At 68.3% G+C, this 53,120-nt stretch carries 61 protein-coding genes and 2 tRNA genes (2 of these 63 running past the window's edge); 37 read left to right on the plus strand and 26 right to left on the minus strand.

The genetic code is table 11. The annotated features are described in order from the left end of the window. Positions 1-988 carry the 5' portion of a serine hydrolase gene (locus tag JI752_RS15335; protein WP_216965690.1) on the minus strand. 236 nt of this gene lie to the left of the window's left edge, so only the first 988 of its 1,224 coding nucleotides appear in the window; the start codon lies at positions 986-988; the stop codon falls past the left edge of the window. A 291-nt stretch (positions 989-1,279) separates the two neighbouring features. Between JI752_RS15335 and JI752_RS15340 the strand changes: the two genes are divergently transcribed. Continuing rightward, positions 1,280-2,407 (plus strand): PAS domain-containing sensor histidine kinase, encoded by a 1,128-nt coding sequence (locus tag JI752_RS15340; protein WP_216965692.1) that lies wholly within the window; start codon positions 1,280-1,282, stop codon positions 2,405-2,407. A gap of 102 nt (positions 2,408-2,509) precedes the next feature. On the opposite strand, the gene JI752_RS15345 is transcribed toward JI752_RS15340, so the two are convergent. Continuing rightward, positions 2,510-3,040, minus strand: a complete 531-nt coding sequence (locus tag JI752_RS15345) for a hypothetical protein (RefSeq protein WP_216965694.1) — start codon at positions 3,038-3,040, stop codon at positions 2,510-2,512. A 315-nt stretch (positions 3,041-3,355) separates the two neighbouring features. Here JI752_RS15345 and JI752_RS15350 point away from each other — a divergent pair, with 315 nt between their 5' ends. Further along, positions 3,356-3,757: an SRPBCC family protein gene (locus tag JI752_RS15350; RefSeq protein ID WP_216965696.1), complete on the plus strand. Its 402-nt coding sequence runs from the start codon at positions 3,356-3,358 to the stop codon at positions 3,755-3,757. 249 nt (positions 3,758-4,006) lie between these two features. Here JI752_RS15350 and JI752_RS15355 read toward each other — a convergent pair whose 3' ends face one another. Both JI752_RS15355 and JI752_RS15360 read right to left on the minus strand, forming a co-directional pair. Further along, positions 4,007-4,495: a hypothetical protein gene (locus JI752_RS15355; protein ID WP_216965698.1), complete on the minus strand. Its 489-nt coding sequence runs from the start codon at positions 4,493-4,495 to the stop codon at positions 4,007-4,009. Positions 4,496-4,622: 127 nt separating this feature from the next. Next, positions 4,623-5,042 (minus strand): GFA family protein, encoded by a 420-nt coding sequence (locus JI752_RS15360; protein ID WP_216965700.1) that lies wholly within the window; start codon positions 5,040-5,042, stop codon positions 4,623-4,625. A 137-nt stretch (positions 5,043-5,179) separates the two neighbouring features. Here JI752_RS15360 and JI752_RS15365 point away from each other — a divergent pair, with 137 nt between their 5' ends. From JI752_RS15365 to JI752_RS15385, 5 genes are all read left to right on the plus strand, one after another. Next, positions 5,180-5,788, plus strand: coding sequence for a TetR/AcrR family transcriptional regulator (locus tag JI752_RS15365; protein WP_216965702.1), 609 nt, complete (start codon positions 5,180-5,182; stop codon positions 5,786-5,788). Beyond that, positions 5,785-6,243, plus strand: a complete 459-nt coding sequence (locus JI752_RS15370; protein ID WP_216965704.1) for a PaaI family thioesterase — start codon at positions 5,785-5,787, stop codon at positions 6,241-6,243. The genes JI752_RS15365 and JI752_RS15370 overlap by 4 nt, the downstream gene beginning before the upstream one ends. A 49-nt stretch (positions 6,244-6,292) precedes the next feature. Then, the gene (locus tag JI752_RS15375; RefSeq protein ID WP_216965706.1) at positions 6,293-7,483 is read left to right on the plus strand and encodes an acetyl-CoA C-acyltransferase; all 1,191 of its coding nucleotides are present in this window, start codon (positions 6,293-6,295) and stop codon (positions 7,481-7,483) included. Between the two features lie 59 nt (positions 7,484-7,542). Beyond that, a complete protein-coding gene (locus tag JI752_RS15380) occupies positions 7,543-8,253 on the plus strand; it encodes an SDR family oxidoreductase (protein ID WP_216965708.1) in 711 nt (236 codons plus the stop codon). Positions 8,254-8,345: 92 nt separating this feature from the next. Then, on the plus strand, positions 8,346-9,332 hold the full coding sequence (locus tag JI752_RS15385) for an NAD(P)-dependent oxidoreductase (protein WP_216965710.1): 987 nt from the start codon (positions 8,346-8,348) through the stop codon (positions 9,330-9,332). A gap of 118 nt (positions 9,333-9,450) precedes the next feature. Here JI752_RS15385 and JI752_RS15390 read toward each other — a convergent pair whose 3' ends face one another. Next, complete coding sequence (locus JI752_RS15390; protein WP_216965712.1) at positions 9,451-10,065, minus strand: hypothetical protein; 615 nt, start codon at positions 10,063-10,065, stop codon at positions 9,451-9,453. Between the two features lie 231 nt (positions 10,066-10,296). Continuing rightward, a complete protein-coding gene (locus tag JI752_RS15395) occupies positions 10,297-10,638 on the minus strand; it encodes an RcnB family protein (RefSeq protein WP_216965714.1) in 342 nt (113 codons plus the stop codon). Between the two features lie 359 nt (positions 10,639-10,997). Between JI752_RS15395 and JI752_RS15400 the strand changes: the two genes are divergently transcribed. The 4 genes from JI752_RS15400 (at position 10,998) to JI752_RS15415 (ending at position 14,012) form a co-directional block, all read left to right on the plus strand. Next, positions 10,998-12,305 (plus strand): amidohydrolase family protein, encoded by a 1,308-nt coding sequence (locus JI752_RS15400; protein ID WP_216965716.1) that lies wholly within the window; start codon positions 10,998-11,000, stop codon positions 12,303-12,305. 124 nt (positions 12,306-12,429) lie between these two features. After that, on the plus strand, positions 12,430-12,654 hold the full coding sequence (locus tag JI752_RS15405; RefSeq protein WP_216965718.1) for a hypothetical protein: 225 nt from the start codon (positions 12,430-12,432) through the stop codon (positions 12,652-12,654). Positions 12,655-12,741: 87 nt separating this feature from the next. Then, a complete protein-coding gene (locus tag JI752_RS15410; RefSeq protein WP_216965720.1) occupies positions 12,742-13,626 on the plus strand; it encodes a helix-turn-helix domain-containing GNAT family N-acetyltransferase in 885 nt (294 codons plus the stop codon). Positions 13,627-13,679: 53 nt separating this feature from the next. Next, positions 13,680-14,012, plus strand: coding sequence for an FAD-dependent monooxygenase (locus tag JI752_RS15415; protein ID WP_216965722.1), 333 nt, complete (start codon positions 13,680-13,682; stop codon positions 14,010-14,012). An 18-nt stretch (positions 14,013-14,030) separates the two neighbouring features. Here JI752_RS15415 and JI752_RS15420 read toward each other — a convergent pair whose 3' ends face one another. Further along, entirely contained in the window at positions 14,031-14,405 is a 375-nt protein-coding gene (locus JI752_RS15420; RefSeq protein WP_216965723.1) for a YciI family protein, read from the minus strand. A 183-nt stretch (positions 14,406-14,588) separates the two neighbouring features. Here JI752_RS15420 and JI752_RS15425 point away from each other — a divergent pair, with 183 nt between their 5' ends. The 3 genes from JI752_RS15425 (at position 14,589) to JI752_RS15435 (ending at position 16,644) form a co-directional block, all read left to right on the plus strand. After that, a complete protein-coding gene (locus JI752_RS15425) occupies positions 14,589-14,855 on the plus strand; it encodes a DUF2798 domain-containing protein (RefSeq protein WP_216965725.1) in 267 nt (88 codons plus the stop codon). 65 nt (positions 14,856-14,920) lie between these two features. After that, complete coding sequence (locus JI752_RS15430; protein ID WP_216966128.1) at positions 14,921-15,886, plus strand: ABC transporter ATP-binding protein; 966 nt, start codon at positions 14,921-14,923, stop codon at positions 15,884-15,886. Further along, positions 15,883-16,644 carry an ABC transporter permease gene (locus tag JI752_RS15435; RefSeq protein WP_216965727.1) on the plus strand — a complete coding sequence of 254 codons (762 nt, stop codon included), beginning with the start codon at positions 15,883-15,885 and terminating at the stop codon, positions 16,642-16,644. Before JI752_RS15430 ends, JI752_RS15435 begins: the two co-directional genes overlap by 4 nt. 3 nt (positions 16,645-16,647) lie before the next feature. Here JI752_RS15435 and JI752_RS15440 read toward each other — a convergent pair whose 3' ends face one another. Then, the gene (locus JI752_RS15440; RefSeq protein WP_216965729.1) at positions 16,648-17,208 is read right to left on the minus strand and encodes a DUF3016 domain-containing protein; all 561 of its coding nucleotides are present in this window, start codon (positions 17,206-17,208) and stop codon (positions 16,648-16,650) included. Between the two features lie 332 nt (positions 17,209-17,540). Here JI752_RS15440 and JI752_RS15445 point away from each other — a divergent pair, with 332 nt between their 5' ends. Next, positions 17,541-18,260, plus strand: a complete 720-nt coding sequence (locus JI752_RS15445; protein WP_216965731.1) for a M23 family metallopeptidase — start codon at positions 17,541-17,543, stop codon at positions 18,258-18,260. 31 nt (positions 18,261-18,291) lie between these two features. On the opposite strand, the gene JI752_RS15450 is transcribed toward JI752_RS15445, so the two are convergent. Together JI752_RS15450 and JI752_RS15455 are read right to left on the minus strand one after the other, a co-directional pair. Further along, positions 18,292-18,543, minus strand: a complete 252-nt coding sequence (locus JI752_RS15450; RefSeq protein ID WP_216965733.1) for a DUF3297 family protein — start codon at positions 18,541-18,543, stop codon at positions 18,292-18,294. Between the two features lie 96 nt (positions 18,544-18,639). Then, on the minus strand, positions 18,640-18,924 hold the full coding sequence (locus tag JI752_RS15455) for a DUF4031 domain-containing protein (RefSeq protein WP_216965735.1): 285 nt from the start codon (positions 18,922-18,924) through the stop codon (positions 18,640-18,642). Between the two features lie 235 nt (positions 18,925-19,159). Between JI752_RS15455 and JI752_RS15460 the strand changes: the two genes are divergently transcribed. Further along, a complete protein-coding gene (locus JI752_RS15460; protein WP_216965737.1) occupies positions 19,160-19,369 on the plus strand; it encodes a cold-shock protein in 210 nt (69 codons plus the stop codon). Between the two features lie 105 nt (positions 19,370-19,474). Here JI752_RS15460 and JI752_RS15465 read toward each other — a convergent pair whose 3' ends face one another. From JI752_RS15465 to JI752_RS15480, 4 genes are all read right to left on the minus strand, one after another. After that, positions 19,475-20,914, minus strand: a complete 1,440-nt coding sequence (locus JI752_RS15465) for a PQQ-binding-like beta-propeller repeat protein (protein WP_216965739.1) — start codon at positions 20,912-20,914, stop codon at positions 19,475-19,477. A gap of 366 nt (positions 20,915-21,280) precedes the next feature. Further along, entirely contained in the window at positions 21,281-21,691 is a 411-nt protein-coding gene (locus JI752_RS15470; protein ID WP_216965741.1) for a DUF3037 domain-containing protein, read from the minus strand. Continuing rightward, positions 21,678-22,445, minus strand: a complete 768-nt coding sequence (locus tag JI752_RS15475) for a HipA family kinase (protein WP_216966130.1) — start codon at positions 22,443-22,445, stop codon at positions 21,678-21,680. The genes JI752_RS15470 and JI752_RS15475 overlap by 14 nt, the downstream gene beginning before the upstream one ends. An 82-nt stretch (positions 22,446-22,527) precedes the next feature. Next, positions 22,528-23,802, minus strand: a complete 1,275-nt coding sequence (locus JI752_RS15480; RefSeq protein WP_216965743.1) for an MFS transporter — start codon at positions 23,800-23,802, stop codon at positions 22,528-22,530. A gap of 310 nt (positions 23,803-24,112) precedes the next feature. Between JI752_RS15480 and JI752_RS15485 the strand changes: the two genes are divergently transcribed. Continuing rightward, on the plus strand, positions 24,113-24,547 hold the full coding sequence (locus tag JI752_RS15485) for a PepSY domain-containing protein (protein WP_216965745.1): 435 nt from the start codon (positions 24,113-24,115) through the stop codon (positions 24,545-24,547). 263 nt (positions 24,548-24,810) lie between these two features. After that, entirely contained in the window at positions 24,811-26,481 is a 1,671-nt protein-coding gene (locus tag JI752_RS15490; RefSeq protein ID WP_216965746.1) for a M28 family metallopeptidase, read from the plus strand. A gap of 257 nt (positions 26,482-26,738) precedes the next feature. Here JI752_RS15490 and JI752_RS15495 read toward each other — a convergent pair whose 3' ends face one another. Continuing rightward, positions 26,739-27,065: a DUF6249 domain-containing protein gene (locus tag JI752_RS15495; protein WP_216965748.1), complete on the minus strand. Its 327-nt coding sequence runs from the start codon at positions 27,063-27,065 to the stop codon at positions 26,739-26,741. Positions 27,066-27,217: 152 nt separating this feature from the next. Between JI752_RS15495 and JI752_RS15500 the strand changes: the two genes are divergently transcribed. After that, complete coding sequence (locus JI752_RS15500; RefSeq protein WP_216965750.1) at positions 27,218-27,790, plus strand: sigma-70 family RNA polymerase sigma factor; 573 nt, start codon at positions 27,218-27,220, stop codon at positions 27,788-27,790. After that, the gene (locus JI752_RS15505) at positions 27,787-28,308 is read left to right on the plus strand and encodes a hypothetical protein (RefSeq protein ID WP_216965752.1); all 522 of its coding nucleotides are present in this window, start codon (positions 27,787-27,789) and stop codon (positions 28,306-28,308) included. Before JI752_RS15500 ends, JI752_RS15505 begins: the two co-directional genes overlap by 4 nt. A 282-nt stretch (positions 28,309-28,590) precedes the next feature. Here JI752_RS15505 and JI752_RS15510 read toward each other — a convergent pair whose 3' ends face one another. From JI752_RS15510 to JI752_RS15530, 5 genes are all read right to left on the minus strand, one after another. Further along, positions 28,591-29,817: an RtcB family protein gene (locus JI752_RS15510; protein ID WP_216965754.1), complete on the minus strand. Its 1,227-nt coding sequence runs from the start codon at positions 29,815-29,817 to the stop codon at positions 28,591-28,593. Between the two features lie 54 nt (positions 29,818-29,871). Then, the gene (locus JI752_RS15515) at positions 29,872-30,999 is read right to left on the minus strand and encodes a slipin family protein (protein ID WP_216965756.1); all 1,128 of its coding nucleotides are present in this window, start codon (positions 30,997-30,999) and stop codon (positions 29,872-29,874) included. A gap of 447 nt (positions 31,000-31,446) precedes the next feature. Next, positions 31,447-31,514 (minus strand) — tRNA-Ile (locus tag JI752_RS15520). A 1-nt stretch (position 31,515) separates the two neighbouring features. Further along, positions 31,516-31,586 (minus strand) — tRNA-OTHER (locus tag JI752_RS15525). Positions 31,587-32,228: 642 nt separating this feature from the next. Further along, complete coding sequence (locus tag JI752_RS15530) at positions 32,229-32,909, minus strand: arylesterase (RefSeq protein WP_254200931.1); 681 nt, start codon at positions 32,907-32,909, stop codon at positions 32,229-32,231. Positions 32,910-33,102: 193 nt separating this feature from the next. Here JI752_RS15530 and JI752_RS15535 point away from each other — a divergent pair, with 193 nt between their 5' ends. Continuing rightward, positions 33,103-33,732 carry an ABC transporter ATP-binding protein gene (locus JI752_RS15535; RefSeq protein ID WP_305799377.1) on the plus strand — a complete coding sequence of 210 codons (630 nt, stop codon included), beginning with the start codon at positions 33,103-33,105 and terminating at the stop codon, positions 33,730-33,732. After that, positions 33,729-36,236 (plus strand): FtsX-like permease family protein, encoded by a 2,508-nt coding sequence (locus JI752_RS15540; RefSeq protein ID WP_216965760.1) that lies wholly within the window; start codon positions 33,729-33,731, stop codon positions 36,234-36,236. The genes JI752_RS15535 and JI752_RS15540 overlap by 4 nt, the downstream gene beginning before the upstream one ends. Positions 36,237-36,390: 154 nt before the next feature. Here JI752_RS15540 and JI752_RS15545 read toward each other — a convergent pair whose 3' ends face one another. Continuing rightward, positions 36,391-36,648: a hypothetical protein gene (locus JI752_RS15545; protein ID WP_216965762.1), complete on the minus strand. Its 258-nt coding sequence runs from the start codon at positions 36,646-36,648 to the stop codon at positions 36,391-36,393. 135 nt (positions 36,649-36,783) lie between these two features. On the opposite strand from JI752_RS15545, the gene JI752_RS15550 reads away from it, so the two are divergent. Genes JI752_RS15550 through JI752_RS15560 form a run of 3 tightly spaced genes read left to right on the plus strand, consistent with a single transcriptional unit; the run spans position 36,784 to position 39,315 of the window. Continuing rightward, the gene (locus JI752_RS15550) at positions 36,784-37,890 is read left to right on the plus strand and encodes a class I SAM-dependent methyltransferase (protein ID WP_216966134.1); all 1,107 of its coding nucleotides are present in this window, start codon (positions 36,784-36,786) and stop codon (positions 37,888-37,890) included. A gap of 19 nt (positions 37,891-37,909) precedes the next feature. Continuing rightward, positions 37,910-38,617, plus strand: a complete 708-nt coding sequence (locus JI752_RS15555; protein ID WP_216965764.1) for a pseudouridine synthase — start codon at positions 37,910-37,912, stop codon at positions 38,615-38,617. After that, positions 38,614-39,315 (plus strand): HAD family phosphatase, encoded by a 702-nt coding sequence (locus JI752_RS15560; protein WP_216965766.1) that lies wholly within the window; start codon positions 38,614-38,616, stop codon positions 39,313-39,315. The genes JI752_RS15555 and JI752_RS15560 overlap by 4 nt, the downstream gene beginning before the upstream one ends. A 214-nt stretch (positions 39,316-39,529) precedes the next feature. Here JI752_RS15560 and JI752_RS15565 read toward each other — a convergent pair whose 3' ends face one another. Together JI752_RS15565 and JI752_RS15570 are read right to left on the minus strand one after the other, a co-directional pair. Then, entirely contained in the window at positions 39,530-40,066 is a 537-nt protein-coding gene (locus JI752_RS15565; protein WP_216965768.1) for a DUF1415 domain-containing protein, read from the minus strand. A 4-nt stretch (positions 40,067-40,070) separates the two neighbouring features. Further along, positions 40,071-40,553 carry a YajQ family cyclic di-GMP-binding protein gene (locus JI752_RS15570; protein WP_216965770.1) on the minus strand — a complete coding sequence of 161 codons (483 nt, stop codon included), beginning with the start codon at positions 40,551-40,553 and terminating at the stop codon, positions 40,071-40,073. 178 nt (positions 40,554-40,731) lie between these two features. Between JI752_RS15570 and JI752_RS15575 the strand changes: the two genes are divergently transcribed. Continuing rightward, positions 40,732-41,805, plus strand: a complete 1,074-nt coding sequence (locus tag JI752_RS15575; protein WP_216965772.1) for an NAD(P)-dependent alcohol dehydrogenase — start codon at positions 40,732-40,734, stop codon at positions 41,803-41,805. A gap of 341 nt (positions 41,806-42,146) precedes the next feature. Further along, complete coding sequence (locus JI752_RS15580; RefSeq protein ID WP_216965774.1) at positions 42,147-43,034, plus strand: DMT family transporter; 888 nt, start codon at positions 42,147-42,149, stop codon at positions 43,032-43,034. A gap of 89 nt (positions 43,035-43,123) precedes the next feature. Here JI752_RS15580 and JI752_RS15585 read toward each other — a convergent pair whose 3' ends face one another. Beyond that, a complete protein-coding gene (locus JI752_RS15585) occupies positions 43,124-43,318 on the minus strand; it encodes a hypothetical protein (RefSeq protein WP_216965776.1) in 195 nt (64 codons plus the stop codon). Between the two features lie 183 nt (positions 43,319-43,501). Further along, positions 43,502-44,155: an OmpW family outer membrane protein gene (locus tag JI752_RS15590; protein ID WP_216965778.1), complete on the minus strand. Its 654-nt coding sequence runs from the start codon at positions 44,153-44,155 to the stop codon at positions 43,502-43,504. Positions 44,156-44,468: 313 nt separating this feature from the next. Between JI752_RS15590 and JI752_RS15595 the strand changes: the two genes are divergently transcribed. The 4 genes from JI752_RS15595 to lpdA all read left to right on the plus strand — a co-directional run bounded on the left by JI752_RS15595 (position 44,469) and on the right by lpdA (position 49,332). Next, positions 44,469-45,299 (plus strand): DUF2884 family protein, encoded by an 831-nt coding sequence (locus JI752_RS15595; RefSeq protein WP_216965780.1) that lies wholly within the window; start codon positions 44,469-44,471, stop codon positions 45,297-45,299. A gap of 91 nt (positions 45,300-45,390) precedes the next feature. Further along, complete coding sequence (locus JI752_RS15600; RefSeq protein WP_216965782.1) at positions 45,391-46,836, plus strand: dihydrolipoyllysine-residue acetyltransferase; 1,446 nt, start codon at positions 45,391-45,393, stop codon at positions 46,834-46,836. Next, positions 46,833-47,501, plus strand: a complete 669-nt coding sequence (locus JI752_RS15605; protein ID WP_342316179.1) for a hypothetical protein — start codon at positions 46,833-46,835, stop codon at positions 47,499-47,501. Before JI752_RS15600 ends, JI752_RS15605 begins: the two co-directional genes overlap by 4 nt. 19 nt (positions 47,502-47,520) lie before the next feature. Continuing rightward, entirely contained in the window at positions 47,521-49,332 is a 1,812-nt protein-coding gene (gene lpdA / locus JI752_RS15610) for a dihydrolipoyl dehydrogenase (protein WP_216965784.1), read from the plus strand. A 257-nt stretch (positions 49,333-49,589) separates the two neighbouring features. Here the strand turns inward: lpdA and JI752_RS15615 are convergent, their stop codons facing one another. Then, the gene (locus tag JI752_RS15615; protein ID WP_216965786.1) at positions 49,590-49,802 is read right to left on the minus strand and encodes a DUF2061 domain-containing protein; all 213 of its coding nucleotides are present in this window, start codon (positions 49,800-49,802) and stop codon (positions 49,590-49,592) included. A gap of 278 nt (positions 49,803-50,080) precedes the next feature. Between JI752_RS15615 and JI752_RS15620 the strand changes: the two genes are divergently transcribed. The 6 genes from JI752_RS15620 to atpA form a co-directional block, all read left to right on the plus strand. Further along, positions 50,081-50,419, plus strand: a complete 339-nt coding sequence (locus tag JI752_RS15620) for a hypothetical protein (RefSeq protein WP_216966138.1) — start codon at positions 50,081-50,083, stop codon at positions 50,417-50,419. Between the two features lie 10 nt (positions 50,420-50,429). Beyond that, a complete protein-coding gene (gene atpB / locus JI752_RS15625; protein ID WP_216965793.1) occupies positions 50,430-51,260 on the plus strand; it encodes a F0F1 ATP synthase subunit A in 831 nt (276 codons plus the stop codon). Between the two features lie 66 nt (positions 51,261-51,326). After that, the gene (gene atpE, locus JI752_RS15630; protein ID WP_137832813.1) at positions 51,327-51,605 is read left to right on the plus strand and encodes a F0F1 ATP synthase subunit C; all 279 of its coding nucleotides are present in this window, start codon (positions 51,327-51,329) and stop codon (positions 51,603-51,605) included. 91 nt (positions 51,606-51,696) lie between these two features. Then, positions 51,697-52,167: a F0F1 ATP synthase subunit B gene (locus JI752_RS15635; protein ID WP_216965795.1), complete on the plus strand. Its 471-nt coding sequence runs from the start codon at positions 51,697-51,699 to the stop codon at positions 52,165-52,167. Between the two features lie 46 nt (positions 52,168-52,213). Next, complete coding sequence (locus JI752_RS15640) at positions 52,214-52,741, plus strand: F0F1 ATP synthase subunit delta (RefSeq protein ID WP_216965797.1); 528 nt, start codon at positions 52,214-52,216, stop codon at positions 52,739-52,741. A 48-nt stretch (positions 52,742-52,789) separates the two neighbouring features. Then, positions 52,790-53,120, plus strand: partial view of a F0F1 ATP synthase subunit alpha gene (atpA, locus tag JI752_RS15645; RefSeq protein WP_216965799.1) — the beginning only. Its footprint extends 1,220 nt past the window's final position; 331 of the gene's 1,551 nt are visible here — the first part of the coding sequence; the start codon lies at positions 52,790-52,792; its stop codon lies off the right edge, out of view.

Consider the following 53,120-nt stretch of genomic DNA (forward strand, 5'->3'; position numbering starts at 1 on the left):
GTCCGTAGCGGCAATAGAAGCCGCGCTGCGACTGGCTGCTGTCGTCTTCTTCCACGGTCAGGCCGTTGCCGGGCGCGTAGGTCCACAGCGGCTGTTCCATCGCGCGGACGGATGCAGCGGAAAGCAGCCGCACGCCATCGACCTCGCCCTCGTTCAACAGCAATCGGCCGATCTTCGCCAGCCCGTTCGCCGAGATCCGCAGCCCGCCCTGCGGCGAGAACAGCGCGCCGTTGCGTCCGACCTTCCACAACGACAAGTCGCAGCCACCGTCGCGGGAACGGTTGACCGCACACGCCGGCTTGCGCCCGCCGTTGTCGTCGCGCACCGGCTGGCGTTGCGCGTCGTACAGCACCACCGCGCGCGCGGCCGTCGCTTCGTCGCAGCTGTCCCAGTTGAAGCACGCGTCCAGGTGCAGCGGTGCGAACACCAGGCGTTGCATCAGCCGGTCGAAGCGCTCGCCCGTCGCCTGTTCCATCGCCGAGGCGACGACGGCGAAGTTGAGGTTCGCGTAACGGAAGAACGCGCCCGGCGCGTGCGTCGCGTCCCATGCGCGCGGGTCGTCGGTGACCGCGTGCAGCGCGCCGTCGAGCGGCACGGCGTAGTAGCCGGCGGCGTCGGTCAGGCCCGCGCGGTGCGAGAGCAGCAGGCGCAGCGTGATCGGCGCATCGGGAAAGGCCGGGTGGCGCAATCGCCAGCCCAGGAGCGGGGAGAGGTCGGCGTCGAGGTCGAGCTTGCCCTGTTCCACCAGCCGCATCGCGCCGATGGCGGTGACGAGCTTGGAGATCGACGCGACGCGGACGGGGTCGTCGGCGCCCACGGCCCGCGCGGCCGCAACGTCCGCCAGCCCCCGCGCCTGCGTGGACACCACGCCGTCGCGGTCGAAGGCGATGCGCACGCTGGCCACGGGCTCGGCGGCACCGGCGACGGACGGTGCGAGTGCGGCCAGCGTGAGGAGCAGTGCGAGCGTGCGGAAGCGAATCGGCGTCATGGAAGGAGCCGTGGGAGCCGGAGGCCCGCAGCGTAGCCGCTTCGCCGTGGGCGGATGGCGGAATGACCCTTCTCCCGTTCACGGGAGAAGGTGCCGGCAGGCGGATGAGGGCGAGGGTGGCGGGATCGTCCGGACACTCGCTTTGCCCAGCCCTCACCCCAATCCCTCTCCCGCAGGCGGGAGAGGGGCTATGCGGGGGACTCGCAGACACTGAACGCCCAGGCGTCCGCCTTCACGGGGCCGCGAGTCGTCCCGGGCGCACACTCCCGGAACCTTCCGGGGAGATAGCGAATGGACACCCATGCGCTGCGCCCGATGGTCGACGAACAAGTCATCAAGGACATGCTGTGGGCGTTCGCCGTGCGTTCGCCCGAGCACGCCGCGCTGCTGCTCAGCGAGGAAGGCGAGGTGAGCTGGACCAACGCGGGCGCGGAGATCATCCTCGGCGCCGCGCCGGGCGGGCTGGTGGGCATGAACATGGCGCGCTTCTTCCTGCGGCGCGATGCCAACGCCGGCATTCCCGAACACGAACGCGTCGAGGCACGGCATCGCGGCACCGCATCGGACGACCGCTGGATGGCGCGTCTGGACCGTTCGCGCTTCTGGGCCTCCGGCGTGACGGTGCACCTGGGCGGCGAAGTGCCGAGCTGCACCTTCCTCAAACTCTTCCGCGATCTCACCGAAGTGAAGATGCAGATGGAGAGCAGCCGCGAGCGTTGCCGCGCGGCGACCGAAGCCAGCGAGGGCAAGAGCGCCGCCATCGCCCTGCTCGCGCACGAGCTGCGCAATCCGCTGTCGGGCATCAGCCTGGGGATGGGCGTGCTGCAGCGCCGCTGCGAGGGCGTGGCGAACATCAACGGCGCCATGGAGGCGATCGAGCGCAACGTCACTCTGGCCGCGCGGCTCATCGATGACCTCATGCACCACAGCAAGGTGCACGCCGACGGCTTCTGCCTGGAGCGCAGTCGCTGCAACCTGCGCGAGCTGCTGGAGGCGTCCTCGGACATCGCGCGCCGGCAGATGGAGCAGGACGACCGCACGCTGCGCGTGCTGGTTCCGCGTGGCGACATCGAAGTGCGCGTGGACCGGATGCGCATGCAGCAGGTGTTCGTGAACCTCATCGCCAACGCATTGCGTTACACGCCTGTGCCGGGAAGGATCTGGGTGAGCGGCACGCTGGAAGGGTCGGAGGTGATCGTGCGCGTGTCCGACGAAGGCGTGGGCATCGCGTCGGAACGGCTGGAGCGCTTGTTCGAGATGTTCACGCTGTCGCGCATGGAGACGTCCAAGCTCGGCCTGGGGTTGGGCCTGGCGCTGGTGAAGAAGATCGTGGAGCTGCACGGCGGCAGCGTGCAGGCGCGCAGCGAGGGGCCGGGGAAGGGCAGCCAGTTTGTCGTGCGCTTTCCTGCGCATGATTGAGCGGCAGGAAGGCGATCGGTGCTGCTTTTTGCTTTTCCTTCTCCCCTTGAGGGAGAAGGCGGCGCGAAGCGCCGGAAGAGGGGACGCGCGCGGCGCGCTGCCCTACAACGCACCCGTCCGAACGTGGAACCCCAGTGCCCCAGCCACCATGCGCAGCGCCTCGTCGTCGCGCTGGCGGGTGATGAAGCCGGCCTGTGCACTTTCGCCGGTCTCGTAGGTCCACAGCGTGTAGTGGTGCTCGCGCAGGCGGTCGAAGGCGACGTTCACCAGCGCCGGCACTTCGGCATGAGCGAGGAATTCATCCTCGTCGGTGTCCTCGCCCCAGTCGATGCGCAGTCCCAGGCGCGAGGCGAGCTCGTCGAGCACATCGACCAGGCCCGCCGGATCGGTGTCGTCGATGTAGAAACCCGAGCGCCAGTCGATCACGTCGCGCAGCACGGCGACCGGGTCGGCGCCGTCGGCCAGGGCTTCCCGGCAGGCGTTGAACTGCTCCATCGCGGCCTCGTCGTCGCCGGGGTTGATGAGCAGCAGGAACTGCCAGGCGACCGCTTCCATCGCGGCCTCGTCGTCGATGTCGGCTTCGTTGTGGAAGGCGCGGGCGAAGTTGTCGTCGGGGTCGTATTCGGAATGCATGGCCGCGGCGCCGGGCGTGGGGCGCACAGGATACGGCGCGGCAAGTGCAGGCACCGAGGCGACGCTGCGTGAGGCGGCAAAAAAGAAGGGCTGCGGCAAACGCCGGCAGCCCTGAAAGGAGTGGACGCCTGGGGGAAGGGGAGGCGTCCGGCCGACTCGCACGGCCGCGGCCAGAGTCGCCGCGGGCGCACATCGGAACCATCGGACGATTCCGAAACCGACGCGGCCTTTCGTCGGAAGGCGCAGGGCGGGCGTGGCGGTCGCGCGGCGGCGGCGTCAGGCTGTGCGCACCGTCCGATCGTCGGGAGCCTGCGCATGGCCTCGATTCAACGCGACATCGACGTGGAAGTCCCGCTGCCCACTGCGTGGGATGCGCTGCGCGACGTCGGCCGTATTCACGAACGGCTGGTGCCCGGCTTCGTCGCCGATTGCCGAATGGAAGGCCGCGTGCGCGTGGTGACCTTCGGCGACGGCACGGTGGTGCGCGAGCCGATCCTCGACATCGACGAAGCGCGACACCGCGTCGCCTGGGCGGCGGTCGGTTCGTTCGAGCACTACAACGCGTCGGTGCAGGCGTTCGAACGCGACGGCGGCGGGACGCGCCTGCGCTGGATCGCCGACCTGCTGCCTGACGAAGCCGCGCCGAAGGTGGCCGGCATGATCGAAGAGGGGCTGCGCACGATGAAGCGAACGCTGGAGGCGGCGACGCGCGCTTGATGAGCGAGGTGGTGAACCTGATGCGCTGCGGGCCTGGGTCCCGGCCCTTCGACAAGCTCAGGACAGGCCTTCGCCGGGATGACGGGTTTGAGGGGGCGGTTCGGAGCCCCTCTCCCGCACGCGGGAGACGGGTTGGGGTGAGGGCGGCGGAGTACCGAAGCTCGCACTCGCGGCTCGCCCAGCATCACCTCGGAAATAAAAAGCAGGCCCGACCGCATCGACACCGACGCGGCCGGACCCAACCGGAGGTCACGGCAGCGCGGTGCCCTGGTCGGCGATCGCGAGCCAGCGGCGCCCGTCGTGGCTGTACGTCACGCCCGTCAGCGCGCGCTGGCGGAAGCCGATGCGCGGGATCTCGTACACGGTCTCGTACAGGATGAAGGCGGAGTTGCAGCCGTCGACGACGCGGTAGAGCTCGGTCCAGCTCCACTGCGCTTCGCGGTTGGCGAAGTGGCCGGCCAGCGCGGTCATGATCGCGTCGATGCCGGTGAACTTCGCACCGCTGCCGAACACGGTGATGGCGCGGTCGTCGTGCACGGCGCGGAAGGTGTCGGCGTCGTAGTCGCGGAAGGATTCCATGTCCATGCGCTGGGCCAGTTCGAACTGGCGCGCGCAACCGCGGGCGCCGTGGTCGCCGCCGTGACCGCCGGCGAACGCGGGGGAGAACGCCGCCAGCGACAGCAGGGAAACGGCCGCGAGCACGCCGCGGCGCAGGATCGACGGGGAGTGCATCGTCATCGTCATGTCCTCGAGTGGGGAAGGCAGGGCGACGTTAGGCGTGCAAGCGGTCCCTTTCGAGAGCCAATGAAACGCGTATCCGTTGGGCCAATCTGCCCGGTGCAGGCACCCATCGGCGATGACGCCGTCAGGCGGGTTCGGGCGCCATCGGCGGGAACTCGCGATGGCGCGGCAGGCCGTCGGCGATGCCGAGCCAGGGCAGGCGCTCGGCCTCCCAGTAGTGGAACTGCGGGGGCAGCCGCGCCGGTTCGTCGAGGCTGCCCAGGGTGAGGTCGATCAGGCCGGGCAGGTAGTCGGCGGTGAAGCTGAGCGAGGTGCCGCATCGGGCGCAGAAGCCGCGGCGCGCGTCGGGGGAGGACGCGTACTCGGCGGGGCGATCGTGCATGAACTCGACGAGATCGGCGTCGAACATCGCCCAACCCACCGCCGGAGCGCCGGTCGCGCGGCGGCACATCGTGCAGTGGCACAGCGCCACCATCGTCGGTTCGCCCTGCACGCGGTAGCGCACCGCGCCGCATTGGCAGCCGCCTTCGTAGGCGATGGACATGGGCGTGCTCCTGTCGGGGATGAGAGAACACAGCGTCGCAGCGGCGCGTTGATCGCAGTTGCTGAATGCGCGGCTCTGGCACTGGCACGGGCGGGTCGCCTGAGTAATATGACGTTCGTCATATAAGCCACTCCGCCATGCGCTACGACGCCGACCACAAGCACCAGACCCGCCAGCGCGTCCTGCGCGCCGCCGCGCGTGCGCTCCGTGCCGACGGCCCGCACCGCATCGGCGTGGCCGGGGTGATGCGCGATGCCGGGCTCACGCACGGCGGCTTCTACGCGCACTTCGCGTCGAAGGACGAACTGGTCGCCGCGGCGATCGCGCAGATGTTCGACGACGCACTGGCGTACTGGGCGCGTTGCCGCGAAGGCCGCGACGACGCGCATGCGCTCGCCGCCTACTTCGGCCTGTACCTGTCGATGGCCCATCGCGACGCGCCCGGCAAGGGTTGCCCGATCGCCGCGCTCGCCAGCGATCTGCCGCGTCTGGACGCGCCATCGCGTGCGGCGTTCGCCGCAGGCGTGGAACGACTGGCGGACGCCATCGCGCAGCCGCTGGCGAGATTGGGCCAAGGCGATGCGCATGCACTCGCGAGTTCGGTGCTGGCCGAACTGGTCGGCGCGATCACGCTGGCGCGTTGTGAGGTCGAACCCGCCCGCGCCGAGGCCCACCTGCACGCCACGCGCCAGCAGTTGGGGCGACGCCTCTCTCTCGACATTCCCCCGCTGGAGAAACCCGCATGAGCCTGGTCGATGACGTTGCCGCCGGACAGGACGGCCTGTCGCAACTGCGCGCGCTGATCGCCTCCGGACGCAAGCCCGGCATCCTGAAGTCGCTCGACTTCGATTTCATCGAGGTCGAGCCCGGCTTGGCCGTGTTCGCCGGAACCCCCGGCGACCACGCCTACAACCCCATCGGCATGGTCCACGGCGGCTATGCGGCGACGCTGCTGGATTCGGCCTGCGGCTGCGCCGTGCATTCGCGCCTGAGCGCGCAGCAGGCGTACACCACGCTGGAATTGAAGATCGCCTACCACAAGGCGATCACGCGCGAGACCGGCCCGCTGCGTGCCGAAGGTCGCGTGATGTCCATCGGCCGCCGCGCCGCGTTCGCCGAGGCGCGTCTGATCGACGGCGAAGGCCGCCTGCACGCCTCGGCCACCTCGACGCTGCTGGTCTTCGATCGCCCCGTCGCCTGAGTTCGCTTCCCCCACCGCATCGCCCCGCGATGCCCGCACGAGTTTCGCCATGACCTCCCACGATCCCGTCGTCATCGTTTCCGCCGCCCGCACGCCGCTGGGCCCCTTCCTCGGCGCGTTGTCGCCTGTGACCGCGCCGCAGCTCGGCGCGCACGCCATCCGCGCCGCGCTGGAACGCGCCCACCTCGCGCCCGAACGCGTGAGCGAAGTGCTGATGGGCTGCGTGCTGCCCGCCGGCCAGGGCCAGGCGCCGGCGCGCCAGGCCATGCGCGCGGCCGGCCTGCCGGACGACGTCGGCGCGACCACCGTCAACAAGGTCTGCGGTTCGGGCATGAAGGCGACGATGCTGGGCCACGACCTGTTGCTCGCCGGCTCGGCGGATTTCGTCGTGGCCGGCGGCATGGAGTCGATGTCGAACGCGCCGTACCTGCTGGCGAAGGCGCGCGGCGGTTACCGCGTCGGCCACGACCGCATCTTCGACCACATGATGCTCGACGGCCTGGAAGACGCATACGAACCCGGCCGTGCGATGGGCGAGTTCGGCGAGGCCGCCGCGCAGCGTTACGGCTTCGACCGCGCCGCGCAGGACGACTACGCGATGGAAACGCTGCGCCGCGCGCGCGAGGCGATCACGACGGGCGCGTTCGCCGACGAGATCGTGCCAGTCACTGTCCCGGCGAAGGGCGGCGATATCGTCGTCGACACCGACGAGCACCCGCTGAAGGTATCGCCGGAGAAGATCCCGACGTTGAAGCCCGCATTCGCCGCCGACGGCACCATCACCGCCGCGAGCGCGTCGGCGAACGCCGACGGTGCCGCCGCGCTGGTGCTGACGCGGCGCTCCGTCGCGCAGCGCGAAGGGCTGCCGATCCTGGCCGAGATCCGCGCCCACGCCACGCACAGCCAGGCGCCCGCCTGGTACACGACCGCGCCGATCCCGGCCATCGAAAAGCTGCTCGAACGCACCGGCTGGGCGGTCGGGGACGTGGACCTGTTCGAGATCAACGAGGCCTTCGCGGTCGTCGCGATGGCGGCGGCGCAGGAGCTGGGCATCCCGCGCGATCGCCTGAACGTGAATGGCGGCGCATGTGCGCTCGGACATCCTATCGGCGCCACCGGCGCACGCCTCATCGTCACGCTGTTGCACGCCCTGCGCCGGCGCGGGCTGCGGCGCGGCGTGGCCGCGCTGTGCATCGGCGGCGGCGAGGCGACGGCGATCGCGCTGGAAATCACCGGCTGAAAATCGCCGTCGCGCAGATCCCGAACATCCGGTCTTTCCTTCCCGAAACGAGGTGACGCATGGACATCCGCAACGCCGTGGTCCTGGTGACCGGAGCCAACCGCGGGCTCGGCCGCGCGCTGGTCGAAGCCTTCCAGAAAGCGGGCGCGAAGAAGGTCTACGCCGCCGCGCGTGATCCGGCGTCGGTGAACGTGCCCGGCGCGGTGCCGATCGCGATGGACGTGGCCTCGCCCGACAGCATCAGCGTCGCCGCGCGGCAGTGCTGCGACGTCAACGTGCTGGTCAACAACGCCGGCATCGCCAAGAGCGGGCAGCTGTTCTCCGAAGACGGCGAGGCGAAGCTGCGCGAGGAAATGGAAGTGAACCTGTTCGGCCCCTGGCGCGTGGCGCGCGCGTTCGCGCCGACGTTGCAGGTGAACGGCGGCGGCACGGTGGTCAACGTGCTGTCGGTGCTCAGCTGGCTGAGCATGCCGGGCAGCGCGACCTACTGCGTGTCAAAATCCGCCGCGTGGTCGCTCACCAACGGTTTGCGCAACGACCTGGCGCCGCAGGGCACGAAGGTCACCGCCGTGCACGTGGGCCTGATGGACACCGACATGACCGCCGGCGTGGACGCGCCCAAGGCCTCGCCGCGCGACGTGGCCGAGCAGATCGTGCGCGCGGTGGCGGAAGACGCGCCGGAAGTCCTCGCCGACGAAACCAGCCGCCAGGTGAAGGCCTCGCTGGCGTCGAACCGGGCGGCATACCTTGGGCCCGCGTCGGCGGCATGACCGTTCCGTGCGAAGGCTTCGCGCGGCGGTGAGGCGGTAAGGACACAAAACGCCGGCATAATCGAAGTCCCCACGTCATCGGAACCGCCTCCATGACCCTCCTCGTGACCGGCAGTGCCGGCCATCTGGGCGAAGGCTTGATGCGCCAGCTGCGCGCCACCGGCCGCGACGCGGTCGGCATCGACCTCAAGCCGTCCGCGTTCACCGACCACGTCGGCTCCATCACCGACCGCGAGTTCGTGCGTCGCCACATGAAGGGCGTGCGCGCGGTGATCCACGCGGCCACGCTGCACAAGCCGCACGTGGCCACGCATCCGCACCAGGATTTCATCGACACCAACATCAGCGGCACGCTGGTGTTGCTGGAAGAAGCCGTCGCGGCGGGCGTGGACGCGTTCGTGTTCACCAGCACGACCAGCACCTTCGGCGCCGCGCTCACGCCCGCGCCGGGCGAGCCGGCGGCGTGGATCGACGAGGACGTCTCGCCGATCCCGAAGAACATCTACGGCGTGACCAAGCTGTCGGCCGAGCAGCTGTGCGAGCTGTTCTACCGCAAGCGACGCCTGCCGGTGCTGGTGCTGCGCACATCGCGCTTCTTCCCCGAGCCCGACGACAGCATCGACGTGCGCAACGGATTCTCCACGCTCAATGCGCAGGCGAACGAACTGCTGTACCGGCGCGTGGACATCGCCGACGCGGTGGACGCGCACCTGCTGGCGGTCGAGCGGGCGAAGGCGATCGGCTTCGGGCGCTACATCATTTCGGCGACGACGCCGTTCACGCGCGAGGATCTGCCGGACCTGCGCCGCGACGCACCGACGGTGCTGGCGCGGCGTTTCCCCGAGGCCGGGGCGCTGTACGCCTCGCACGGCTGGCGCATGTTCCCGCAGCTGGACCGCGTGTACGTCAATGCGCGTGCGCGCGAGCAGCTGGGCTGGCGCCCGCGTTACGACTTCGCGTTCGTGCTCGATGCGCTGCGTCGCGGCGAGGACTTCCGCAGCCCGCTGGCCGAGGCCGTGGGCAGCAAGGGCTACCACGACGTGGTGTTCGAGGAAGGGCCGTATCCGGTGGCGTCGTAGGGACCGAGCGTTCTGCCTCGGAGCTGCTGCCGTCAGCGCGGTGTCACCGTTCGTCCTTCGACTTCGGCGCTGCGCGCCTACGTTCAGGACGAACGGGTCGCAGGGGGAATCCGCTTCGTCACTTCCCCTTCGGCCGCACCGACACCGCCGCCGCCTCGGTGAAGGCGATGCGCAGCATGTCGCCGACCTTGAGCTCCGGCAGTCGCGCGCGGTGTTCCGGCCTCTGCACGTCGAGCGTGACCACGTTGCCGCGCGGGCCTTCCACCGTAATGGTGTTGTTGGCCAGGTCGATCGCGCGGATCGGCGCCAGCACCGTCACCACTTCCGCCGTGCCCAGGCGCGGTCGCTCGCCGGTCTTGGCGACGTCCTTGCCCTGCTTGATGAAGGCGCCCGGTTCGGCGCTGCCGGCGGGCTGGATGTCGACGGTGACCGCGCGCAGGTAGTCCAGCGCCACGATGTCGCCCACGCGGACCTGCTCGAAGTTGCGCACCGTGTCGTCGGCATGCACTTCCACTTCGTTGCCATCGGGGCCGCGCACGGTGATGAGGCGGTTCGGAGTGTCGATATCGGTGACCTGGCCTTCCACGCTCAACGTCACCGCTGCAATCGCGGTGGGGCTGGGCGCGCGGGCGGCGGTCTCGGCCGGCGGATGGCTGCTGCAACCGGCGGCGAGGGCGAGGGCCAGGACGGCGGCCAGCGGAACGGGGCGAAGCGGGAGCGGGGAATTCTTCACTGCATCCTCCGTGCGTTGCGAGTGAATGCGCACCGCGCGGGGGGCGCGATGGTGGGCCATGCGGCTCAGGCCGCGCGGGCTCGATTCAGTCTGTGCACGGAAAAGTGAAGGCAGCGTGTGGCCGCGCGCCCGCGACGGCGCGGCGGCGCCGTGCCAGCGGCTCATCTTCGCGGGCGTGGAAACAGCGAAGGCCCCTTCCGGGGCCTTCGTCGTGTCGCGGCGGGTGCGCGATCAGTGGTGCAGCAGCACGTCGGCGATGATGCCGGTGGCCACGGCGATCAGCACGTAGCGGCCGTCGTCGCTGCGCACCCAGCGGTGGCCGCGGGGCGGTTCGCGCAGCTCGTAGCGCGGGTAGTCGTCCACGTAGACGCGGCGTTCGACGTAGACCACGCCACGGCGGTAGTCGTGCTTGTAGTGGCCGCGCTTGCGGCCGCGGTCGTGGTGGTCGTCGTGATCGTGGCGGTCGTGGTGGTCGTGGCGATCCCGGTCGTGATGGTGCTTGTCATGGGCGGACGCGGCCACCGGTGAGAGCAGCAGGAAGCCGATCGCGAGGGTCGACAGCAGGTGCTTCATGGAATCCCCTGTTTGCATGCGAGTGAGTCGTTGTTGTTCTGGACTGCGATGCGATCCTGACTGGGCTGCATGCAGTGGCAAGTGGGGACGACGCGGAACCATGACGCAGTTCGCTGTTCTGCACCGAAATGCTTCACGCGGCCTTTAGGTAAGCGCTTACAACGCCCCCGACGGACCCGCATGCCGCGCGAGAAAAAGAAACCGGGGCGGCGCGAAGGGCCCAGTCCGCGCGCCGCCCCGGGGATCTCCCTGACGAGGAGAGCGCGCAGTCTGGCCGCCGGCCGTCGCAGCAGGCGAGACGACCGGCGGCGGCCCTCCTACACTCGGCCGAACGTGCATCCACCAAGGGGAAGGGAATGATGAAGCGTCGCGCCGCCGCGGCCCTGACGGGCCTGACCGTTGCTCTCTCGCTGGCTTCCGCCGCTCCGGCGCAGGCCCCGGCGGCCGCGGGACCGGTCGTGCTGAAGGCGGCGCACCTGTTCGACGGGCGCAGCGGGCGGCTGGTCTCGCCGGGCGTGGTGGTGGTGCAGGGCACGCGAATCGCCGCCGTGGGCGAGGCCGCCGTGCCGGCCGGTGCCAAGGTCATCGACCTGGGCGATGCCACGCTGATGCCCGGTTTCATCGACGCCCATACCCACATCGCCTCCAACCACGACGACAACTGGGCGCAGGGCTTCTACGAGAACATGCTGCGCTTTCCCGCCGAGCAGTCCTTCCACGCCGCGCACAACGCGAAGCTGACGCTGGAGGCCGGCTTCACCACGGTGCGCGAAGTCGGCGCGCCGGACTTCGTCGACATCGCGCTGCGTAACGCGATCCGCGACGGCCTCACCGAAGGCCCGCGCATGCTGGTCGCCGGCCATGCGATCGGCTCCACCGGCGGGCATTGCGACATCGCGCCGTTCCCGCCCGAGCGCGTGGCGCCGCTGGGCCCGCGCGACGGCGTGTGCAACGGCGCCGAACAATGCCGCCTCGCCACCCGCGAACAAATGAAGTACGGCGCGGACGTGATCAAGATCTGCGCTTCCGGCGGCGTGCTGTCGGAGGCCGATCCGGTGGACGTGCCGCAGCTCACGCCGGACGAACTGCGCGCGATCGTGACCGAGGCCCACACCTGGGGCCGCAAGGTCGCCGCGCACAGCCACGGCGATCTGGCCGCGAAGCTGGCCGTGGAGGCGGGCGTGGACTCGATCGAACACGGCAGCTTCCTCACCGAACCCACGCTGCAGCTGATGAAGCGCAAGGGCACGTACCTGGTGCCCACGCGCATGACCCAGGTCTGGGTGGTGGAGAAGGCCGACACCTACCCGCCGCAGATCGGCGCCAAAGCGCGCGCGGCCGGCGCCGCGCACCAGGTGATGTTCAAGGAAGCGCTGCGCGTGGGCGTGCCGATCGCGCTGGGCACGGACGCCGCGGTGTATCCGCACGGCCTCAACGCGCAGGAGTTCGGCGACATGGTCGAGTTGGGCATGACGCCGGTCGCGGCGCTGCTCACCAGCAGCCAGGGCTCGGCGAAGCTGCTGGGGATCGACGGTGAGACCGGCACGCTGGAAGCGGGCAAGTTCGCCGACGTCGTCGCCGTGCCCGGCAACGTGCTGGAGAACATCCGCGCCACGGAAAAGCCGCTGCTGGTGATGAAGCAGGGCACGGTGGTGCGCGCGCCGTAACGGCGTCGTCCGTCGGCACGCCTTCACCTGGTCAGTTTTCGAGAAGCGGCCGCCGTGCGCGGCCCCTAGCATGGCCCCCGAACCCGAGCAGTGCCGTCCCGTCACGCCGTTCAAGGAGGCTCCAATGAACTGGAACAAGTGGATTCGCCAGATCCATCGCTGGCTCTCGATCGCCTTCACGTTGTTCGTGATCGCCAACTTCGTGGTGATGGGGCGCGGCGACATCGCCCTGTACGTGGGCTTCGCCACGCTGCTGCCGCTGGCGCTGTTGCTGCTGACGGGGCTGTACCTGTTCGCGCTGCCGTACCTTGCGCGCGGGCGTCGCGGGGCGCAGCAGGAAGGCGCCTAGCAAACACGGTCGTTCCCTTCTCCCCTTGCGGGAGAAGGGAAGCGCGGGCGCCTTGCATCGATCCAATTACCTGACTAAAGTCAGGCAATGGACGAGCGCCAGATCCAGCAGGTCCGCAGCTTCAACCGGTCGGTGACGCGCCGGATCGGCGTGCTGTCGGACGACTACCTGGGCCGCGGCCGGCCGCTGGCCGAGTCGCGGCTGCTGTTCGAAATCGGACGCGACGGCGCCAACGTGCGCGACCTGCGCGCGCGGCTGGCGCTGGATTCGGGCTACGTCAGCCGGCTGCTGCGCTCGCTGGAGGCGCAGGGCCTGGCGAAATCGCAGCCCGCGCCCGGTGACGCGCGCGTACGCCGCGTCACGCTCACCGCCAAGGGCCGTCGCGAAGTCGAGGCGCTGGACCGTCGTTCGCAGGATTTCGCCACCTCGCTGCTGGCGTCGCTGGGCGAAAGGCAGCGCGAACGACTGACCACGGCGATGGCCGAGGTCGAGCGGCTGATGCGTGCCGCTTCGGTGGTGGTCGAGCCGGTCGACCCTGCCAGCGACGACGCGCAAGCGTGCATCGACGCCTATCTGCGCGAACTGGCCGAACGCTTCGAATCCGGCTTCGATCCCGCGCGCGGGCCGTCCGCCGATCCGGACGAACTCGTGCCGCCCTCGGGCGTGCTGCTGCTCGCGCGCCTGGACGGTGAAGCGCTGGGTTGCGGCGCGCTGAAGGTGATCGGCGAGGGCGTCGGCGAGATCAAGCGCATGTGGGTCGCGCCGAACGCGCGCGGCCTGGGCATCGCCCAGCGCCTGCTGGACGCGCTGGAAGCCCAGGCCCGCGCGATGGCCCTGCACACGCTGCGGCTGGACACCAACCGCACGCTGCTGGAAGCGCGCGCGCTGTATGCGCGCAACGGCTATCTCGAAATTCCCGCGTACAACGACAACCCGTACGCGGACCACTGGTTCGAGAAGCGGCTGGGCTGAGGCGCCCGCTCGCCTGCCCCGCTAGGATGGGGGCCGGGCACACGGAGCGCGCGATGGTCACTCCCGGGGAGAAGTGGACGCTGCGACGGGCGCAATGGCGCCGCTACCGCGTGGGGCGGGTGCTGATGTACGCCGGCCTCGGGCTCTACCTGCCGGTCATGATCGCCTTCAATCTCGTCTTCAAGGCGCTCGGATGGGCCGACGACGCGATGTTGTGGATCGCGGTGCCGTGGATGGCGGCCTGCGTGGTCAACGGCCTCTGGTTCACCTGGTTCGTCTGCCCCGAATGCGGCAAGCGGTTCTTCACCCGGGGCGGCAACTGGATCGGACCGTCGAACGCGTGGGGCAGCAAATGCTGCCATTGCGGCGCGCGCCCGCCGGCCTGACGCGCGACCCGACCCGCGTCAGGCTCCCACGCGCTCGCGCACCGCTTCCAGGTCGCGCACCGGCCGCACTTCGATCGAGCCCGTGCGCGTCCACGGAAAACTGTGGGCGATGCGCACGGCTTCCTCGATGTTGGGCGCTTCGATCAGGTTGAAACCGGCGAAGACTTCCTTCGCTTCGGCGAACGGGCCGTCCAGGACGTGCGTGCTGTCGTTGCGCGTGCGCACCGAGCGCGCGGTCGCGGGCAGTTCCAGTTGCTGCGAATCCAGCAGGATGCCGGCCGCGCGCAGTTCATCGGCCTTGTGCAGGCAGCCCTTCATGAGGCGGTCGAACTCGCCTTCGGGAAGCGCGTCGAGCAGGACGGGATCGGTGTAGACCATCAGCAGGAATTTCATGGCGCTCCAGCAGTGGGGTCGTCGGAGCGCGCATTGTGGCCCATGCCGGCGACCGCACCGTGTACCGAAAGGCACCCTTCGCCCATTCGCCCGCTGACGGGACGGTTCTTCCCCTCGTGGCGGGCTTATCGCGCGCGGCGCGCCTGCCTACGCTGTCGATCCCCCGACCGCACGGAACGCCCCATGCTCACGCCCCGACTGGCCCGGTTCGCCTTCGTCCCGCTCGTGGTCACGCTGATGTCGGGCGTGATGAGTTTCGCCATGACCGCCTTGCACCACGGCCTCGCCCCGGGGCTCGTGACGGCATGGCTGCGCGGATGGCCCGTGGCCTTCGCCGTCGCGCTGCCCGCGGCCTGGGTGATCCTGCCCGGCGTGCGCACGCTGCTGGCGCGCTTCACCCGCGCCTGCACCGAAGCCGCACCGAAACAACGCCTGGGACGGATGGGATGAGCGGCGTGCAGGGCGTGCCGCTCCGGTACGATGCCGCCGATACATCGCAGGAAAAGGAACGCGGCATGGCGCGCGACGCCGACACGCAGATCCACGATCCCGTCATCGACGTGCGGGGTCTCACCAAGACGTATTCGACCGGGTTCCAGGCGCTCAAGGGCATCGACCTGCAGATCCGTCGCGGCGAGATCTTCGCGCTGCTCGGTCCCAACGGCGCCGGCAAGACCACGCTGATCAGCATCGTGTGCGGCATCGTCAACGCCAGTTCCGGCACCGTCACCGCCGACGGCCACGACATCGTGCGCGACTACCGCGCCGCGCGCAGCAAGATAGGGCTGGTGCCGCAGGAGCTGTCCACCGACGCGTTCGAGAGCGTGTGGGCGACGGTGAAGTTCAGCCGCGGTCTGTTCGGCAAGGCCCCGGATCCGGTCTATCTGGAAAAGGTGCTGCGCGACCTGTCGCTGTGGGACAAGAAGGACAGCAAGATCATGGCGCTGTCCGGCGGCATGAAGCGCCGCGTGCTGATCGCCAAGGCGCTGGCGCACGAGCCGTCCATCCTGTTCCTGGACGAACCCACCGCGGGCGTCGACGTCGAACTTCGCCACGACATGTGGGAAATGGTCCGCCGGCTGCGCGAGAACGGCACCACCATCATCCTCACCACGCACTACATCGAGGAAGCCGAGGACATGGCCGACCGCATCGGCGTGATCAACCACGGCGAACTGGTGCTGGTGGAGGACAAGCGCACGCTGATGCGCAAGCTCGGCAAGAAGCAGCTCACGCTGACGCTGCAGGCGCCGCTGGAACGCATTCCCGAGGACATGGCCGAGTACGCGCTGGAGCTGACCGAGGACGGCCATTCGCTGGTCTTCACCTTCGATGTGCAGGCGCAGGAAACCGGCATCGCGCCGCTGCTGCGCCGCTTGCAGCAGCACGGCATCGACTTCAGGGATCTGCATTCCAGCGAGAGTTCGCTGGAGGACATCTTCGTCAGCCTGGTCCACCGGGGTCGGGAGGCGCGCGCATGAACCTGCACGCGATCCGCGCCATCTATCGCTTCGAGATGGCCCGCACCTTCCGCACGCTGATGGAGAGCATCGTCTCGCCGGTGCTGTCCACCTCGCTGTACTTCATCGTCTTCGGCGCGGCCATCGGCGGGCGCATGGGCGAGGTCGACGGCGTCAGCTACGGCGCCTTCATCATCCCGGGCCTGATCATGCTGTCGCTGCTGAGCGAGAGCATCTCCAACGCGTCCTTCGGCATCTACATGCCCAAGTGGGCCGGCACGATCTACGAACTGCTGTCGGCGCCGGTGTCGGCGATGGAGATCGTCATCGGCTACGTCGGCGCGGCGGCCACCAAGTCGCTGATGCTGGGCACGCTGATCCTGCTCACCGCGCGCTTCTTCGTGCCGTACGAGATCCAGCATCCGTTCTGGATGCTGTGCTTCCTCGTACTGACCGCGCTGACCTTCAGCCTGTTCGGCTTCATCATCGGCCTGTGGGCCGACAGCTTCCAGCGCCTGCAGTTGGTGCCGCTGATGATCATCACGCCGCTGACCTTCCTGGGCGGCGCGTTCTATTCGATCAGCATGCTGCCGCCGCTGTGGCAGAAGATCGCGCTGTTCAATCCGGTCGTGTATCTGATCAGCGGCTTCCGCTGGAGTTTCTTCGGCATCGCCGACGTCAACGTTGCCGTCAGTGCGACGGCGATCGTCGGCTTCCTGCTGCTGTGCTTGGGCGTGGTGTGGTGGATCTTCCGCACCGGCTGGAAGCTCAAGCAGTAACGCTCACGCGTCGGGCTTCGTCGCCGTGAGTTCGCGGCTGATCCAGCGGTCGATCAGCCGTTTCTCGAAGCGCAGCGGATCGCTGTTGAGCGAGGAGGAATCGCTCACCAGGAATCCCGAGTCGCTGAGCCGGCGCTCGCCCTGCGCGATCACGTTGCCGTCGGCATCGGTGAGGCGCACGTTGAGCGTCATGCGCGGCGGATAGATGTCGCGGATGATGCGCGTGTATTGCAGGTCCGGGCCGTGCCAGGGTTCGAAGGAGCCGGCGCGGCGGATGTCGAGGATGTCCACGTCCAGCCGCTGACCCGGCGGCAGTTGCCGCTGCGCGCGATCGCGCATGTATTCGGCCAGTTCCTGCACCCAGTTGCCGCGGGACGCTTCCCATCGGTTGGAGGTGTAGCGCAGCTCGGTGAACTTCGAGGGGTCTTCCCAGCGCACGTTGACCGGGCCGGCTTCGGGCAGGGCGCGGGGCGCGTTGGGGTCGGTGACGTTGCGCACGGCGGCGGTGGCGCTCGAGGCGGCCAGTGCGAGCGCGAGGGCGAGAACGACGAGGCGCGGGTTCATGGCGGCCTCCAGAGGGTGGGTGCCCCTGGATTCTCCCACCGCGACCCCGCCATGAGCGCTGCGCAACCGGGTGGCATACAGCCGCCGTTTGTCTGTTTTTGGCGAACCGGGGCTGAACCGCGCCCCGCCCTTCACTGCGCCTGAACTGGGCACACAGCGGCTCTGCGACTTTTTCGGACTGTTCCCATATCGACGCTCCGGCCGCTCCGGAGAATCCGCCCCGCACCCCCCAGGTGCACCCCGCCGGCCTGCAGCATCGCGCCGGCATTCGCCCAGGAGTCCACCCTCGCGTCCCCCGCTGAAGGACGCACAGCCCCTAACGGAGCCGCCGCATGTCCCCCGTCGTTCGCAAGTCCAATGCCCCTTCCCGTCGGTGCGCCTGGCGCTCCAGCCTGCAGATCGTCTGCGTGGCCGTCCTCGTGGCCTCGACGGTGAGTGTCGGCTCCGCCTGGGCCCGCTCGCATGCCGAGATCGCCGGGCTGTTCGCGACGCAGGGGTTGGGCCAGGGCGGGCCTTACATCCCCGCCGACGCGCCGAAGGCCCCTTTCGAGGTAACGGCAGGCCTGTCGTCGATGGACGCGCTTCGTCCCGATCCGACCGACGCCCTGGACCTCTCGGCCGCGCTGTGGACCTCCCCCAAGGTCGCGCACGACGACACGCTGCCGCAGCTCCTGCCCGTGACGCCGCTGCGCATCACCTCGGGATTCGGCCGCCGCCATGACCCGCTCGGGCGCGGCGACGCCTTCCACAGCGGCATCGACTTTGCCGGTCGCGTGGGCACGCCCGTGCACGCCTCCGGCGATGGCGTGGTCGTGCAGGCGCGCTACAGCAAGGACTACGGCAACGTGGTGATGATCGACCACGGCCATGGCGTGGTGACGTTGTACGCGCACAACAGCAAGCTCGAAGTGCGCACCGGCGATGTGGTGCTGGCGGGGGAGGAGATCGCCAAGATGGGCTCGACCGGTCGTTCGACCGGCCCGCACCTGCATTTCGAAGTGCGCCAGTACGGCCAGCGCGTCGACCCGGGCCGTTATCTGGCCGGGCTTTAAAGGAAGGGCCGCGGCGGCGCGGCCCGCGCCGTCACTCGGCGGCCGGCTCGTCGCGGTACCAGGCCTCGACCTTGCCCTTGGCCTTCATCGTCATCGGATTGCCACGGCGGTCCAGCGACTTGCCCACCGGCAGCCGGACCCAGCCCTCACTGATGCAGTACTCCTCGACGTTGGAACGCTCCACGCCGTTGAAGCGGATGCCGATGCCGCGCTCCAGCACCGTCTCGTCGTAGAACGGGCTGCGCGGGTCGTTGGAGAGGCGGTCGGGGGGCGTATCGGTCATGGCGTGCGTCCTGGAGCGGGTCTCGCGTGGCGGTCGGTCCGACGGCAGGCGCCGGCGGGCCGCACAGGATACGTGCGCGGGCCCGGTCCCGCAGCCTCAGGGCGCCTCGCCGCGCCCCTGGGCCTTGGCCACCCGGATCACCGCCCGCACCTGTTCCCGGTCCCGATGCCGCGAAATGGCGACCGCTCCGAGCTCGATTGCCCGCTCGCGCAGTTCCGAGGGGACGTCGTAATGGGCCCCGGAGGTCTTGTTCTGGAAGGCGCGACGGGGGATGTCCAGGCGCTCGGCCATGGCATGCAGCTCCGTCAGGGTGTCCGCCATCAGGTGGGCCCAGCGGCGGCCGCGCCAGAGGTGGACTGCGTCGTCTACATAGACCGTCATGACTGGCGCCAGGGGCGGGTGGGGAACCTGAACGGGGACTCTAACTGAATGCCCCGGGACGACCGGCATTTGCATTGCGGCTCAAACACGTCCAACATTCGCCGCGCTGCGTTAGTCAAGGGTCACCGTGACTGTGACCCGATGTTGATTCTGTTCGCATCGTTGCACCGTTTCTCCTTGCAACCAGCTCCATACCGCGAAAGCGGTCCATTACATCCGTTCAAGGAGAAAAAACATGTCGAACCGTGAATTCGGTACGGTCAAGTGGTTCAACGATGCCAAGGGCTTCGGCTTCATCAGCCGCGAGAACGGTGAGGACGTGTTCGTCCACTTCCGTTCGATCCAGGGCACGGGCTTCAAGAGCCTGCAGGAAGGTCAGAAGGTGTCCTTCACCGTCGTCCAGGGCCAGAAGGGCCTGCAGGCCGACGCGGTGCAGGCAGCCTAAGGCTTCCGCTCCAGTCGTTGTGAAAAAGCCCGGCTTCGGCCGGGCTTTTTCTTTTTGGCAGGCCCCATGGCCTGTCCATGGAGCCTTGGTGGAAGTTGCCGCGGATCAACGCGTGCGGAACGCCACGAGCTTGCCGTCGCTCAGGGTGGTTCCGGTGGTGACGAAGAGCATGCGCTGACCGGAAATCGCCACCATGCCTGGGGTCGCGCTTTGCCAGACAGGTCTGTGCGTGGCCAGGTCGATCGCGTAAAGCGCACGGTCGGTACTGACAAACAGCAGATTGTTGGTGACTACGATGTTGCGGTGAAATTTGGTGTCGGACGTTCCGGGCACCCACGACCACAGCACAACACCGGTTGCCTCGTCGATCGCGTCCAGCGACTTTGGATTGTCCGAAGCCGCGTACACCACGCCCTTGGCGATGGCCGGCTGGGTCTTGTACGACTTTATCGAGCTCCAGCGGGTCGTCTTCTGGCTAATCCCGTAGTCGACGAGCTGCCGGTTCGCGGAGGGTTCGGCGCTGGATGCCGCTCGACCGCTGAATGCCCCGCCCTTCCAAGCGATGACGCTGTCGGCCGACGCGATCATCGGCGCACCGTGGTAGTCGTACAAGCTGCTGCCGGTAGAAGCAAAGCCGATCCTCGCCACCGACTCGCCGCTCCCCGTGTCCAGCACAGCCAAGGCGTCGCCGTCGTGGATGTAGAGATATCTGTCGTCCACGGCAGGCGTGTTCATCCCGTAGGTGCCGCCGACTCCCTCCCACTGCTTGGTTCCGGAGGTGGCATCGAAGGCATACATGACTCCGCCGTAGGAGCCGGCGTTCACGTAGACACGCCCGTTCTTCACGGTGGGGGCAAGCAGGTTGGCCCACTGGGTGGAGAAGCTGCTCTGCGCGAGCGGTGTGCCGTCCTTCGCCTTGAAAGACCAGAGGAAGGTGCCGCCATGCCCGGTGGTCGTCACATAGACGTTGCCATTGGACGTCGCCGGCGGGTTCAGCGCGGGTGACCAGTTGTTGGTGAACTGCTGCTTCCAGCGGATTTCCCCCGTCGCCGTGTCCAGTGCATACAGCGATGGGCTGCCCGCGTACTCGTCCTCGGAAACGAAGACCAGCCCCTCCGAAGTGGCGACGGAGTTGATCCCGCCAATCACGCCGGGCGTGGGTCGCGTCCACTGCCATGCCTTCACGAACTTGCTCGGGTCCAGGGTGATCGGGACATAGCCGTCGTGCGCTGCATTGCCCTGCAGCGTTTCCCATTCCGGCGTCGGAATGACGGTGATCGAATACTCCACCGACTTCGATGCGTTGGTATAAGGCGTCAAGCACTGTGCGTCAGCGCATGCGCGAACCGTCAGGATGCCGGTATGCGTACCGACCGAGCGGCGGCCCGCGGCGGACTTGAGCGCAAAACTGTACGCGCCACCGGCTGGGGCCGGCTGCACGGCGGGCATGGCAAACATGCCGTGGTCGTCGGAGACCTGGAGGGTAAACCAGCCCGCTTCCGAGGTTGGTCGCCGACCATTGACCATCGAGAACAGCGTCCACATCGTCGCCAGACACCGCTTTCAGGCGGATGGCAGGGGTCGTGAGAGTGAGTTGGACTTCCGCTGCGGGCGCTGGCTGAGGCGGCGTGGAGGGAGGTGTGGCTGGAGGCGTGGCTGGAGGTGTGGAGGGAGAAGTGGGTGAAGGCTGTGCCGCGCCTTTCTTTCCGCCGCCGCCGCAGGCAGTGACAGCCAGCGACACCAGGATCACTCCACAAAGTTGGGTCAAACGCATGATGGCTTCCTTGTTCTGATGGCCGATCCGTGAGCGCATGGGGCTGCGTCGGCGCTGTGCCGAACAAGGATCGTGGGGTACCCCGGCGTGCAAGGTACTGGCGGGCAGGGAAGCTCTGCGCCGCGACAATTTCGCTATCAGGCGCGCCGAACGCGCACCATCCGCTCCATCAGATGTTCCAGTGACACCCCCGGTTGCATGCAACGTCCCAGGTGCACCGGCGAGGTCTGGATGATCGAGCTGCGCTTGGCCGTGAGCCAGTGGAAGCGCGCGCGCTGCGGGAGCAGGCCGATGGGGCCGCCGTCGGGGCCGCCGCGGCAGATCGCTTCCATCGCCGCGAGATGGCGGCGCACCGTGTCCAGGTCGATGTCGGGGTCGAGCGCGCGCAGTCGCGCTTCGTCGATCTCGATGCGCGCCTCCAGGAACTTCGTCGCCGGGCACGACAGCAGGATGCCGACGTTGACGAACTCCTCGCGCTCCACGCGCGGTACGACGCGGATCACGGCGTAGTCGTAGGTGTCGCGGCGCGGCGACTCAGGCGCGTGCATGGATCGCCTCCTCGACGAAGCGCGCGCGTTGCGCGAGCCGCTGCATGAAATGTTCGACGTACGCAGCGCGGTGTTCGGCAGGATCCTGCGGCGTGTCGGTTCCGCTGAGCCACGCCTCGGGCACGAGGGCGAGGATGGCTTCGAAGTCTTGGCGCGCGAGCTTGCCCGCCAGTCGCGCGTCGGCACCGGCGATGTCGTCGGCCTGCGCCAGCAGCACGTGCTCGCGGATCATCGGAAACGCGCTGCCCGCATGCGCCGGCGTGCCGTCCCAGCCGTGGTGGAAATACAGCGCGGCGCCGTGATCGATCAGCCACGGATTGCGGTGCCAGACCAGCAGGTTCGGATTGCGGAAGCTGCGGTCGACGTTGCTGACGAAGGCGTCGAACCAGACGATCTCCGAGGCGAGTGCGCCGGGTACGCGCTCGGCGACGGGATCGAAGTTGATCGCGCCGGGGAGGTAATCCAGTGCGAGGTTTAGGCCGTCGCTGGCGCGGATCAGCTCCTGGATCTCCGGATCGGGTTCGGTGCGCGCGAGTTCGGCGTCGAGCTCGACGAAGACCAGCTCCGGCATCGGCAGGCCGAGCGCGCGTGCGATCTCGCCCGCGACCAGCTCGGCGACCAGCGCCTTCGCGCCCTGGCCCGCGCCGCGGAACTTCAGGACATACAGGCCGTCGTCATCGCCCTCGATGACGGCGGGCAACGAGCCGCCTTCGCGCAGCGGCGTGACATAGCGGGCAGCGGTGATGGTGCGCAGGGGCATGGATCGGGGCACGGGGAAAACCGCGACAGGTTAACCGCACGGGCCGTCCTGCGGCCGTTGCGTCGAAAAACGCCGCTTACCACGTGTCCTCGAGCATGCGCGGCTTGCTCGCCAGCCAGCCGCCGTAGAGCAGCGCCAGCAAGCACAGCGCCAGGAACGCGAACGGCCCGGCCCAGCCCCGCGTGCTTGCATGCAGCCAGCCGAACAGCAGCGGACCCAGGCAGCTCAGGCTGTAGCCCACGCCCTGCACGAAGCCCGACAGCCGCGAGGAGCCGCCCGGCGTGCGCGTGCGCAGGTTGATCAGCGTGAGCGAGAGCGGGAAGGTGCTCGGCCCCAGGCCGAGCAGCGCCACCCATAGCAGCGGCGCCGCCATCGGCGCGAGCAGCAGGCCGGCGAACGCGGCCAGATAGCTCACGCCGCACGCCACCACGATCGGGAACGGATTGGCGATGCGCACCGCCAACGCCGGCAGGACCAGGGCGCTGAGCAGGCCCATCGTGGAGAACAGCGCGACCATCGTGCCGCCCAGCGCGGGACTGCCGCCGGCTTCCACCAACAGGCGCGGCAACCAGGTGAACATCGAATACGTCGTCAGCGAGGTCATGCCGAACATCAGCGTCAGACCCCAGGCCACGGGCGAACGCCAGACGCGGCCGTCGACCTGCTTTGCGCCGTCCAGTTCCGGTGCTTCGTCGCCGGGCGCCACCGCGCGGTAATGCGCATTGGCCAATACTTGTGCCTGGCGCGAATGGCCGTAACGCTCCATCCACAACACGCCGATCCAGGGCAACGCGGCCGCCGCGGCGATAAGCGACCACGCGCCCAGCGAAACGCGCCAGCCCGCCGCCTGCGCGAGCGGCACGGCCAGCAGCGCCGGCAGGATCGTGCCCAGCTGCAGGACCGTGATGTAGAGCGTGCTGACGGTGCCGACGCGATCGGCGAAGTAGCGCTTCACCAACGGCGGCAGCACCACGTTGCCCATGCCCATGCCCGACAGTGCGAGCGCCGAGGTGACCAGCAGCATCGCGGTGTCGCCGACGAATGCACGCACGAACAGGCCGAGCGCCGCCAGCACCATCGACAGCAGCGCGGTGCGCTCCAGGCCGAGGCGGTGCGCGATCGCCGGCGTCACCACGCCGAACAGCGCGAACGCTGCGGTCGGCACCATGCCGAGTACGCCGGTCATCGTCGAACCGAAGCCGAAGTTCTCGCCCAACCGGTCGAGCAACGGCGTGAGCGAGGTCACCGCCGTGCGCAGGTTGAACGCCGACATCGCGATACCCGCCAGTACCAGCGCACGGTCGCGCCACAGCGGGCGGGCGAGCGGGGCGGCGAGGGAGTCGGCATTCATGCGGGAAATCCTGTGCGTCCCGCGGAAGCGGGGACGCGTTTGCGAGTGTGGCGCATCGCGCGCCGAAGGAGGCGAGGCTCGATTCGAGCGTCTTTGCATGCAGTTTGCGCGAGCAGGCGCGCGCGGGCCACCCGTCGCGGGGCAACACTGGGTTCCATCGCGTCGCACCTCGGCACGCCACGCCCCAGCGACGCACCTTCATCCCTTCGTCATTTTGCTGACGCCTGGCCCGCGCATGGCGCGCAGATTCACCAAAGGTTCGCGACGGCCGCACAAGACTCCATCCCCTGTCACGCAAGGAGGAAAACGGATGAAGAAGACCATCGTGCTGACCGCGCTGCTGTCGCTGGCCACGGGCGCGGCGTTCGCGCAGAGCGCCGCTCCGAAGGAACCGCTGACCGAACAGCAGGTGCGCGCACGCCTGACCGAGCAGGGCTACACGAAGATCAACGACGTGAAGTTCGAGGACGGCGTGTGGAAGGCCGACGCGCACAGCGCGCAAGGCGCAAGCGTGGATGTACGCCTGGATGCGAAGACCGGTCAGGTCTATCCGGACAAGCAGGTCGCCAATCTGAGCGAGGCCGATGTCCGCGCGCGTCTGTCGGCTGCCGGCTACACCAATGTGCACGACGTCGATTACGACAACGGCATCTGGAACGCCGAAGCCGACGATCCCGCGGGCAAGGACGTCGAACTGAAGCTCGACCCGGCGACGGGCAAGGTCATCGGCAAGGAAAAGGACTGAGGTTCGACTCCCGCTCGCAAGAGCTCCCTCCCCTGCTTGCAGGGAAGGGGTGACGCGTGCAGCGCGCAGGCTGCCCTCACCCCAACCCTCCCCCGCAGGCGGGAGAGGGGCTCAAGGGAGAGGCTCTCCGGACAGGGGCCAGGCAAGCCGCGCGACGCACCCCGCGCACCGCCACATCCCGCACAGCCCCCCTGCCCAACGTTGGCTGGCAACCGCGCACCTTCGTCCTTACCATCGGCCGGCACTCCGACCAGGTCCCACCCATGAAATTACCGGCCGTATCGCTGCTCGCGCTGTCCCTCGCCGTTGCCCTGAATCCCGCCGTCGCCGGTAAACCGGCCGGCCCGGAGATCGACCCCAACCGCCTCTCGCAGGACGTGAAGGTGCTGTCCTCCGACGAGTTCGAGGGCCGTGGCCCCGCCACCGCCGGCGAGACCAAGACCGCCGACTACGTCGTCGCACAGATGAAGGCCGCGGGCCTGCAGCCCGGCGGTGACCTCAAGGACGGCAAGCGCGAATGGACCCAGGCCGTGCCGCTGGCGCGCTCGGAGATCCAGGACACGCCGGCGTTGTCGATCAACGTGAAGGGCAAGTCGCAGGCGCTCACGCAGGGCGAGCAGATCGCCGTGCGCGCCGCGCAGGACGGCTCCAAGAAGGTCGACATCCGCAATGCACCGCTCGTCTTCGCCGGTTACGGCGTGAACGCGCCGGAGCGCGGCTGGGACGACTTCAAGGGCGTGGACCTGAAGGGCAAGATCGCCGTCGTCCTGATCAACGATCCGGACTTCGACGGCGGCGAAGGCGATTTCGGCGGCAAGGCCATGACCTACTACGGCCGCTGGACCTACAAGTACGAAGAGGCCGCGCGCCAGGGCGCACTGGGCCTGCTGATCGTGCACGAGACCGACCCGGCCTCGTACGGTTGGGCCACGGTCAAGAACTCCAACACCAACACCATGTTCGACGTCGTGCGCGATCAGCCGGCGTCGGTGCATCCGATGCTGGAAGGCTGGATCCAGCGCGATTTCGCCGCGGACCTGTTCAAGCAGGCGGGGCTGGACTTCGACGCGCTCAAGGCGAAGGCGAAGACCAAGGCGTTCAAGCCGGTGGAGCTCAAGGGCGCGACGCTGAGCGCGAAGTACGACGTGAACCGCGAGATCATCACCTCGCACAACATCGTCGGCCGCATCGAAGGCGCGAAGCGTCCGGATGAAACCGTCGTCTATTCCGCGCACTGGGACCACCTGGGCGTCGGCCAGCCCGATGCCACGGGCGACCGCATCTACAACGGCGCCGTCGACAACGCCACCGGCACGGCGGCGCTGATCGAGATCGGCCGTGCGTTCGCCAAGGGCCCCAAGCCCGACCGCTCCGTCGTCTTCCTCGCCGTGACGGCGGAAGAGAAGGGCCTGCTGGGCTCGGAGTACTACGCGTCCAAGCCGCTGTACCCGCTGGGCAAGACGGTGGCGGTGATCAACATGGATGCGCTGGACCCGCACGGCCCGGCACGCAACTTCACCACCTCCGGCAGCGCCAAGCAGGACCTGCTCAACGAGTTGGTCGACAAGGCCAAGAAGCTGGCGAACCTGGACTACGTGACCGATCCGAAGCCGGAAGCCGGCCACTTCTTCCGCTCCGATCACTTCCCCTTCGCCAAGCGCGGCGTGCCGGCGATCTCGTTCGGCTCGGGTAACGACCTGGTCGACGGCGGCCTGGAAGCGGGCAAGAAGATGGAAGACGCCTACGTCGCCGACCGTTACCACCAGCCCGCCGACCAATGGGAAGCCGACTGGACCTTCCTCGGCATGGCGCGCGATCTGACGCTGCTTTACAGCCTGGGCCGCGACCTCGCCGATTCCGATCGCTGGCCCAACTGGGATGCCTCGTCGGAATTCCGCGCGGCGCGTGACAAGACGGCGGCGGATCGGAAGTAACGTTTTTTCGCGCCCAACTGCAGGAAATCAAGACGGGTGGAACGCAGGTTCCACCCGTTTTGTTTGGGCGATGCAGCCACCTTCACCGCTCGTCCTGAGCGTAGCGAAGCGAAGTCGAAGGGGGAGCGGGTCCGCACGCTTCCCGTCCATCCTTCGACTTCGGCGCTGTGCGCCTACGCTCAGGACGAACGGTGGCAGGGGGGCGGCAGTCGGCTGCCTCCGACTGCCGAACTCGGACGACGCGTTCCCGCGCACGATCAACCCAGCTTGCGCGCCGCAGCGTAGGCCAGCAGGTTGCCCACGCCGGTCACGCCGAGCAGCACGGCGACCACGCCCGGCGTGATCTCGCGCCAGCCGAAGCTTTCGATCATGCCGAAGCCGATGCCCAGGCACAGCAGCAGGATGCCCCAGCGCAGCGAGGTGTGGCGGCGCTGCTGCGCTTCGGCCTGGACCATCGTGCGGATCAGTTCCTCCGAGCCGTTGCCTGCGATCAGCTTGGCGCGGGTGCGGGCATCGACCACCACCTTGATCGTGTAGGCGATGCAGATGAACAGGGTGATCGGGATGAGGATTTCGAATTGCATGGCGGGATTCTCGGGCCGTTGCGGTGGGTTCGGGAAGGGAGATACGGCCGGGCCGCGATCGGTTGCAGGCCCCGGTCATCGGATTCGTGAAGGATCCGTTGCAACCATCCGGGCCCGGAACGTATCCACAAGGTCATGACCGGTGAGAACCCGTGACCGAGGACGACCGCAAGCTCGTCGATGCCGTGCTGGGCAATGTGCCCGGCGCGTTCGAACGCCTCGTGCGCGGCCACCAGGGCCTGTGCTGGCACATCATCCAGCGCATGGTCCGCCAGCCCGAGGACACCCGCGAGCTGTGCCAGGAGACCTTCCTGCGCGTGCACCAGTGCCTGCACCAGTACCGCGGCGAGAGCGCGCTGAAGTCGTGGATCGGACAGGTGGCGTATTCGGTGGCCAAGCGGCACCTGGAGAAACGCCGCATCGCCATCGCCGACCCCGTCGGGCCGGACGACGACGGCGTGTCGCTGCTGGACCAGATCAGCGACGGCTTCGACCTGGAAACCGCCTGCGCCGACGCCGAGATCGCCGCCGGCCTGCACGAAGAGATCGAAGCGCTGCCCCCGCTGCAACGGACGCTGCTGACGCTGTATCACCTGGACGAAGTGCCCATCGTCGAGATCGCCCGCATCACCGGGCTCGCCGAGGGTACGATCAAGAGCCATCTGTTCCGGACCCGGGCGCGCTTACGCGAGCGCCTGCAAGCCCGAATCGGAGTGACCGCATGAACACGCCTGACGACCGCAAACCCACCCCCGACGATCCGCCCGGCGAGCGCAGCGGATGGCGCAGCCTGGATGTGTTGCGCCTGGAGGCCGAATGGCAGGCGCAGGAGCGCGCATTGGAACAGGAGCGCCGTGGCGTGCCACTGGACCGGGCCGATTCGCGCCTGGCCGAATACCGCCTGATCGCACGCGCCCTGCGCGCGCCGGCGATGGAGCCAGTGCCCTACGACCTCACCGCGCAGATCGTCCGCCATGTCGAAGGCACGCCGGCCGTGGGCGAGCTGCTGGAGCGCTGGCTGCTGCGCGCGCTTACCGCGGCCTTCGTGCTCGCGGCACTGAGCGCGATGGTGGCCTATGGCGCGCAATGGACGCCGGCCTTCGCCGACCTGTGGCCGCAGCTGTCGCCCGCTTCGGCGGACTGGGCCGGGTTGTTGATCGGCTGCCTGGCGGTGTCGCTGGCGTGGCAGGGCGTGGTGCGGTTGATGCGCCAGGAATCGGGCGGGACGCTGGGGCTGGCCTGAGTCTTGGCGAGCGCCTGTTCGAAGGCGTCATTCCCGCGAAGGCGGGAATCCAACTCCCAGACGTTGCAAACTTTCCGAAGAGCGTGATGGCTCACAAGCCGTCATTCCCGCGAACGCGGGAATCCAATTCCCAGACGTTGCCAAGCCTTCCGAAGAGCGTGAAGGCGCTGGCAGTTGGATTCCCGCCTTCGCGGGGATGACGACTGAGCGGGTCATGACGGCCAAGCTGGAATGTCGACCAACGGCGAACAAAAAAGGCGGGGGCCGAAGCCCCCGCCGTCCTCATCCCTTGATACACACCACCTGCCGCAGCGTATGCACGATCTCCACCAGATCGCGCTGCGCCGCCATCACTGCGTCGATGTCCTTGTACGCGGCCGGCGACTCGTCGATCACGCCCGCGTCCTTGCGGCACTCCACGTGTGCGGTGGCCTCGCGGTGCTGCTTCAGCGTGATCTGCGCGCGCGCGGCGGTGCGGCTCATCACGCGGCCGGCGCCGTGGCTGCAGCTGTGGAAGCTGTCCGCGTTGCCCTTGCCGCGCACGATGAAGCTGCGTGCGCCCATGCTGCCCGGAATGATCCCCAGCTCGCCCTCGCGCGCGCTCACCGCGCCCTTGCGCGTGACCAGCACCGACTCGCCGAAGTGGTCCTCGCGCTGCACGTAGTTGTGGTGGCAGTTCACCGCGTGCCTGTCGGTCTGGAACTTCGGCAGGCGGTGGCGCATCTCGTGCAGCACGCGGCCCATCATCGCCTCGCGGTTGGCGCGGGCGTAGTCCTGCGCCCACGACACCGCCTCCACGTAGTCGTCGAACAGCGCCTCGCCCTCCAGGAAGAACGCGAGGTCGCGATCGGGCACGTGGAAGCCCAGCACGCGCTTCTCCAACTGGCGACGCGCCAGCTCGATGAAGTACGTGCCGATGAGGTTGCCCGTGCCGCGCGAGCCGGAGTGCAGCATCACCCACACCGCGTCGGCCTCGTCCAGGCAGATCTCGATGAAGTGGTTGCCGCCGCCGAGCGTGCCGATCTGCTTGTCGACCTTGTCCGGGCGGATCTTCGGGTGCTTCTCGCGGATCTTCGCCAGTCGCGCCATCAGCTCCGACCGCACCAGCGCCGTCTCGACACTGTCGGGAATGCGACGGTGCTCGCCGCCCGGGCCGTTGCCCACCGGGATGCTGCGCTCGATGGAGTTGCGCAGCAGCGACAGGTCGTCCGGCAGATCGTTCGCGCGCAACGTCGTGCGCACGGCGGCCATGCCGCAGCCGATGTCGACGCCGACCGCCGCCGGAATGATCGCGCCCTTGGTCGGCACGACCGAACCCACCGTCGCGCCGATGCCCAGGTGCACGTCCGGCATCACCGCGACCCACGGCCCCACGAAGGGCAGGGCGGTGATGTTGCGCAGCTGCTGCCGCGCCTGGTCCTCCACCGGCACGCCGTGCACCCAGCCCTTGATCGGCGTGGCGGCGCCCTGCGCGTGGAGAAACTCGAATGAAGTGTGTTGCGTGTTCATGGTTCCTTTCCCTGTGAAATCCGCGCGACCGGTTCCTTCCGGTCGCACGGGAGCTTACTGCTTCAGGCTCACCAGCTGCTTCATGACGCCGTCCAGGCCGCCGAACACGGTGAGCTTGTCGATCTTCTCGGTGACCTTCTCCAGAGCTTCCAGCTCCTTCAGGCGCATGAGCACCGGGCTCTCCTCGATCAGCTTGGCGGTGTTGAGCAGCGAACGCGTGGCGTTGGCCTCCTCGCGACGGCGGATCACGTTGGCCTGGGCCGACTTCTCCGCCTGCACGACGCCGTTGAGGATTTCCTTCATCTCGCCCGGCAGGATCACGTCCTTGACGCCCACGCCGAGCACCTCGACACCCAGCTCGTCCACGCGGCCGCGCACGTAGCCGAAGATGTCGGCGTCGAGCGAAGCCTTGTCGCCGAGCAGCTCGTCCAGCGTCTTGGCGGAGACCGCCTTGCGCAGGCCGAACTGGAGCTCGCGGTACACGTAGTCGGCGTACTTGGCCACGCGCGTGATCGCGGCGACCGGATCGACGATGCGCACGCTCGCGGCCAGGTTCACGCGCAGGCTGACCTTGTCGCGCGTGAGCAGCTCCTGGCCCGAGACCTCGAGCGACTGCACGCGCAGGTCGACCGCCTGCACCACGACGTTCTTCCGGAAACTCCAGAAGGCGTACTGGCCCGCGCCAACGACGCGCACCAGCTTGCCGTCGACGAACACCAGGCCCGCGAACTCGGCCGGCACCGCCAGCACGACGGACACCTTCTCGAGCACGCCGAGCTGGCGCAGTCGCGAAGCGACGTCGGCCGGAACATCCGGCTCGGCCGCGAGTGCGAGCGTGCGCACCTCCACCGCGATCGGACCCTTCCAGTACAGGCGACGCGTACCCGGCGCGAGGATCTCCTCCAGGCGACCGTTCTTCATCACCAGGCCGACCTCTTCCACGCCGATGTCGGCGAGCAGGAAGGTCTCGCCCAGGCGCGGGCCGAGCGCGTCGATCAGCGCGTTCTCGTCGTTGCCGAGGTATTCGGCACGCAGCGCGATGTTGTGCGCCTTGACCTCGACGCGATCGAACGGGTCGAACCACTTGTACACGCCCGGCGCGATGACGCCTTCGAATTGACGGTTGCGATACACCAGGCCGCGCTCGCCGTCGCCGATCACGACCCTCTTGGTCCAGAACATCGGAAGTTCTCCTTGGTTTGGCTCTGATGGTCCGATCCGCTTGGTGCGCGAGGGATCGGTCGTCGCGTTAATCAGAACTCCCTCCCCTGCTTGCAGGGGAGGGTTGGGGAGGGGGAGTGAAGCCGCGTCGCGGCGAGCTCGGCGCTGATGCGCCTCGACCCCCTCCCAAAGAAATAAAGTTGGAAACGCCCCCGACACCAGAACCGCGGAGCACATCGCGCTCGATGCACTGGCGACGAAGGCGACGTCCGTTCGCTGCGACGATGCAACCATCGCGGTGACGAAGCGCCGCCGACGCGCGCATGCCCGAGGGCGGCGGCCCGGCGATCCTGCCGCTGCGGTGTCCGCTGCGCGCCACGCACGAGGCGAAGCGCGAAGGAACACCGCAAGGGGCGTTTCCGTTGGAGGGACTTTCGTCCCGGTTTTCACGACGTGACAGGTCGTTGTTTGGAGCGGGAATCGAACCCGCGACACTCAGGTTATTGGCCTGATGCTCTACCCGACTGAGCTATCCAGTGGTGGACGAGCCGGAATCGAACCGGCGACCAACGGCATGTGCCATTGCTCTTACCTCTGAGCTACCGTCCGCTCACGACGCACTGCATCGCATCCCCGGCATGCGCCACGACAGAGCCGCGCGCACCGGGCAGGCACGGCTTCCGCCGCGAACCTGCGCCGCTGTGGATGTGGTGCGTGATGCGCCGTGCATTGGCGTCGCGATCCGGCGCGAACGCCGGTCGTGACGCCAATCCCTTGTGCGAATGCAGCGTGCCGCCGCCCGCGCCGAAGCATCCAGGCGCAGCGCTCGAAGCGCTCGGTGACGTTCCCTCCATCGGAACCAGCATTGCTCCGGATGCTTCGGGATTGCGCGATGCACTCGCGTTGTTCGTATGCGTTTCCTTTGCGAACGCCGGAAACAAAACGCCCCCGGGTGGTGAACCCGAGGGCGTTCGCGTTGCCTCGGGAAGTCGGGGTGACCGACCTCCCGCGTGCAGGAGGTCAGCCGATATCGATGGATTCGTCGCGCAGTCGCTTCGTCGGCGCGAACGCGCACAGCCCGCAGCTCGCTGGCTGCAGTGCGTGGTGCTTGGCGTTGTCGGCGATGAAGTTCATGGGAAGGTGCGGACCGAATGAAGTTGTGTGGAACGAAGGGCGCGCACGTTACGCGCTGCAAAAAACGAAAGCAAGACCGTTCGTCGGGAAACGAACGGTCGTCGCGCATCGCGATGTCATTGCAGCAGCGGTGCCAGTTGCGTCCACACGTGATCGCGCAACTTCGGTTGCGCGTTCGCGACCGGATGCAGGTTGTCGTCCTGGAACGCGTTGCGGTCCAGCGCGATGGGTTCCAGCAGGAACGGCACGAACGCGATGCCGTGCTGTTTCGCCAGCGCGGCGAAGTTGTCGCTGAAACCCTGCGTGTACTCGCGGCCCAGGTTGGGCGGCATGCGCATGCCGATCAACAGCACCTTCGCACCCGCCGCCTTCGATGCACGGATCATCCGGTCCAGGTTCGCGCGCGATTGCGCCAGCGGCAGTCCGCGCAGGCCGTCGTTCGCGCCCAGTTCGATCACCACCACCGCGGGCTTGTTGCGCTTGATCTCGCCGTCGATGCGCGATGCGCCACCGGCGGTGGTCTCGCCGCTGATGCTCGCGTTCACCACGCGCCAACCCGGCTTCGTCGTGGCGACGCGGTCGGCCGTGAGCGACACCCAACCCTGCGAGGCCGCAAGCCCGTAGCCGGCCGAGAGCGAATCGCCCATCACCAGCACGGTGCGCGCGGGCTTCGCCGCCGGGGCCGCCTTCGCGGCGGTCTGTGCGGCGGCCGGCAGCGCGAGCGCCAGCATCAGCCACGCGGCCGCGACCCAGCCGATGGCACATTGCAGGGGGCCTCGCGCGGCCGCATAACCCATGTAAGACGGGCGCGAGGCGCGAAGCGACGTGAAGGTCCGGCTTCCCCGGTACGGGTTCTTAAAGATCATTTAATCCTCGCTCCCGACTATGACGATGAACGACAAGAGCATAAGGACGAACATGGCCGATTCCATCGCCCCGCGCACGCAGGCCCAAGCCGCCCTTCAGGTGGCGGGCCTGGGCAAGCGCGTGATGCTGCCTTCGGGCGAGCTGACCATCCTCGATGGGGTGGGCTTCGACATCGCGCCCGGCGACACGGTGGCGATCGTGGGCGCGTCCGGTTCGGGCAAGAGCACGTTGCTGTCGCTGCTTGCCGGGCTCGATACGCCCAGCAGCGGGCGCGTCGTGCTGGACGGCGAAACCCTGTCCACGCTCGACGAGGACGGCCGTGCGCGCGTGCGCGGCGAGAAGGTCGGCTTCGTGTTCCAGAACTTCCAGCTGCTGCCCTCGCTGACCGCACTGGAAAACGTGATGCTTCCGCTGGAACTGCGCGGCGATCGCGAGGTGGATGCGCCTGCGCGCGCGATCCTGGAACAGGTGGGCCTGCGCGAGCGCCTGGGCCATTACCCGCGCCAGCTGTCGGGCGGCGAGCAGCAGCGCGTCGCCCTTGCGCGCGCGTTCGTCACGCGTCCTTCGCTGTTGTTCGCCGATGAACCCACCGGCAACCTCGACACGCACACCGGTCAGGCGATCATCGAACTGCTGTTCGAACTGAACGCGCACGCCGGCACCACGCTGGTGCTGGTCACGCACGACGAGCACCTGGCCTCGCGCTGCAGCCGCCTGCTGCGGCTGGACAGCGGCCACCTGGTGGCGTCATGAGGCGGCCGGGAACCGGCGCGTTCGCGCTCGCCTGGCGCCAGTTGCGCCGCGACCTGGCGGCCGGCGACGTACGCATCCTGATCGCGGCGCTGGTGCTGGCGGTGCTCGCGGTGACGGCCGTGGGCTTCGTCACCGATCGTGCCGAGCGCGCGCTGGCGATCGAGGCCAACCGTCTGCTCGGCGGCGATGCGGTGGTGCGTGGCGATTCGCCCATCACCGGCGCGGTGCTCGAAGCGGCGAGTGCGCAGGCGTTGCAGCGCACGCAGACCATCGAATTGCAGACGATGATCCGCGTCGGCGAGCGCCTGCAACTGGGCGATCTGCGCGCGCTCGGCGAGGGCTTCCCGTTGCGCGGCGCGTTCCGGATCTCCGGCCCCGACGGTGTGGAGCGCGATGCGCCCGGCGTGCCCGCGCGCGGCACGGTCTGGATGAGCCGCGCCGGCGCCGACACGCTCGGTGCGAAGCTCGGCGACGAGATCGCGCTGGGCGACGCGCGCCTGCGACTGGCCGCACTGGTGGTGCAGGAGCCCGATGCCGCGCTGGATTACTTCAACGTCGCGCCCAAGGTTTTCCTCAATCTCGCTGACGTGCCGTCCACCGGACTGGTGCAGGAAGGCAGCCGCATCCGCTATCGCCTCGTCGTCGCGGGCCCGGCGGCGGCGGTGGAGACGTTCGTGAATACCGCGCGGGCGGAACTCGCGCGCGGGCAGCGGCTGGAGACGATCTCCGACGCGCGCCCGGAAATCCGTTCCGCGCTCGATCGCGCCGGCCGTTTCCTCGGCCTGGCCGCGCTGGTGTCGGTGGTGCTGGCCGCGGTCGCCGTGGCGATGGCGGCGCGTCGCCACAGCGAACGGCACCTGTCCGGCACCGCAGTGATGCGCTGCCTGGGCGCCAGTCAGCGCACGCTGGTCGTGATCCAGGTGGGCGAGCTGCTGATGCTGGGCGTGATCGCCAGCACCGTCGGCGTGCTGTTTGCGTTCGCGCTGCAGTGGGCGATCGGCGGATGGCTGGCGCAGGCGCTGAAGCTGTCGATCCCGCCCGCGGGCTGGCTGCCGGCGTTGCAAGGCTACGGCGTCGGGCTGGTGGTGCTGATGGCCTTCGGTGCGCCGCCGGTGCTGGCGCTGCGGCGCGTGCCCGCGCTGCGCGTGCTGCGTCGCGACCTGGATCCCACCGAGCCGAGCGCATGGCTGGTGGCCGTCGCGGGCTTCGTCGGTCTGGCGGCGCTGCTGTGGTGGAAGGCCGGTTCGGCGGCGCTGGGCATTTCGATGCTGCTGGGCATCATCGCCACGCTGGCGGTGCTCGCGCTGCTGGCCTGGGGAATGATCGTGCTGGTGCGGCGCGTGCGCTCGCGCCTGCGCGGCAGCCTGCGTTACGGACTGGCGAACGTGAGCCGTCGCGCCGGCGCGAGCATCGCGCAGGTGTCCGCGCTAGGACTGGGCTTGATGGCGTTGCTGCTGCTGACCTTCGTGCGCACCGATTTGCTGGACCGCTGGCAGCTCGCGCTGGCCGCGGACGCGCCCAACCGCTTCATCGTCAACGTGCAGGACGACCAGGTCGACGCGGTGCGTGCGTTCATCGCCGAACAGGGCGTGGCCGCGCCGACGCTGTACCCGATGATCCGCGGACGGCTCGTCGAGCACGACGGCAAGCCCGTCACCGGCAAGGATTACGTCGAACAGGGCGAGCGCGCGCAACGCCTGGCCGAACGCGAGTTCAACCTCTCGGTGGCCGATCACCTGCGCGACGACAACCGCGTCACCGAAGGAACCTTCTGGACCGGCAAGCCCGCCAAGCCCGAGGCGTCGGTCGAGGAGGAATTCGCCAAGCGCCTGGGCTGGAAGATCGGCGACCGCATCGCCTTCGACATCGCCGGCCAGCGTTTCGAGGCCACCATCACCAGCCTGCGCAGCGTGGACTGGGAGAGCTTCCGTCCGAACTTCTTCGTGATCGCATCGCCCGGTTCGCTCGACGGTTTCCCGGCCAGCCACATCACGGCAGTGAGCGTGCCGCCGCAGCGCACGCGCTTCACCGCCGATCTGGTGGAGCGCTTCCCGAACCTGTCGGTGGTCGACATCGACGCGGTGCTCAAGCAGGTGCGCAGCACGGCGGACCAGGTGTCGACGGTGGTCGAAGTGGTCTTCTACTTCTCGCTGGTCGCCGGCCTGCTGGTGCTGATGGCCGCGGTGAGCGCGAGCCAGGACGAGCGCCTGCTGGAAGGTGGCGTCATGCGCGCCATCGGCGGCAGCCGACGGCAGCTGCGACTGGCGCAGGCGTCGGAGTTCGCGGCCATTGGGCTGCTGGCGGGGCTGACGGCGGCGATTGCGGCGTCGGTGCTCGCGGGCGTGGTCGCCACGCAGGTGTTCGACCTGCCGTGGGAAGCGGATTGGCGCATGGCCGCGGTCGGCGCGGCGCTGGGCGTGGTGGCGGCGTTGCTTGCAGGGTTGTTCGCGACGCGGCGCGTGCTGGATGCGCCGCCGTCGGTGACGCTGCGCGAGTTGCAGTGATGAAGCGCACCGGATACTCCCTCCCCTGCTTGCAGGGGAGGGTTGGGGAGGGGTAGCGAAGCCGCATCGCGGCGAGCTCGGCGCTGTCGCGCCTCACACCCCCTCTCCGTTCGCCCGGAGCCCTCCGAACCGCGCAGGAAGCCGCGCCGTGGCCTTACATCACCGCCTGCGGACGCGCGCTGAAACGCCTCGCGTAGTCGCGTTCGCCGATGACGCGATCGACTTCCTCGTTCGCCAGGTCGGGCGCGCCGTAGACGGCGTAGGCGATCTCGCCGTCGCGCATGCCGATCTGGTGCAGCCGGTAGCGCGGGCGTCCGCCGCCGGTGTTCTCGGGGTAGTGCAGGGGCGGCTCGGCGCCGTCCAGGTCGAGTTCGCTGTTGTCGACCGTACCGCCGACGAAGAGGGCGCGCATCGCGATTCTCCTTCTGAGCTCAGCCGTGATCGTCGCCTGCAAGGCGTTGATTCGGCATGAAGTCGCGACGCAAAGCGCGCAGGCGCGGCATCCGGCAAAGGTAGAATTGACGCCGATCACACCGTGGACCTGCCCATGCGCGCCGAAGACGACGCTGCACTGGAAACCCTGTTCCTGCCGTTCATCGACGGCCCGCTCGCGTGGCCGTCGCCCGAAACGCCCGGCGGCGCGCTGTTCCTGCGTGCGCGCGACGGCTGGCCGTTGCACCAGCGCGCCTGGCCCGGGCTGGTGTGCGAGCAGAGCTTCCGGCCCGAAGCGCAGGCGCTGGAACGCTCCGGCCTGTCCCTGGCGGATGAAGACGACGAACGGCGCCATGCGCTGGTGCTCGTGCTGCCGCCGCGCCAGCGCGACGAGGCGCGTGCGCTGTTCGCCCGCGCCGTCGCGCGTTGCGCGCCCGGCGGCCGCGTGGTGGCGTGCCTGCCCAACAACGAAGGCGCGAAGTCGGGCGAGGCCGACCTGGCGCGCATCGCCGGTTCGGTGTCGAGCCTGTCGAAGAACAAGTGCCGCGTGTTCTGGACGGCGCCGCTCGACGGACCGGCGAACGAAGCGCTCGCCGTGCAGTGGGCGAAGGCCGACGCACCGCGACGCATCGAGCAGGGCCGCTTCGTCAGTCGTCCGGGCGTGTTCGCCTGGGACCGCATCGACGGCGCATCACGGCTGCTCGTGGAGCATCTGCCTGCCGACCTGTCCGGCCATGCGGCCGATTTCGGTGCCGGCTATGGCTACCTGTCGACCGAGCTGCTGTCGCGTTGTCCCGGCATCGTGGCGCTGGATCTCTACGAAGCCGAGCGCCGCGCGCTGGACCTGGCGCGCGAGAACCTCGCGGCATTCGCCGATCGCGTCGCGCTGGGGTTCCACTGGCACGATGTGACGCGCGGCGTCGACGGACCGTTCGACGTGATCGTCTGCAATCCGCCGTTTCACGCGCAGGGTCGCGGTGACCGGCCCGATATCGGCCGACGTTTCATTGCCGTCGCCGCGCAGGCGCTCAAGCCCGGCGGTCGCCTGTGGCTGGTGGCGAACCGGCATCTGCCGTACGAGGCCGAACTCGACGCGCACTTCGGTGGCGTGCGCACGGTGGCGCAGGCGGGGGGATTCAAGATCGTTGAAGGCGAGAAGGCGCGGGTTGCGCAGACGCCTGCCCGGCGCACGCCCGAAACACCGCGCCGCGGACGGCAGTGACGAAGCAAGAGGACACGCAATGAAGCTGGTCAAACTCATCGCCAATCTCGGCTACGGCAGCCGCAGGGACGTGACGGCGATGTTCCGCGAAGGGCGCATCACCGATCCGCAGGGCGAGGTGCTGTATGCCGACGACAAGGTGCCGCACGAGGCCATCCGCATCGACGGCGAGCCGCTGGACCCGCCGGCCGGCCTGACGCTGATGCTGCACAAGCCGGTCGGCTACACCTGCTCCACCAAGGACCCGGGCCGCATCATCTACGACCTGCTGCCGGCGCGCTTTCGCTTGCGCTCGCCGCTGCTGTCCAGCGTCGGCCGGCTCGATCGCGACACCAGCGGCCTGCTGTTGATGACCGACGACGGCGCGCTGCTGCACCGCATCGTCTCGCCGAAGGCGAAGCTGGCGAAGGTGTACGAGGCCACGCTCGCGCAGGACCTGCGCGGCGATGAGGGCGCGGTGTTCGCCAGCGGCACGCTGCTGCTGGAGAACGAAACCACGCCGCTCGCGCCCGCCGCGCTGGAGGTTCGCGATCCGCGCCATGCCGCGCTCACGCTCACCGAAGGCCGCTATCACCAGGTGCGGCGCATGTTCGCCGCGATGGGCAACCACGTCGATGCGCTGCATCGCAGCCGCATCGGCGGACTCGGGCTGGACGACCTGCCCGCCGGAAAGTGGCGGCTGCTCGACGCCGCCGACCTCGACACGCTGTTTGGAGGGGAGGCATGAGCCTGCTCGCGCCGGTGGACTTCACGCCCGTCGCGGTCCTGTTCGACATGGACGGGCTGATGATCGAAAGCGAACGCGCGCTGCTGGAATGCTGGCGCGAGGCGGCGCTGGAACTGGAACTGGCGTTGGACGACGCGCTGTGGCTGTCGTTCGTCGGGCTGTCCGACCGCGCCTGCCACGATCTGCTGCGCCAGCGGCTGGGCGACGAGGACACGGTCCAGGCGCTGCTGCACGGCCTGCAGCGGCGCTACGACGCGCGCGTGGACGCGGGCTTGCCGCTGAAGACGGGCGTACTCGAACTGCTGGCGCTGCTGAAGGCGCGGGGCGTCCCGCGCGCGGTGGTCACGTCCACGCGCCGCCCGCGCGCGCTGCAGAAACTGGAATCGACCGGGCTGCTGCCGCATTTCGACGACGTCATCGCCGGCAACGAGGTCCAGCATTCCAAGCCCGCGCCGGACATCTACCTGTTGGCGGCGCAGCGTCTGGGCGTCGCGCCGTCGTATTGCATCGTGCTGGAGGATTCCGTGCCGGGCGTGCGCGCGGCGCTCGCGGCGGGGATGACGCCGATCCAGGTGCCGGACCTGGTGATCCCGGACGATGCGGTGCGCGCGCTGGGCCATCGCATCGTCGATTCGCTGGTGCAGGCGCGGGCGTTGATCGAGCCGGCGCTGAAGGCCTCTCTCCCATCGGGAGCTTGAGCGCCTCGCACAGCGGGAGGTTTGAAGCCCCTCTCCCGACGGGAGAGGGGTTGGGGTGAGGGGGGAACGAAGTCATTGCGTAGCACCCTTGAGTGCCTCACCGCATTGCGCGGCCATCGCGTGACACTTCGTTTGCCCCTCATCCGCCCTTCGGGCACCTTCTCCCGGTGGGAGAAGGGAAGGGCAGGAAATCCTTGGCGCTTGAGGGGAATGCTCAGCGCATCAACTCATCCCACCCCTCCGGCCCCAGCTTCTCCAGCGCCGCGATATTCCGCTCCACGATCACCTCCGGATCGGGAAACGCCGCCACCGCGCGATCGATGCTCGCCTCGCGCAGCAGATGCAGCGTGGGGAACGGCGCGCGGTTGGTGAAGTTGCCCATGTCGTCCGGCGCGGTGCCGGCGAACCGGTAATCCGGATGGAAGCTGGCGACCTGGAGTTCGCCCTCCAGGTCCAGCGCCGCCACCGCCGCATCGGCGCGGTCGAGGAAATCGTTGTAGTCGAGGAAGTCCGTCAGCACGCGCGGGTGGACCAGCAGCGTGGTGTCGGTGACCTCCGGGTCGGTCCGCGCCAGCAAGGCGAGCTCCGCCGTCAGTTCCTCCAGCAGCGCCTCGGGCGTCATCGCCTCGCTGAGCACGAAGCGCACCTGCTGCTTTACGTACACCGCTTTCGCGAACGGGCACAGGTTCAGCCCGATCACCGCGCGCTCCAGCCAGCGGCGGGTCGCGGCGATGGGGTCGTCGGCGGACATCGGCTCAGTCGCGGAAGTTTTCGAACTGCAGCGGACGCTCGTACTCGGTGCCCTTGAGCAGCGCGATGGCGGTCTGCAGGTCGTCGCGCTTCTTGCCGGTCACGCGCAGCTTGTCGCCGTTGATCTGGCTTTCGACCTTGAGCTTGGCGTCCTTGATGGCGCCCTGGATCTTCTTCGCCAGTTCGCGCTCGATGCCCTGCTTCACGGTGATCTTCTGGCGCGCGCCGGCGAGGTTGGTCTCCACGTCGCCGAACTCCAGGCAGCGTGCGTCGATGCCGCGTGCGATGAGCCGTGCGCGCAGGATGTCGTTCATCTGCTTGAGCTGGAACTCGCTCGGCGCGGACTGGCTGATGGTCTGGTCTTCCAGCACGAACTTCGCATCCACGCCCTTGAAGTCGAAGCGGGTGCCGAGCTCGCGGTTGGCCTGGTCGACGGCGTTGGTCAGTTCGTGGCTGTCGACTTCGGAGACGATGTCGAAGGAGGGCATGGCCGGCTCCGGAGGGCGGAATTGGGGGCGCAAAGCGTAGCGCAGCGGACGCGAACCTGCAGTAGCGCAGCGGGCGCGAAGCCGCAGCAGTGGAACGCGGTGTCGGCCACGCCTCGCACAGCGGGGACACGCGGGCGCGACTAGACTTGCCCGGGTTCGCATCCCCGAGACCACCGCCATGCTCAAGACGCCCGCCTACGCCGCACTCAACGCGACCACGCCGCTCGCGCCGTTCACCGTCGAACGCCGCGAGCCCGGTCCGCGCGAAGTGCTGATCGACATCCTCTACTGCGGCGTGTGCCACTCCGACATCCACCAGGCGCGCGACGGCTGGGGCGGTTCGCTCTTCCCGATGGTGCCGGGGCACGAGATCGTCGGCCGCATTTCACGCGTCGGTGGGCAGGTGGACACCTTCAAGGTCGGCGACGTGGTGGGCGTTGGGTGTTTCGTCGATTCCTGCCGCGAATGCCCGTCCTGCCGCGCCGGCGAGGAGCAGTACTGCGACTTCGGCATGAGCGGCACGTACAACAGCTACGAGCGCGATCCGCAGAGCCATCGCATCGACAAGAGCCGGCCGACCTACGGCGGCTATTCCACGCAGATCACGGTGGATGCGGACTACCTGCTGCGCATCCCCGAGTCGATTCCGCTCGACCGCGCAGCGCCCTTGCTGTGCGCGGGCATCACCACGTACTCGCCGCTCAAGCACTTCGGCGTGAAGCCCGGCGACCGCGTCGCGGTGGTGGGCCTGGGCGGACTGGGCCACATGGGCGTCAAGCTGGCCGCGGCGATGGGCGCGCACGTCACCGTGCTGAGCACGTCCGAATCCAAGCGCGCCGACGCGCTCGCGCTGGGCGCGCAGGACTTCGCCGCCACGCGCGACGGCCAGGTGTTCAAGGCGAAGGCGGGCCAGTTCGACTTCATCCTCGACACCGTTTCGGCCGAGCACGACTACAACCTCTACCTCAACCTGCTCAAGCTCGACGGCACGATGATCCTGCTCGGCATCCCGGAGGCGCCGGAGGCGGTGTCGGCCGGCGCGCTGATCCGCAAGCGCCGCCGCCTGGCGGGCTCGATGATCGGCGGCATCCGCGAGACGCAGGAGATGCTCGACTTCTGCGCGCAGCACGGTGTCGCCTCCGACATCGAACTGATCCGCATGGACCAGATCAACGAAGCCTACGAGCGCATGTTGAAGTCGGACGTGCGCTATCGCTTCGTGATCGACATCGCGAGCCTGCGCGACGGCTGAGGCTGTGGCCTGACACAGACGAAAGCCCCTCTCCCACCGGGAGAGGGGTTGGGGTGAGGGCCAACGGAGTGGTCGCATCGAAACGGCGGTGCCTCACTGCGCTGCGCGTGCGAGCCCAACGTTGCGTCCCCTCATCCGCCCCTGGATCAAGTCCAGGGCAGGCGCTTCGAGCACCTTCTCGCGGAGGGAGAAGGGGCGTAGCCCGGGTAAGGCCGAAGGCCGCACCCGGGAGCTTGTGTGCACGTAACGCGCCTCCCGGGTGCGCTTCGCTTACCCGGGCTACGGACGAGCCCATTCCGCCCGCGCCGCTATAGTGCGAGCCCCCCACGCCGATTTCCGCCATGTCCCCCTCGCACAACCCGCACCAGGCCCGCGCGATGCTGACCATGCTGGTCGCCGTGGCGATGTTCGCGATGATGGATGCGGCCCTGAAACAGCTGTCCACGCACTACCCGCCGTTCCAGGTGGCCTCGCTGCGTGGCGCCGCATCGCTGCCGCTGGTGCTGGTGTGGGCGCTGGCGACGGGCGGCGTGGCGACGCTGTTCCGCGTGCGCTGGTCGCTGCACCTGCTGCGCGGCGTGCTGGGCGTGGCGATGATGGCGACCTTCATCTACGCCGTGTCGAAGCTGCCGCTGTCGACGACCTATTCGGTGTTCTTCGTCGCGCCGCTGCTGATCACCGCGCTCTCCGTGCCGGTGCTGGGCGAGAAGGTCGGGCCGCGGCGATGGACCGCCATTGCCGTCGGCCTGATCGGCGTGCTGGTGCTGCTGCGTCCCACCGGCGAGGGCATGATCAGCCTGGCGGCGCTGGCCGTGCTGGTGGCGGCGGTGATGTACGCGATCAGCGCGATCACCGTGCGCGTGCTCGCGCGCACCGACAGCACGCAGTCGATGATGGTGTGGCTGATGGTGATGATCGCCGTCGGCGCCGGCGTGCTGGCGTGGCCGGAGTGGGTGCCGATCCGTCGCGAGGACCTGTGGCTGATCGCCGGCATCGGCGTCGCCGGTGCGCTGGGGCAGTACGCGATCACCGAAGCATTCCGCCTGGGCGAGGCCTCGGCCATCGCGCCGCTGGAATACACCGCGCTGGTGTGGGGCGTGCTGTTCGACCTGACCTTCTGGGGCGTGCTGCCCGATGCGATCACCTGGATCGGCGCGGCCATCATCGTGGTCAGCGGCCTGTACCTGATCCGCCGCGAGCGCGTGCACGTGGAAGCCGAGCACCCCTGAGGCGAGCAGCTCGCACGGGCGCAGCCCGGAAGCACGGCACGGTGAGGGCTCACCGTGCGTGCGCTGGCGCCCGGCGCAGGCCGGTGCGGTTATCGCTCGGTGCTGGCCGACAGTGCGGCGTTGAGCGCCGTGTTTCCGCTCACCAGGTCGGCCCAGCGCAGTTCCTGGCCGTTGCGGCGACCCTTCTCGACCAGCTTCAGGCCATCGGCGTCGATGGTGAGGGTGTAGGCGCGCTCTTCGATCTGGATCTCGCGACGCAGGGGCTTGTCGAGCTTCGTGGTCATGCGGGAACTCCTTGCGGGTGGTCTGCCGGAATCACCGCGACCCTAACGGTCGGCGGTTATAGCCGCGTGAACGCGTCAAGGACGCGGTCGGGCCCGGCGTGATGGAAATGTGGTGATGCGTGATGCCGAACGGGAAACGGGCCCGCGAGGGGCCCGTTTCGCACGTCGATGGAACGATGGTGATTAGAAGCGGGCGCCCAGGCCCACACCGACGCTCACCGGATTCAGCTCGGCCTTGCCGACCTTCGCGCCGTCGACGGTGACGTCCGGCTGGCCGGTGGTGTCCTGCATGTAGCGCACGTCGGCGCGCGCGAACCAGGTCGGGGTGATGTTGACGTCCACGCCCGCGGTCGCCATCGCACCCTTCGCGGTGCCCACGCCGATGCGCTGGCCGGCGAGCGCGCCGCTCGGCTCGGCCTTCTCGCCGTCGGTATTGGCTTCGTAGTAACCCAGGCCCACGAACGGGCGCGCGATGCTCTGCGTGGTGCCGAAGTGGTACTGGCCGCTCAGCGCGTAAGGCTGCGTGTCGACGCTGGCGATCTTGCCGTTCGGCGTCCTGACGCGATTGCCGAACTTGTCGGCCGCGCCCCACGCCTCAACGGCGATGTTGTCGGTGATGTAGTAGTTGGCGCTCAGCGTGGCGGCGCCGGAGCCGTCGACGTTCGTGCGCGTGCCGTCGATGGACGGGTTCTTGGTCGGCTCGGAAAGTGCGTAGCCGCCGACGACGGCGAAACGCTTGCCGCTGGTGTCCGGGCCGGTGATGTCCTGTGCGAACGCGGACGGGGCAATGGCCAGGGTGGCCACGATGGCCAGGGTCAACTGACGGAAATGCTTCATGGAGAGAACTCCTCGTTATTGGATGCATGCCTTGGGGGAGGCTGCCTTTCGCAAGGCGGCGCCAACTTAGCGATCGACGCATGAATCGTTCTTGCCCCGCGAACCCACGCTCACGGAACTTTCGCGATGCGAACGTGCTTCGCGGCGGTGCGCGCGTCTGCCACGCAGCAGCTGAATCGCCGTTGAGCCCGTGCGTTATACGTTCACGCCTGCTCCACGCACGCGCGGCTGAAAGAGCGTGCAGTGCCGGTGGAGGACATCGCCGCGCCCGCGAGGCAAGATAGGAAGGCCACGGACCGCGGGGGATCGCTCCATGAATCGACTGTTAGCGTCGTGCCTGCTGCTCGCCGCCTGCGCGGCGCAGGGCGCATTCGCGGCGGAGGTCGACCTCGACGCGTCGTGCAACATGGACAGTGACTACGACCTGACCATCGACGAGCGCAGCGTCATCCTCACGCGCGAATCCGGCGTGCCGAAAGCGATCGTGATGCGCCAGGGGCGGTTGTTCGTCGACGACCGCTGGGTGGAACTGGGCAAGGCCGACCGTCAGCGCATTGCCGACTTCGAAGCCGGCGCGCGCGCCGCGATGCCCGAGGCGCAGGCCATCGGCCGCGACGCCGCCGACATCGCCTTCACCGTGCTGGGCGAGGTGGCGGCCGGCTTCAGCAACGACCCCAAGTCGGTGCAGCTCAAACTCGATCGCGCGCGCTCGCAGATCGACGCACGCCTGGCACGATCCGTGACGGCGACGCGCTTCAACTCGCGCGACCTGGGACAGGGCATCGGCGAGGCGGTATCGGAGGTGATCCCCAGCATGATAGGCGACATCGTGTCCGGCGCCATCGGCGCGGCTTTCAGCGGGGACACCAGCCGGCTCAAGCGGCTCGAACGCTTGGATGCCCAGATCGAAGCGAGGGTCCAGCCGCGCGCGCGTGCGCTGGAGCAGCGCGCCGACAGCCTGTGCCGACGGATGGTCGAGCTGGACCGGATCGACGATGCGCTGGAATTCCGCCTGCCCGGCGGCCAGGCATTGAACCTGCTGGAAGCCCGTCCTGCCGAGCCGACAACCCCGCCCGCGCACCCCGGACCGGACCCCGCCGAAGAGGCCGCCCGGGCCACTGCCGGGCCCGAAACCACACATTGAGTGTCGGATACCGTGACGTACGGCGGACGCGGTTGGCGCATGGGCCGTCAACCAGCACAATAGGGTTTTCGCGTCTGCGGGACCCCCCACAATGGCTGAGCTCAAAGAAGCACGCGTTCCCGACATCGGGGACTATGAAGGCGTGCCGGTGATCGAATTGCTGGTCGCGGTAGGCGACACGGTCAAGCAGGACCAGGGCCTGGTCACGCTCGAATCCGACAAGGCGACGTTGGAAGTCCCGGCGCCGTTCGCCGGCGTCATCCGCGAAATCAAGGTCAAGATCGGCGACGAGCTGTCGGAAGGCAGCGTGGTCGCCATGATCGAGGCGACCGACGCCGCACCCGCGGCCGAAGCGCCCAAGCCCGCTGCCGCACCGGCCAAGGCCGCCGAGCCGCCGCGCGCCGAACCGGCCGCGCCCTCGCAGCAGGTCCGCGCCGCGGAGGCCGGCAGCAAGGTCGAACCGGTGGTCGTGCCGCAGCAGGCCGACCGCATCGCGCAGGCATCCATCGACGCCTCGCGTCCCGGCACCGATCCGGAGGCGATGCCGCCGCGCACGCCGCCGGTGTCGTTCGATTCCTCCGAACTGATGCCCGACAAGGTGCCCTACGCCAGCCCGGCGGTGCGCCTGTTCGCGCGCGAGCTCGGCGTGGACCTGTCGCAGGTGACGGGCAGCGAGCGCGGTGGCCGTATCGCCAAGGAAGACGTGCAGAAGTTCGTCAAGTCGGTGATGGAAGGCGGCGTGGCCGCGCCCGCCGGCGCTGCACCGGTCGCCGGTGGCGGCGGTCTCAACCTGCTGCCGTGGCCGAAGGTGGACTTCGCCAAGTTCGGCGAGATCGAAACCAAGGCGCTGTCGCGCATCCAGAAGCTGTCGGGCGCCAACCTCGCGCGCAACTGGGCGATGATCCCGCACGTCACGCAGCACGACGATGCCGACATCACCGACCTGGAAGAGCTGCGCGTCGCGCTCAACAAGGAAAACGAAGCGCGCTCTTCTGGAGCGGGCGGCGTGAAGCTCACGATGCTCGCCTTCCTGATGAAGGCCTCGGTCGCGGCGATGCAGAAGTTCCCGAACTTCAACGCCTCCCTCGACGCCACCGGCGAGAATCTGGTGCTGAAGAAGTACTTCCACATCGGCTTCGCCGCCGACACGCCCAACGGGCTGGTCGTGCCGGTCGTGCGCGATGTGGACAAGAAGGGCGTGATGCAGATCGCGCAGGAAACCTCGGAGTTGGCGAAGAAGGCGCGCGACGGCAAGCTCGGCCCGGCCGACATGACCGGCGGCTGCTTCTCGATCAGCTCGCTGGGCGGCATCGGCGGCACCAAGTTCACGCCGATCGTGAATGCACCGGAAGTCGCGATCCTCGGCGTGTCCAAGTCGGCGATCCGCCCGGTGTGGGACGGCAAGCAGTTCGCGCCGCGCCTGATCCTGCCGCTGTCGCTGAGCTACGACCACCGCGTCATTGACGGCGCCGCGGCCGCGCGTTTCACCGCGCACCTGGCGCAGTTGCTGGCCGACATGCGGCGCGTGCTGCTGTGACGCGGCGCGCGCTGGGCCTGGCCGCGGCAGTGCTCGCGGCACAGCTGGTGGCCGCGCCTGTCGCGCGTGCCGACGATGCGTGCAAGGTCGACCTCGGCCGCGGCTGGCCGCCGGCGACGGAGAACTACGGCTCCGCCGTGGAGCAGTTGTTCTTCGCCGGCAACAAGCCCGTGCTCAGCCTGACGCGCCTGCCGGCGCGCAGCGTCGAGAGCGGCGTGCAGCTGTTCGCGGGCGAAGGCGAGGGCGATTGGCGCCTGCGTTTCACCGAAGCCGATGAACGCGTCGCCGTGTGGAGCGGCGGCAAGCGCGAACTGCGCGTGGGCCAGCAACCCGACGTGGTGGAAGTGCCGATGCCGGCCGCGCTCGCGCGTCGCGTGCTCGCCGATTGGCAGCGCGCACTGAACGCACAGGTTCCGGCCGATCGCAACGCCGACTTCCACGAAGGCGAAGTGCTGCTCTTCGTCGTGGACGACACCGCCGCGGGCCAACCGCTGCGCGTGAGCGGATTGCAGCCCGGCTGCGGCCCGGTCGCGGAAATGATGGAGCAGGTCGGCCTCATGATCGAGGCGACCGATGCCAGCGACGAGAAGCGCTTCAAGCGTTGGCGCGAACTCGAAGAATCGCTGGACAAACTGGAACAGACGCTCGCCGGCGCCACCGGCTGAGCTGCAGGAGAACCCCACAATGGCGACCATTGAAGTCAAGGTGCCGGACATCGGCGACTACGACGGCGTACCGGTGATCGAATTGCTGGTCGCCGTCGGCGACACGGTGAAGAAGGACCAGGGCCTGGTCACGCTGGAATCGGACAAGGCGACGATGGAAGTGCCTTCGTCGGCCGACGGCGTGGTGAAGGAAATCAAGGTGAAGATCGGCGACAAGGTGGCCGAAGGTGCGGTGATCGCGATCCTGGAAGGCGCCGGCGAAGCCGCCGCGCCCAAGGCGCAGCCGCCCGCGCCGGCCGCAGCGCCTGCGCCGGAAACGGCGAAGCCGCCGGTCGCGCCGTCGCCCGCCGCACCGGCCAGCGAAGCGCCCAAGCCTGCGCTCGGCACCGGTCGCAAGGCCGACGTGGAATGCCGCATCGTCGTGCTCGGTTCCGGCCCCGGTGGTTACACCGCCGCGTTCCGCGCGGCCGACCTCGGCCTCGACACGGTGCTCGTGGAGCGTTACGCCAGCCTCGGCGGCGTCTGCCTCAACGTGGGCTGCATTCCGTCCAAGGCGCTGCTGCACGCGGCGGCGCTGATCGAGGAAGCCGCGCATTCGTCCGACATCGGCATCAGCTTCGACAAGCCGAAGATCGACCTCGACAAGCTGCGCGACTTCAAACAGAACAAGGTCGTCAACCAGTTCACCAAGGGCCTGGCCGGCATGGCCAAGCAGCGCAAGGTGCGCACGGTGCAAGGCGTCGGGCGTTTCGTTTCGCCCAACGAGCTGGAGATCGCCGGCGACAATGGCAAGACGACGCTACTGCGCTTCGAGCAGTGCATCATCGCGGCCGGTTCGCAGGCGGTGAAGCTGCCGAACTTCCCGTGGGACGACCCGCGCGTGATGGATTCCACCGACGCGCTGGAACTGGCGGAGATTCCGAAGAAGCTCCTCGTCGTCGGCGGCGGCATCATCGGCCTGGAAATGGCGACGGTGTTCAAGGCGCTGGGCAGCGAAGTCACGGTCGTGGAGTTCATGGACCAGCTGATGCCGGGCGCCGACAAGGACCTGGTGAAGCCGCTGGCCGATCGCCTGAAGAAGCAGGGCGTCGTGGTGCACCTGAAGACCAAGGCGGCGAAGGTCGAGGCGGCGAAGGACGGCATCCGCGTTGCGTTCGAGGCTGCCGAAGCCGGCGCCACGCCGGGCCTGGAGGCAGGCACGTGGGATCGCGTGCTGGTCGCCGTGGGTCGCGCGCCGAACGGCAACAAGCTCGACGCCGACAAGGCCGGCGTGCAGGTGACCGAGCGCGGCTTCATTCCGGTCGATCGCCAGATGCGCACCAACGTCCCGCACATCTTCGCCATCGGCGACCTCGTCGGCCAGCCGATGCTGGCGCACAAGGCCACGCACGAAGGCAAGCTGGCGGCGGAAGTTGCGGCGGGCGAGAAGCGTGAGTGGGTTGCGCGCGTGGTGCCGTCGGTGGCCTACACCGATCCGGAAATCGCCTGGGTCGGCGTCACCGAAACCGAAGCCAAGGCCAAGGGCCTGCACGTGGGCGTGGGCAAGTTCCCGTGGGCGGCCTCCGCGCGTGCGGTCGGGATCGGCCGCGGCGAAGGCACCACCAAGCTCATCTTCGACGAGAAGACGCATCGCATCATCGGCGGCGGTATCGTCGGCGTGCACGCGGGCGACCTGATCAGCGAAGTGGCGCTGGCCATCGAGATGGGCGCCGAAGCGGGCGACATCGGCCACACGATCCACCCGCACCCGACCCTCAGCGAGACCGTGGCAATGGCCGCCGAGGTGTACGAGGGCACGATCACGGACCTTTACATTCCGAAGAAGAAGTAAGTCGTCCGCTTCGCGTGGCACGAACGGAACAGGCGCGGATCCCCGCGCCTGTTTTCGTTTGCGATGTCGTGAACTCGACTGCGCTGTGCGCGAGTGCGGTGCGTGCGATCGGACCGAGCAAAAGGAGAAGCCCCGGCATGCGCCGGGGCTTCGGAGTGCCCAACACGACAACCGTTGACGAGGAGGTAAGCGTCGGTGGGCGATCGTGAGGTGGGACCGGCGGTTCGCCGAAAGGTTCCGTGCCTTCGCGGCGAAAATCAGGCGGTGACCGTGTCCTGGCCCGGGAGCCCGCGCTGGCGCCGCGCCTCGATGCGCTTCCACACCTTCTCGTGGAAATGGAACGCGACGGTGTTGCAGGCCGGTTCGACCAGGGCGAGGGCGCCGCCGACCCATACGCTGCCGGTCATCAGGTAGCCGATCGTGAAGGCGACGCTGAAATGGACGGCGGCGAAGCTGAAGGTCTTGGCCATGGCGGAGTCCTCAAGTGAGAGTGGTTCTCATTATGGAGGCTCGACCTGGCGGGTCCAATCGAATGTTCCGGTTTGCTCGATAGCTTGCGTCTATCGTCAGAAACTTCTTTCCGGAAGCCTCCAAAACTGCGGGCATGCGCTGAATCGGCTAACCGTGACCCCTGCCGGTTGCCCGGACTTAAGGCTCCCTTTATACTTTTGCGGCTCTACCGGGCGCTTTGCGCCTGCCCCAGACCGACGAGTCCCGCGTGCACGATCCCTTGTCCGCAGGTCGCCGGCTGGCGTCGCGCGCGACTGCCTGGCAGGCCGGCGCGGCAGCGCTGGTCGCGCTGGCCTTCCTCCCCCTCGGGGCGCCTCAGGCGCTGGCGGCGGCGGTCGGCGGTGGCGCGATCGTTGCGGGTGGGGTGGTGGCGGCCCTATTGGCCTTGGGCGGCGGCATCCAGCCGGCCGGCATGGCGATGGGGCGGCTTCTGGCCGGGGTGATGTTGAAGTGGGTGGTGGTGTTTGCAGTTTTAACGCTCGGCCTGGCCGGGTTCAAGCTGCCGCCATTGCCGATGCTGGTGGGAGTGCTTGCGGCGACGCTTGCATTCGTGCTGGCCAATCTTTTGAAACGATAAGGTGTCTTTCGTGAGCGAACAGACCGGTTCGGGCGGCCTGAACGAATACATCCAGCATCACCTCCAGCAGAACACGATCGATCTGTTCGGCGGTGCGTTCCATATCGACACCTGGGCGGTGTCGCTGGTGCTGGGTCTCATCTTCATCGCCTGGTTCGCGTTCTTCGCGCGCAAGGCCACTGCAGGTGTGCCGTCCAAGGGCCAGGCCTTCGTCGAACTCATCCTGGAGTTCATCGACGGCCAGGTGAAGGACAGCTTCCACGGCGACCGTCGTTCGATCACGCCGCTGGCGCTGACGATCTTCATGTGGGTCGTGCTGATGAACGCGATGGACCTGCTGCCGCTGGATGCGCCGTACACGGCCGTCAAGCTGGCCGCCGGCGCGGAGGCTGCGCACCACACCTACTTCCGCTGGGTTCCGACGGCCGATCTCAACACCACGCTCGCCCTGTCGGTGGTGGTGTTCTTCCTCATCCTGGGTCATTCGATCAAGGCCAAGGGCGGCTTCGGCTTCGGCAAGGAACTGCTGACCGCGCCGTTCCACGCGCACAGTGCCGGCGCCAAGATCGCGCTGGCCCCGGCGAACCTCGGCCTCAACGTCATCGAATACCTCGTCAAGCCGGTCAGCCTGGCAATGCGACTGTTCGGCAACATGTACGGCGGCGAGCTGGTCTTCATGCTGATCGCCGGCCTGCTGGGCGGCAGTCTGCTGATGTTCGTGCCGGGCGTGGTGTTCAACATCGCCTGGGCGCTGTTCCACATCCTGATCGTGCTGCTGCAGGCCTTCATCTTCATGATCCTCACCGTCGTCTACATCGCCGGCGCGTACGAGAGTCACTGATTCCGCTTCACCTTCCGCTTCACCTTCCCGTTAGTCCAAACCAAAACGTTTCAGTAGGAGAAAACCATGGAATTCATCGCCAGTGTGCAGGGCCTGACCGCTATCGCGATCGGCATGATGGTCGGCCTCGGCGCGATCGGCGCGTGCCTCGGCATCGCGCTGATGGGCTCGAAGTTCCTTGAGTCGGCTGCCCGTCAGCCGGAGCTGGTTCCGATGCTGCAGGGCCGCATGTTCCTGCTGGCGGGCCTGATCGACGCGGCGTTCATCATCGCGCTGGCCGTCGGCCTGCTGTTCGCCTTCGGCAACCCGCTGCTGGGCGCGCTGACGCAGGCTGCTGGCGCCTAATCAGGCTGCACGGTCTTGCTGAGCCGTCCGCCATGCGGACGGCTCTCCCGGGCGTAACCGCTCGACAGAAAAAAGTTCCATCGGAGCTGTCATGAATCTCAACATGACCTTCTTCGGCCAGATGATCACGTTCATCGTGCTTATCTGGTTCACGATGAAGTTCATTTGGCCGCCGCTGAACAAGGCGATCGAAGAACGTCAACAAAAGATTGCCGAGGGTCTGGCCGCTGCCGAGCAGAGCCAGAAGAACCTCGCACAGGCCCAGCAGAGCGTCGATGCCGAGCTGCGTGCCGCGCGTACCAAGGCCAACGAGATCATCGAGCAGGCGCACCAGCGCGCCAATCAGATCATCGACCAGGCCAAGAACGATGCGGTCGGCGAAGCCAATCGCCAGAAGGCGGCGGCCGAAGCCGAGATCGCCGCGGCGTCCAACCGTGCCCGCGAGGAACTGCGCAAGCAGGTCTCCACGCTGGCCGTGACCGGCGCCGAGAAGCTGCTAAAGCGCGAAATCGATGCCAACGCCCACAAGGCGCTGCTCGATGAGCTGGCAGCCCAGCTTTGATCTGTACGCGGCATCTACCAGGCTCGCTCGAGCGGAATGATCTGAAATGACCCAGGCCTTGACCCTCGCCCGTCCGTACGCCCGTGCCGCCTTCGCGCTTTCGCGCGAGGGCGGTCGCACCGCTGCGTGGTCGCAGGCGCTCGCCTTCGCTTCGCGCGTGGCCGCCGATCCGCAGGCCCAGGCGCTGCTCGGACATCCGCTGCTGAACCCGGCCGACGCCGTTGGCCTGCTCGCGCCGGACGGTGCCGATGAAGCGTTCACGCGCTTCCTCGGCCTGCTGGCCGACAACCGCCGTCTGGCGCTGTTGCCGGAAATCACCGGCCTGTTCGAAGACCTGCGCGCCGAAGCCGAGCGCGTGGTCAAGGCGCGCGTCACCGCCGCCAGCGAACTGCCCGGCGCCGAACTCGAGGCCATCAAGGCCGCGCTGAAGAAGCGCTTCGGCCGCGAGGTCGAGATCGAGACGGCGGTCGATGCCTCGCTGATCGGCGGCGCCGTGATCGACGCGGGCGACGTGGTCATCGATGGCTCGCTGAAGGGCAAGCTCGAACGCCTGCAGTCGACGCTCTCGCAATAACGAATTCATCTGCAAATTCCGGGTAATGCCGGATCAAGGGACTCACCCATGGCAACCACCACGCTCAACCCGTCCGAAATCAGTGAACTGATCAAGACCCGCATCGAGAAGGTCAAGCTGACCGCCGAAGCGCGCAACGAAGGCACCGTGACGTCGGTGTCGGACGGCATCGTGCGCATCTACGGCCTGGCCGACGTGATGCAGGGCGAAATGATCGAGCTGCCGAACAGCACCTACGCGCTCGCGCTGAACCTGGAGCGCGACTCGGTCGGCGCCGTGGTCCTGGGTGACTACGAGCACCTGCGCGAAGGCGACGTCGCCAAGACCACCGGCCGCATCCTCGAAGTGCCGGTCGGCCGTGAGCTGCTCGGCCGCGTGG

Source organism: Lysobacter sp. MMG2, from assembly GCF_016735495.2.
GTDB lineage: Bacteria > Pseudomonadota > Gammaproteobacteria > Xanthomonadales > Xanthomonadaceae > Lysobacter_J.

What these genes read in the sequence shown, in the direction of transcription:
- JI752_RS15340 (WP_216965692.1), top strand. Translation starts at nt 1,280, where the DNA reads ATGGACACCCATGCGCTGCGCCCGATGGTCGACGAACAAGTCATCAAG.
- JI752_RS15345 (WP_216965694.1), bottom strand. Translation starts at nt 3,040, where the DNA reads ATGCATTCCGAATACGACCCCGACGACAACTTCGCCCGCGCCTTCCAC.
- JI752_RS15350 (WP_216965696.1), top strand. Translation starts at nt 3,356, where the DNA reads ATGGCCTCGATTCAACGCGACATCGACGTGGAAGTCCCGCTGCCCACT.
- JI752_RS15355 (WP_216965698.1), bottom strand. Translation starts at nt 4,495, where the DNA reads ATGACGATGCACTCCCCGTCGATCCTGCGCCGCGGCGTGCTCGCGGCC.
- JI752_RS15360 (WP_216965700.1), bottom strand. Translation starts at nt 5,042, where the DNA reads ATGTCCATCGCCTACGAAGGCGGCTGCCAATGCGGCGCGGTGCGCTAC.
- JI752_RS15365 (WP_216965702.1), top strand. Translation starts at nt 5,180, where the DNA reads ATGCGCTACGACGCCGACCACAAGCACCAGACCCGCCAGCGCGTCCTG.
- JI752_RS15370 (WP_216965704.1), top strand. Translation starts at nt 5,785, where the DNA reads ATGAGCCTGGTCGATGACGTTGCCGCCGGACAGGACGGCCTGTCGCAA.
- JI752_RS15375 (WP_216965706.1), top strand. Translation starts at nt 6,293, where the DNA reads ATGACCTCCCACGATCCCGTCGTCATCGTTTCCGCCGCCCGCACGCCG.
- JI752_RS15380 (WP_216965708.1), top strand. Translation starts at nt 7,543, where the DNA reads ATGGACATCCGCAACGCCGTGGTCCTGGTGACCGGAGCCAACCGCGGG.
- JI752_RS15385 (WP_216965710.1), top strand. Translation starts at nt 8,346, where the DNA reads ATGACCCTCCTCGTGACCGGCAGTGCCGGCCATCTGGGCGAAGGCTTG.
- JI752_RS15395 (WP_216965714.1), bottom strand. Translation starts at nt 10,638, where the DNA reads ATGAAGCACCTGCTGTCGACCCTCGCGATCGGCTTCCTGCTGCTCTCA.
- JI752_RS15400 (WP_216965716.1), top strand. Translation starts at nt 10,998, where the DNA reads ATGAAGCGTCGCGCCGCCGCGGCCCTGACGGGCCTGACCGTTGCTCTC.
- JI752_RS15405 (WP_216965718.1), top strand. Translation starts at nt 12,430, where the DNA reads ATGAACTGGAACAAGTGGATTCGCCAGATCCATCGCTGGCTCTCGATC.
- JI752_RS15410 (WP_216965720.1), top strand. Translation starts at nt 12,742, where the DNA reads ATGGACGAGCGCCAGATCCAGCAGGTCCGCAGCTTCAACCGGTCGGTG.
- JI752_RS15415 (WP_216965722.1), top strand. Translation starts at nt 13,680, where the DNA reads ATGGTCACTCCCGGGGAGAAGTGGACGCTGCGACGGGCGCAATGGCGC.
- JI752_RS15420 (WP_216965723.1), bottom strand. Translation starts at nt 14,405, where the DNA reads ATGAAATTCCTGCTGATGGTCTACACCGATCCCGTCCTGCTCGACGCG.
- JI752_RS15425 (WP_216965725.1), top strand. Translation starts at nt 14,589, where the DNA reads ATGCTCACGCCCCGACTGGCCCGGTTCGCCTTCGTCCCGCTCGTGGTC.
- JI752_RS15430 (WP_216966128.1), top strand. Translation starts at nt 14,921, where the DNA reads ATGGCGCGCGACGCCGACACGCAGATCCACGATCCCGTCATCGACGTG.
- JI752_RS15435 (WP_216965727.1), top strand. Translation starts at nt 15,883, where the DNA reads ATGAACCTGCACGCGATCCGCGCCATCTATCGCTTCGAGATGGCCCGC.
- JI752_RS15440 (WP_216965729.1), bottom strand. Translation starts at nt 17,208, where the DNA reads ATGAACCCGCGCCTCGTCGTTCTCGCCCTCGCGCTCGCACTGGCCGCC.
- JI752_RS15445 (WP_216965731.1), top strand. Translation starts at nt 17,541, where the DNA reads ATGTCCCCCGTCGTTCGCAAGTCCAATGCCCCTTCCCGTCGGTGCGCC.
- JI752_RS15450 (WP_216965733.1), bottom strand. Translation starts at nt 18,543, where the DNA reads ATGACCGATACGCCCCCCGACCGCCTCTCCAACGACCCGCGCAGCCCG.
- JI752_RS15455 (WP_216965735.1), bottom strand. Translation starts at nt 18,924, where the DNA reads ATGACGGTCTATGTAGACGACGCAGTCCACCTCTGGCGCGGCCGCCGC.
- JI752_RS15460 (WP_216965737.1), top strand. Translation starts at nt 19,160, where the DNA reads ATGTCGAACCGTGAATTCGGTACGGTCAAGTGGTTCAACGATGCCAAG.
- JI752_RS15465 (WP_216965739.1), bottom strand. Translation starts at nt 20,914, where the DNA reads ATGTGGACGCTGTTCTCGATGGTCAATGGTCGGCGACCAACCTCGGAA.
- JI752_RS15470 (WP_216965741.1), bottom strand. Translation starts at nt 21,691, where the DNA reads ATGCACGCGCCTGAGTCGCCGCGCCGCGACACCTACGACTACGCCGTG.
- JI752_RS15480 (WP_216965743.1), bottom strand. Translation starts at nt 23,802, where the DNA reads ATGAATGCCGACTCCCTCGCCGCCCCGCTCGCCCGCCCGCTGTGGCGC.
- JI752_RS15485 (WP_216965745.1), top strand. Translation starts at nt 24,113, where the DNA reads ATGAAGAAGACCATCGTGCTGACCGCGCTGCTGTCGCTGGCCACGGGC.
- JI752_RS15490 (WP_216965746.1), top strand. Translation starts at nt 24,811, where the DNA reads ATGAAATTACCGGCCGTATCGCTGCTCGCGCTGTCCCTCGCCGTTGCC.
- JI752_RS15495 (WP_216965748.1), bottom strand. Translation starts at nt 27,065, where the DNA reads ATGCAATTCGAAATCCTCATCCCGATCACCCTGTTCATCTGCATCGCC.
- JI752_RS15505 (WP_216965752.1), top strand. Translation starts at nt 27,787, where the DNA reads ATGAACACGCCTGACGACCGCAAACCCACCCCCGACGATCCGCCCGGC.
- JI752_RS15510 (WP_216965754.1), bottom strand. Translation starts at nt 29,817, where the DNA reads ATGAACACGCAACACACTTCATTCGAGTTTCTCCACGCGCAGGGCGCC.
- JI752_RS15515 (WP_216965756.1), bottom strand. Translation starts at nt 30,999, where the DNA reads ATGTTCTGGACCAAGAGGGTCGTGATCGGCGACGGCGAGCGCGGCCTG.
- JI752_RS15530 (WP_254200931.1), bottom strand. Translation starts at nt 32,909, where the DNA reads ATGGGTTATGCGGCCGCGCGAGGCCCCCTGCAATGTGCCATCGGCTGG.
- JI752_RS15535 (WP_305799377.1), top strand. Translation starts at nt 33,103, where the DNA reads ATGCTGCCTTCGGGCGAGCTGACCATCCTCGATGGGGTGGGCTTCGAC.
- JI752_RS15540 (WP_216965760.1), top strand. Translation starts at nt 33,729, where the DNA reads ATGAGGCGGCCGGGAACCGGCGCGTTCGCGCTCGCCTGGCGCCAGTTG.
- JI752_RS15545 (WP_216965762.1), bottom strand. Translation starts at nt 36,648, where the DNA reads ATGCGCGCCCTCTTCGTCGGCGGTACGGTCGACAACAGCGAACTCGAC.
- JI752_RS15550 (WP_216966134.1), top strand. Translation starts at nt 36,784, where the DNA reads ATGCGCGCCGAAGACGACGCTGCACTGGAAACCCTGTTCCTGCCGTTC.
- JI752_RS15555 (WP_216965764.1), top strand. Translation starts at nt 37,910, where the DNA reads ATGAAGCTGGTCAAACTCATCGCCAATCTCGGCTACGGCAGCCGCAGG.
- JI752_RS15560 (WP_216965766.1), top strand. Translation starts at nt 38,614, where the DNA reads ATGAGCCTGCTCGCGCCGGTGGACTTCACGCCCGTCGCGGTCCTGTTC.
- JI752_RS15565 (WP_216965768.1), bottom strand. Translation starts at nt 40,066, where the DNA reads ATGTCCGCCGACGACCCCATCGCCGCGACCCGCCGCTGGCTGGAGCGC.
- JI752_RS15570 (WP_216965770.1), bottom strand. Translation starts at nt 40,553, where the DNA reads ATGCCCTCCTTCGACATCGTCTCCGAAGTCGACAGCCACGAACTGACC.
- JI752_RS15575 (WP_216965772.1), top strand. Translation starts at nt 40,732, where the DNA reads ATGCTCAAGACGCCCGCCTACGCCGCACTCAACGCGACCACGCCGCTC.
- JI752_RS15580 (WP_216965774.1), top strand. Translation starts at nt 42,147, where the DNA reads ATGTCCCCCTCGCACAACCCGCACCAGGCCCGCGCGATGCTGACCATG.
- JI752_RS15585 (WP_216965776.1), bottom strand. Translation starts at nt 43,318, where the DNA reads ATGACCACGAAGCTCGACAAGCCCCTGCGTCGCGAGATCCAGATCGAA.
- JI752_RS15590 (WP_216965778.1), bottom strand. Translation starts at nt 44,155, where the DNA reads ATGAAGCATTTCCGTCAGTTGACCCTGGCCATCGTGGCCACCCTGGCC.
- JI752_RS15595 (WP_216965780.1), top strand. Translation starts at nt 44,469, where the DNA reads ATGAATCGACTGTTAGCGTCGTGCCTGCTGCTCGCCGCCTGCGCGGCG.
- JI752_RS15600 (WP_216965782.1), top strand. Translation starts at nt 45,391, where the DNA reads ATGGCTGAGCTCAAAGAAGCACGCGTTCCCGACATCGGGGACTATGAA.
- lpdA (WP_216965784.1), top strand. Translation starts at nt 47,521, where the DNA reads ATGGCGACCATTGAAGTCAAGGTGCCGGACATCGGCGACTACGACGGC.
- JI752_RS15615 (WP_216965786.1), bottom strand. Translation starts at nt 49,802, where the DNA reads ATGGCCAAGACCTTCAGCTTCGCCGCCGTCCATTTCAGCGTCGCCTTC.
- atpE (WP_137832813.1), top strand. Translation starts at nt 51,327, where the DNA reads ATGGAATTCATCGCCAGTGTGCAGGGCCTGACCGCTATCGCGATCGGC.
- JI752_RS15635 (WP_216965795.1), top strand. Translation starts at nt 51,697, where the DNA reads ATGAATCTCAACATGACCTTCTTCGGCCAGATGATCACGTTCATCGTG.
- JI752_RS15640 (WP_216965797.1), top strand. Translation starts at nt 52,214, where the DNA reads ATGACCCAGGCCTTGACCCTCGCCCGTCCGTACGCCCGTGCCGCCTTC.